Genomic DNA, 57,553 nt, shown 5'->3' with positions numbered 1-57,553 from the left:
GCCTGACCGAGTTGGGGGTCGTCCATGTCCCGTGCCTGTATCGGCCGAGGGATAAGCCCGCGGTCTGCGAGGAGGGAAAGCAGTCAGTTCTCGACGTCGTCGGGGGTGACGCCGGGCGCGTCGCTGACGTCGACCTCGTCGGGGTCGTCCGCGCCGCCGACGAGGACCTCGCCGTCCGGGCCGTCGACGTAGGTCTCGTCGGCGTAGCCCCCGACGGCGTTCGGCTGGTCGGGGTTCTCGAGTTTCTCGGGGGTCGCGGGGGCGTCGGGGAGACCGCCCGCGGGCGCGAACGCGCCGAGCGGGTCCTCGACCGTGATCCCGAAGCGATCGAAGAACTCGCCGAACCGGGCGTGGTGCTCCTCGAGCTCGTCGACGGGGAACTCCATCATCTCGACCCAGCCGTGGTTGTAGAAGTCGAAGTTGGCCTGGATGTGGGTGACCTCGCGGGCCTCGGCCTCGGTGAAGCCCTCCTGGAGCGCCGCGAGGTAGGTGTCCATCGTGGCGTCGAACAGCCCGTCGAGGTGAGCCTTGCGCTCCTCGGCGTGCTCGGGATCGGCCTTGTCCATGAACACGCCGGTGTGGAGCCGGACGAGACCCTGGCTCGCGAGCTCGCCGACGACGGGCGTCGAGAGGGCCTGCTTCGCCGCGAAATGTCGGATGGTCTGGTTGAGTTTCATGCCGACCCTCGGGGCGCGAGACACATCAACGCACCGTCCGTCGGGACGATGAGAAGATAGCAATTCACATTACCCCCGACGCCGAACTCCCCCTATGCCTACCTCGTACGTAATCATCGGCGATGGGATCGCCGGGAGCTCCGCGGCCGAGACCATCCGCGAGGGCGACCCCGACGCCGACGTCACGGTGATCACCGACGAGGGCGAAGCCCTCTACAACCGGATCCTGATCAAGGAGTTCGCGAAGGGCAAGCTCCCCGAGGCCCCGATGTCGATCCACCAGCCCGGCTGGTACGACGACCGCGACATCGACCTCCGGCTCGACACCCTCGTCACCGACATCGACACCGAGGGCCACAGCCTCACGACCCACGAGGGCGACACCATCGACTACGACAAGCTCCTCATCGCGACCGGCGGCACCCCGACCCAGCTCCCCGTCGAGAACAGCGACGCCGAGGGGATCCACCACTTCTGGACCTTCGAGGACGCCCGCGGGATCGAGGCCGACATCACCGAGGCCGAGAAGGGCGTCGTGGTCGGTGCTGGACTCCTCGGGATCGACTTCGCGGCGATCTGCGGGGCCCAGGAGGTCGAGGCCAACTACCTGATGCGCGGGGAGTGCTGGTGGCGCTACGCGCTCTCGCCCGAGGGCGCGCGGATCATCCACGAGGCGCTGGAGGAGAAGAACGTTACTCCCGTGTTCGACAGCGGGGTCGACAGCTTCGAGGTCGACGACGCGGGCCACGTCACCGCCGCGGTCGCCCCGGACGGCGAGACCTACGACTGTGACTTCGTCGGGATCGCGATCGGCCTCGACTTCAACCTCGAGGTCCTCCAGGGGACCGACATCGAACTCGACGAGGGCGTCGTGGTCGACGAACACATGCGGACCTCCGTCGAGGACGTCTACGCCGCGGGCGACCTCACCCGGTTCTACGACGTGATACTGGGCGAGCACGCCCAGAACGGGTCGTGGGGCAGCGCGAAAGAGCAGGGCTCGATCGCGGGCAAGAACATGCTCGCCGACGAGCCCGAGGCCGAGTTCCGGTGGGTCTCCTCCTACTCTATCACCCACTTCGACTTCCCCTTCCTCTCGTTCGGCCACCCCACCATCGGCGACGACTCCGTCGAGGCCTCCTTCGGCGACGACGAGTGGCGACGGCTCGCGCTCAAGGACGGCAAGATCGTCGGCGGCGTCCTCATCGGGAACCTCGCGCCACAGAGCAAGTACAAGAAACTCATCCGCGAGGAGCGCGACGTCAGCGACTGCAAGGACCTCCTGATGGAGCCGGAGGTCGACCTCGACAAGCTCGCGACCCCCGCCGGCCAGTAACGCGACCCCGGCACGACACCGAAGCCGTTTTCCTGTATCCGGCCCGAATCCGCCCATGGAAGGCGGCAGCGGCGACATGACGCTGGCGTTCGATCTCGGCGCGCTCGAAGCGCTCGCGAACCCCACCGAGGTGTTCTCCGACGCGCGGCGATGGACCGAGTACATCGGGGTGGTCTCGGACGAACCCACCTACGTCGTCACGAACTTCACCCGCAAGAACCGGATCCGCCAGGACTTCTTCTCGGGGCCGCGCGGTCGGCGCGAGAGCCTCGAGAACGTCAAGAACCAGTTCGACACCGACCGCCACGTCTTCGTCGGTACGGGCGAGGCCGACGCCGACCTCGCCGGCGAGGTCGACTGGGAGTACCTCGCGGTCACCGACGCCGCCGACGCCGCGGGCTGGACGCTCGACGAGGGCGACGACGAGCCGGAACCGGAACCCGAGACACGCGACGACTGGCCCTGACCCGCCGGCGTCGCACGATGGAACGTTTTAATAGCCCGAGCCGGAAGCCGAAACCATGTCGGTAGGGGTCCGGGCCGCGATCCGCGCCGGAGCGAGGCGAACCGCCTCGCGCGACGGGCTGGTGCTCGCCCTCGCGTTCGCGGCCGTCGGGGTCGTCGGCGTGGTCGGGGGCCAGACCCTGCTCCGCGACGCCGCCGAGCCGGCCCTCGAAACCCTTCGTACCCGACCCACCGCCGAGACGGGGTTCACGCCAAGCGAGGTCCGGACGGTCGTGGACGCGCTCGACGCCACGACACCGCTCGCGCTCGGCGTGTCCGCCTCGGTCGCGAGCGGGCTCGTCGTCCTCGCGGGCGTTCTCCGGGAGGTGTTCCGGCTCGTGGCGGTTCGGACCTTCGCCGCCGACCCGACGAGTCTCACCCGCGACCGGCTGCGCCCGCTCGTCCTCCCGACGCTCAACGGGATCGTCGGCGGGCTCGCGGTCTGGTTTCTGGTCGGGCTCGGCGGGGTGCTCGGGATCCTCGCGGTCGTCGTCGGCGGGGCGGTCGCGGCGCTGTTCCTCGCGACGTCGTTCTTCTTCCTGCGCCAGGAGATCGCGGTCGAGAACCGGAACTTCGTCGACGCGCTGAACGAGAGCTGGCGGGTCGCCAGCGGCCACCGCCTCCGGCTCCTCGGGCTCGGCGTCGCGGTCGTCGCGCTCACCATCGTCCCCCTCGTGGTGGTTCGCGCCCTCTTCGGCGTGCTCTTCGGACCGGCCGTGGCGTGGGTCGCGTGGGTGTGCTTCGGCGGCCCGGCGGCGGTCTTCGGCACCGCGACCGTCACCCACGCCTACACACAGCTCCGAACCGAACCGCGTGACCTCGACCCCGGTCGACCGTGGATCGACCGATGACCCCGGCGTTTAACCCCGGCGCGCCCCAATCGCCCACATGACCAAGCCGCGCGTCCCGGGCAGCCGCGAGACCGGGATCGACCTCCCGTGTGGGGAGTCGGTCGCGGTCTCGGCCCTCGACATGGGCCTCCGGGAGTTCGAGTGTTCGTGTGGCGCGCGCCACGCCGTCGTGATGGACGTCCACCCGCTGAGCCGGTTCGTCCCCGAGTCCCTCGTCTCGGTGCTCGAAACCGCGATCGAACCCACCGACGGCGGCACGTTCGATACCCGTCACCTCATGGGCGTCGTGCTGGAGGAGTTCCCCGAGGAGGTCGTCGGCGAGGACGTCTCGGAGGACACCGACGTGGGCTACGCATGGGTCTGGGTCGCCGAGTTCGACTCCCGCCGCCTCCACGAGGTGGTGGTCGAACTCGTCGTCGAGCTGATGGACCACGCCGTGAGCCACGCCGAGAACGACGCGGCCCGACACGAGTTCGAATCCCAGCTTCAGGAGTTCGACGTCGAGGCGTTCGTCGACGCCTATCGCCGCGAGCGCGACTTCGAGCGCGGAACCGACACACCCGTCTGACACCGGCTGTCACCCCCGGAGCGCCACCATCGAGCGATTCGTCGCAACGACCGTCATACGACTGTCTGACGTGGTGTTATGTGCCTCCGCACCATGGGACACGTATGCAACTCCGGCGGAGCGAGTTCGAGCGGATCCGAACCGTGCTCTCGGAGACCGGCGTCACCGAACCCCTCACCGCCCGCGAGATACACGACCTCCTCCAAGCCAACGGCGAGGAGCTCGACAGCCCCCACCAGGTCGCGACCGTGCTGGGGCGTCGGTCCGAGACCGGTGACGTCGAAGTGCTACACGACCGGCCCTACCGGTATCTGATCCGCGACGAAGCCAACTGATCTCGACTCACCGTTCGACACCGTCGCCGGTTCGTGAGCCGGGTTCCGACCGTTTCTCCGACTCGTTCGATTTCCCGACCACGCTTCTCGCACACCGGAGAGCGGGACGCACGGCCAGTGCTCCGCCCTCGCGCACCTGATTTCGAAAATCGAAGCTCGGCTACGCATCTCGTACCGATTCGCCGGGCTTATTACGATGTGCGAACTGGCGTGGGTAATGACACACGCAGACCGGACCATCCTGCTCATCGGCAGCGGCCCGATCCAGATCGGGCAGGCCGCGGAGTTCGACTACTCGGGGGCGCAGGCGTGCCGCGCGCTCGCCGAGGAGGGCGCGCGCGTCGTCCTCGTCAACTCGAACCCCGCGACCATCATGACCGACCCCGAGATGGCCGACGCGGTCTACATCGAGCCCATCACCACCGAGGCCATCGCGGAGATCATCGAGAAGGAGCGTCCGGACGGCGTGATCGCGGGGCTCGGCGGGCAAACAGGATTGAACGTCACCGCCGAACTCGCGGAGGAGGGTGTGCTCGAGGAGTTCGATGTCGAGATCATGGGCACGCCGCTCGACACCATCTACGCCACCGAGGACCGGGAACTGTTCCGCCACCGGATGGAGGAGGTCGGTCAGCCCGTCGCGAAGTCGGTGACCATCGAGTCGGTCGAGGAGATCGAGGACGCCGTCGAGGCGGTCGGCGGGCTCCCGGTGATCATGCGGACGACCTACACTCTCGGGGGGAGCGGGTCGGGCGTCGTCGCCGAGATGGACGAGCTGAAGGAGAGCGTCCGGAAGGGGCTGCGGCTCTCCAGAAATGGAGAAGTCCTGATCACCGAGTCGATCGCGGGTTGGGTCGAACTGGAGTACGAGGTGATGCGCGACGCCGACGACTCGTGTATCATCATCTGTAACATGGAGAACCTCGACCCGATGGGGATCCACACCGGCGAGTCGATGGTCGTCACCCCCTCGCAGGTGATCCCCGACGACGGCCACCAGGACATGCGGACCGCCGCGCTCGACGTGATCCGTGAGCTCGGTATCCAGGGTGGCTGTAACATCCAGTTCGCCTGGCGCGACGACGGCTCGCCCGGCGGCGAGTATCGCGTCGTCGAGGTCAACCCCCGCGTCTCGCGCTCGTCGGCACTGGCCTCGAAGGCCACCGGGTACCCGATCGCGCGCGTGACCGCGAAGGTCGCGCTCGGCAAGCGCCTCCACGAGATCGAGAACGAAATTACTGGTGAGACGACCGCCGCCTTCGAGCCCGCGATCGACTACGTCGTCACCAAGATCCCGCGGTGGCCGAACCAGAAGTTCGCCGATGTCGACTTCGAACTCGGGACGGCGATGAAGAGCACCGGGGAGGCGATGTCGATCGGACGGACCTTCGAGGAGTCCCTCTTGAAGGCGCTCCGCTCGACCGAGTACGAACCGGACGTCGACTGGGCCGCCCTCGACGACGCGGCGCTCGAAACCCAGTACCTCGAACGGCCCACTCCCGACCGCCCGTACGCGATGTTCGAGGCGTTCGGGCGGGGTTACTCGGTCGACGAGGTCTCCGAGTTCACGGGGATCAAACCGTGGTACGTCGAGCGCTACGCCCGGATCGCTGAAGCCGCGAGCGCGGCCGCGGAGGGTGACTTCGAGCCCGCGGCCGACGTGGGCTTCACGAACCAGGAGGTCGCGGCGCTCGCCGCTGGCGACGACGGCGTGGTGACGCGGGCCGACGGGGCCGGCGGAACGACGGCCGACGAGGCCCCGATCGACGCGGTCGAAGCCGACGCGTCGCCCCGTGACTTCAAACAGGTCGACACCTGTGCCGGCGAGTTCGAAGCCTCAACGCCGTACTACTACTCCGCCCGCGAGCGCCTCTCGGGTATCGACCACGACGAGGTCCAGGTGAACCGCGACGTCGAGAGCGTCGTGATCGTCGGCGGTGGCCCTATCAGAATCGGTCAGGGCGTCGAGTTCGACTACTGTACCGTGCACGCGGTGCGCGCGCTCCGCGAGATGGGGATCGAAGCCCACGTCGTCAACAACAACCCCGAGACCGTCTCGACGGACTACGACACCTCCGATGGCCTCTTCTTCGAACCGATCACCCCCGAGGAGGTCGCCGACGTGATCGAGACCACCGGGGCCGACGGCGTGATGGTCCAGTTCGGCGGCCAGACCTCCGTCGACATCGGCCGCGGGCTGGAGGCCGAACTCGACCGCCGTGGCCTCGACTGTGAGGTTCTGGGGACGACCGTCGAGGCGATGGACCTCGCGGAGAACCGGGACAGGTTCAACCGCCTGATGGACGACCTCGGGATCGCTCAGCCCGCGGGCGGGGCGGCCGAGAGCGAGGCCGAAGCCCTCGACCTCGCTCACGAGATCGGCTACCCCGTCCTCGTTCGCCCGAGCTACGTTCTCGGCGGCCGCGCGATGGACGTCGTCTACGACGACGCGGACCTGAAGAGCTACGTCGAGGAGGCAGTGCGTGTGAGCCCCGACCAGCCGATCCTGGTCGACCAGTTCCTCGAAGGTGCGGTCGAACTCGACGTCGACGCCGTCGCCGACGGCGAGGAAGTCCTGATCGGCGGGATCATGGAGCACGTCGAGAGCGCGGGGGTTCACTCCGGCGACTCGGCCTGCATGATACCACCGGAATCGCTCGATAGCGAGGTTCTCGGCCGGGTTCGCGAGGTCGTCGAGGACATCGCCGAGGCGCTCGGTACGGTGGGCCTGCTCAACGTTCAGTTGGCGGTCAAAGATGGAGAGGTCTACGTCCTGGAGGCGAACCCCCGTTCTTCGCGCACGGTGCCGTTCGTCTCGAAGGCGACCGGGGTCCCGATCGCGAAACTCGCCGCGCAGGTGATGGCGGGCACCTCGCTCGCCGAGCTGGCGGCGACCGAGCAGGTCCCCGAACAGACCAGCGTCAAGGAGGTCGTGCTGCCGTTCGACCGCCTGCCGGGCAGCGATCCCAGACTGGGCCCGGAGATGAAGAGCACGGGCGAGGTGATGGGCACCGCCGACAGTTTCGGCAAGGCCTACGGGAAGGCCCAATCGGCGACCAACAAACCCGTCCCGACGGGTGGGACGGCCGTCGTCGACCTCTCGGACCCCGAGTTCCCCGACCCCGAGAGCGAGGCCGGGCGCGCGCTTCACGACGGGTTCGCCGAGCACTTCGAGCTCCGCGAGTTCGACGACCTCGAAACGGCGATCATGGACGGCGAGGTCGATCTCATGGTCTCGCGGAACCGCGACGCGCTCGAAGTCTGCGTCGAGGAGGAGGTCACCTACTTCTCGACGACGGCGAGCGCACGGGCCGCGCTGTCGGCACTCGAATCACGCGACGAGGATTCGGCGGTCGAGGCGGTCGGCGACCGGCCGACGACCGAAGCGACCTGGGGCGCGTAGCGACGGACCCGACGGCTACAACACGGCCGTCCTTCTTCTCTCGGTATGACTGCGGACCAACTCGCGGACGCGTTTCCGAGCATCGAGCGGATCGAGGACGACGACCTCCGGGCGAGTGTGCGCGAGGCGTGGGCCACGGCGATGGCCGAGAACGGCATCGACTCGCTCGAATCCCTGCCGTGGTATCCGCCGGCTCAGCGGAAACTCGACCTCCCCGACGAAACCTTCGTCGCGCACGTTCGGGACGTCGTCGCTGGCGCGCTGGCGCTCGGCGAGATGTTGATCGAACACCGCGACGCCGACCTCGATCTCGACCGCCTGCTCGCGGGCGCGCTGGTCCACGACGTCAGCAAACTTTACGAGTTCGACGGGATGGAGAGCACGCGGATCGAAGAACTGCTCGGGCATCCCTACTACGGGGTCTACGTGACGGCCGCGGCGGGCCTCCCGGTCGAGGTCACGCACATGGTGCTCTCACACACCTCGCGGACGGCTGTCGAACCCGCCACGCTCGAAGCCGTCGTCCTCCGACGGGCCGACGAGGCCGCGGCCGCCGCGATCCGGTGGGAAGCGACCGACGACCTCCGCGAGGTCTGATTCGGGAGTTCTCGTCACACGAAGACAGCAGGCATTTATCGCCGTCCGATGAACGAACGGTCAATGCGTCGCCGCCTCGACCTGTTCGGGACCATCCACTTCGACCGGCTCTCGAAGGTCGAGGACGAACTCACGGACTACGTGCGGGAGGCGGATGCCGACGCCGTCTTCGTCGAGTGGCCCGCGGACACTATCACAGGTCGAACGGCCGCCAGAGCAGCGATACGCGTTCCGCTCGTGCTTCTGGGTGGTATCGTGCTGAATTTGATGCAGTCGCCGTACTACCTCCTGTTCAACCGCCGGTTCGATTCGACCGAACACGTCGCTACCGAACGGCTGTCACCGGAGACGCCGGTTCATTCGGTCGATCGGTCCCTAGTCTCGGTGATGACGGAGTCGGGCCCGCTGGCGATCGCACTCAGTTGGCTCGTCCTGATCGCATTCCTCGTCATCGCTCCGATTCGGACCGCGGTCACGGTCGGAGTACTGCTCGCGGTCGGCGTGGGCTTTCGGCTGGTGTTTCGCCGTGACCGCGGCCTCGCAGCGGTTGTGGGGACGCTCGTCGCCGTCGCCGGGATCTTCGCCACGGCGTGGTTCGATATCGAGGCGACGGCCGGGCTCCTCTTGCTCGTCGCGCTCCCGCTCGCCGGTGCGGTCGTGGTGTCGCTCGACCCGGGGAAGATCCTCCGCGGGAGCGCCAGACTCGGGTTGGTCGCCCTCTTCGGCTGGTTAGTACTCTCGACGGATCTCGTCGTCGGGTGGTTCGCGCTCGTCGCCTACACGGCCGTCGGCCAGTTCGCGCTCCGGACGATCGACGTTCGCAACGAGCACATGCTGGATCGGATGACGACGATCGCCGACGAGGAGGGGTACGATACCATGGTCCTCGTCACCGGGCTCGCGCACGTTTCGGGACTCGGCGAGCGTGCGACCGGGCGCGGCCTCCGCGTGTCACGGACCTACACCCCGAGGTGGCTCCGCACCGGCACGATCGACGACGATCCGGAGTTCGAGCCGAACGAGGATCGGGAGCGGGTATCGAGGGACCACCCGATCCAGCCGGGTTCGACCGGGCGACGAGCGGCCGCGAGCCTCGTCGACCTCACGGCGGTCACGGTGCTGACGTGGGCGCTGGCTCGCGGGCTCGACCTCGTTCCGGGCCTTCGAAGCGAGACGGGGTTCGTACTGGTCGGGTTCGCGCTGATAGCGTTCGGTTACCACCTCGGGCTCGAAGCCGCTTTCGGGCGCACGCTCGGGAAACGACTCACGAGGCTCGTCGTCACCGACGAGGAGGGGTTCGAGGCCTCCCGCCGAGCCTGTCTCGTGCGGAACCTCGTTCGACCCGTGGATTTCGTGGTCCTCTACCTCGTCGGGTTCGTGACGATGGGGCTGACGAAGCGACGCCAGCGGCTCGGGGACCTCCTCGCTGGAACGGAAGTCAGAAAGGTCGATTAGTTCCTCAGTCCGCGGTCGGCGCGACGCGCGCCTCGGCCATCCCGAGCACGTCGTCGAAGAACCCGAGCGAATCGTGCGGACCGGGGTTGGCTTCGGGGTGGTACTGCCGGGTCAGCACGTCGAGGTCGTCGCTTTCGAGCCCTTCGGGGGTGTCGTCGTTGACGTTGACCTGGGTGACGTCGAGGTCGTCGCCGGGTTCGGCGACCGTGTAGCCGTGGTTCTGGGTGGTCATCACGACCTGGCCGGTTTCGAGGTCCCGGACCGGCTGGTTGACCCCGCGGTGGCCGAAGGTCATCTTCTCGGTCTTCCCGCCGAGCGCGCTCGCGACGACCTGCTGACCGAGACAGATCCCCGCGATGGGGACCTCGCCGGCGAACTCCTGTACCAGTTCTTGGGCCGCGCCGAAGTTCTCGGGGTCGCCGGGGCCGTTCGAGACGAACAGGATGTCGGGGTCGGCCTCGGCCACCGTCGCCGCCGTCGTGTCGTAGGGGAAGACGGTGACGTCGGCACCGCGCTCGACCAACGAGGAGACGATCGAACCCTTCGCGCCGCAGTCGACCAGCGCGACGTCGTACTTCCCGTCACCGGCGTGGTGGACGGGCTCGGTCACGCTGACCGCGGCCCCGATGTCGACGTGGTCGCTCATCGCCTTACACTGGTCGAGCTCCGCGCGCGCGTCGTCCGGCGTCGCGTCGGGCCCCGCGGCGATACCACATTTCATCGCACCTTCTTCCCTGACTTCGGTCACCACGTCGCGGGTGTCGAGGTGGTCGACCGCGGGGACCCCTTCGTCCGTGAGCCACTCGGCGACGTCGTCGGTGAGCTCGCGTGCGACGACCGCCGTGGGCTGGACATGGGTGGACTCGAATCGCTCGTCCCGGACGCCGTAGTTCCCGATCAGGGGATACGAGAAGGTCAGGACCTGCTCGGCGTAGGAGGGGTCCGTGAGGCTTTCTTCAGACCCTGTGTACGCGGTGGTGAACACCAGTTCGCCGCGCGCGGTGCCCGGCGCGCGTGCCCGCCCGGTCAGGACGTGCCCGCCCTCGATTGCCACGTAGGCGTCGGTCATTACGATATCCGTATAGACGCGGCCCTAATAATGGTTGTGTTCGAAGCGAAGTTACGATATTCGAAATCGTGAAGTACGGTCCGGGGGAAGGTGGGGGATGGACGACCTCGACCGGGCGATCCTCGACGTGCTCCGGCGCGACTCGCGGACGCCCTACACCGAGATCGCCGAACGCGTCGGCACGTCGGAGGGGACGGTACGGAACCGCGTCGAGCGCCTGATCGACGAGGGGACCATCGAGCGGTTCACCGTCACGACCAGGACGGGGAACATCAAGGCGATGGTCGAGGTGGGCGTCGCGGTCGACGTCGACACCTCGGCGGTCTCGGCGCGGATGGCCGAGTGGCCCGAGGTGGATTTCGTCTGGCAGGTCTCGGGCGAGGAGGACGTGGTGCTCATCGTCGACGCGGCGGACACCGGGGCGGTCAACGAACTGATCACGCAGGCGCGCGAACTCGACGACGTCGTGAGCACGAAGACGCGGCTGATCTTGGACGAACGACGAGGATAGACTGTCGATTTCACCCGTCTCCGGTCGTCTGAAGAGGGATACGCGGTTGAACCTGATCGCAATGCCGAAGTAACGCCGGGGTGTAGCCCGGCACATCGTGACCAGTTCGCAGAACGCCCACGGTTCGGGCCGGAGACGATGGGTTTGTGATGCTCCGCCCCTGACCGTTTCGTACCGAACCGAATCATGAAGATCGAAAAAGAAACCGGTGTCATCGGGCTGTTGATCGGGGTGTTGCTCGTCCCGATGTGGTTCTTCGCGTTGGCGTCCCACGAGTCCGAGTCCGCCGTCGTCCTCTCCGAGGACCGCGGCGTCATCAACCCGACCGAGACGTTCCTCCCGATGCCCGTCGAGGTCAACGAGTTCGTCGCCGGCGTGGTGACGTTCGTCGCCCTCTTCGCGCTGATGGGAATGCTCTACTACACGCTCAGATACATCAGAGTCATCAGCCACCTGCGACGGTCACGGGCCGAACACCGCGACGGGACGGTCGCGCCGGACGGCGGGCAGGCTCGCGAAGCCCCGTCGCTCCCGCCGTACCTCCTCTCCGGCTCGCGCCGGCTCGCGGAGTACTGGCCGGCGGACTACGCCACGCCCGGCATGATCGGGATCGTGGTCATGTCGTGGACGGCGACGTCGTTTTCGCTCCTGTTCGGGGTGGAGGCGTTCACGTGGGCCCGGACCCAGTATCTCGGTGTCTACGCCGGGATGGCGTTCATCTCGCTCGGGGTCTTCGCCACGATCTACACCGCGTCGTTCATGCCGCGGATCCACGTCGCCGAGGACCGGGGCCACGAGGGAAAGCTCACGAAACGTTCGGATTCCGATAACCAATGACGGACGACAACACAACCGACACATCCGCGGACGAAGCGACCGAAGGACGGCTCGTCGAGCGTGAGGACGCCGACGGAATGTGGTACGAACCACCCGACGCGCGACGGCGCGACGTCGCCAAGTGGCTCGGCGGGATCGCGGGGACGGTCTCCGTCGCGACGTTCGCCCTGCCGGCCCTCCAGGGGCTGGCCGGTGCGGGCAACGCCTCGGGGGCGAGTTCGGAGATCTACACACAGGGTACCCAGCTCGTCAAGCAGAACGGCGACCCGATCAACCTCAACTCGCTCCAGAAGGGGAGCGCCCCCGAGGAGCACATCCTCGCGCTCCCCCAGGAGAACGGCAACCCGGTGAAGGAGAAGGAAGCGACGACGCTGTTGCTCCGGTACAACCAGAGCGACTTCGAGGAGCCAACCAACATCGACGGCACGGCCCAGGGCTACGTCGCCTACTCGATGGTCTGTACCCACGCGGGCTGTCTGGTCGAGAACCACCTCAACGGCTACCCGCAGTGTCCGTGTCACGGCAGCGAGTACGACGCGACGAAGGGTGCGCAGGTGGTCGCCGGGCCCGCGTCGAGACCGATCCCACAGCTCCCGATCGCGGTCTCACAGCAGGGGGACGTCCTCGTCGCGACCGGCAACTTCGAAGGGCCGGTCGGGACCGCCTAACCGATGGCGCATCCAGACCCACAGGAGGCCGAGACGAACGAGCGCTACTCGCACAGCCGCATCTACCAGTGGTTCGATTCGCGTCTCGACCTCGACGACGAACTCCTCGGCAAGGCGTTCCCGGAGGACCGCTACGGCTCCTTCCTGCTCGGTGAGGTCTCGCTGTTCTGCTTCGTCATCCTCGCGGTGACCGGCACCGTGCTCGGGCTGCTCTACGTACCGGCCGCACAGAACGTCCAGTACGTCGGGCAGGTCTCGGACTACGCCGGGACCACCGTCCCGCAGGCGTTCTCCAGCGTGCTCCACATCACCTACGACGTCCGGCTCGGGATGTACGTCCGGATGCTACATCACTGGGCCTCCTACGTCTTCGTCGCGGCCATCGGCATCCACGCGATGCGGATCTTCTTCAGCGGTGCCTACCGCAACCCGCGCGAGATCAACTGGGTGATCGGTACGAGCCTGCTCGCGATCGCGATGATCGAGGGGTTCCTCGGCTACGCGCTCCCCTACGACAACTTCAGTCAGACCGCGACCGGTATCGGCTTCCAGCTCACCCAGTCGATCCCGTTCATCGGGACTTGGGTGACGAACCTGGTCTTCGGGGGGAACTGGCCGGCGAACGCCTCGACCATCATCCCGCGGATGTTCTTCTATCACGTCTTCCTCCTGCCGGCGGTGATCGCCGGTCTCATCGCGGCCCACCTCGGGATCCTGGTTCGCCAGAAACACACCGAACAGCAGGGGACGCGAAAGGACCTGCCCGACACCGAGAACGCCCCCGACTACGACGACGAGTCGGTGGTCGTCGGGATCCCGTTCGCCCCGAACCAGATCGCGGTCACGATAATCGTCGGGCTGTTCACCGTCGGGATCGTCTCGTTCCTCGCGGGGCTGTTCCCGATCCAGCGGATCGCGATCGCCGGGCCGGCGTCGCCGTTCGAGACGCCGCTCCAGCCCGCGCCGGCGTGGTTCTTCATGTGGACCTACGGCGCGTTGAAGCTCGCGATATCGGCGCTCGGGAGCTACGGGACCTTCGTCTTCGGCGTCCTCATCCCCGGGCTCGTCGTCGGGGCGATGTTCCTCTGGCCGTTCGTCGACCGTAGCGAGGAACCCCGACACTTCACGGCGAACCCGCTCGACCGGCCGCTGCCGACCGCCGTCGGCATCGCCTCGATCGCGTTCGTCCTGATGCTCTCGATCGCCGGGATGAACGAGATCGTCGCCGAATCGATCGGGATCCCGGCCACGGAGCTGAAGCTCCCGCTCCAGATCCTCTCGGTGGTCGTGCCCGTCGTCTACGGCCTAATCGTCTACGCGATGCTCCGCCGGCGGGTCCGTCGGAAGGACTCGAAACGTTCGGGTAGCCGCTCGAAGATGGACAGCGCCGGTCGGATGCCCGACGACGACTGAGCGATGGCCGTCTCGCTCGACCCGCGAACCTACTTTCTGGTCGACCGGCTCTCGAAGCTCGTCGCGCTGGTGTTGGTCGTGGTGTTCCTCGAAGGTGCGGCGGGCTCGCTCGGCCCGGTGCTCGGCGTGCTCGGTGTCGTGATCGGTCTCGCGACGGTCTACATCGAGGTCGACGAGGAGGAGTCGGCCGAGGAGTAGCGGGTTCGAAACCTCAGCCGGCGAAACGACGCGTGACCTGAACGACCCGAACGCCACCGAGCCAGAGCGCACACGCCGCGATGGTTCCCATCCCGAAGAGGCCGAGATAGCCCGAGGCGGCGAAGAGTCGGATGCTCCAGAGCGGAGAGGACGTCCGGATCCCGAGCCCGATGGCCGCGACGGCGAAGGACGCGAGCCAGAGCAGTGCGCCGACGGTGGCGATCGCCGCGACTCGGGGGTGGACGAATCGGTCGAGGTACGAGCGGATCGTCATGGTCGGTGTCGGGTCCAGTCGCCGATCCCGGCGCTGGGTGTCTACCCACGAGTACGGCACCCGCGACCAACACCCTTCTGATCCCGACCGGAGTCGCTTTGAGGCCGGATCGCCTACACGAGCCGTGACCGATTCGAGGACGATCACCGTCTACTCGCGCGAGGACTGCCATCTCTGTGAGGACGCGCTCGCGGCGATCGACCGCGTCGCCGAGGCGGTCGCGACCCCCGTCGAGGTGCACGAGGTCGACGTCGATACCGACCCGGAGCTCCAGGAGACCTACGGCGAGCGGGTGCCGTACGTCCTCGTCGACGACCGGCCGCGGTACAAGTTCCGCGTCGACGAGGCCGACCTCCGGCGACGGCTCGCCACCGACGAGGAACCGAACGAGTCGAACCCACACGATCTTCGATCGTGATCGCTCCCCTGTCGGCCGATTCCGAGTTCGGAACACATACACCAACCGGCGATCAAGGGCCTCGTATGCACGCGATCCGACGGCGACCGGAGGGTGACGGCTGATGCAGCGACGGACGTTCCTGGCGGGTGCCGCGGGGACGGCGGTGGCGGTCGGTACGATGGGTGAGGCCGGGGCCGTGACCACGCTCCGACAGCACCAGCAGGGCGGCGGCACGACCCACACCGTCGGGATGTACACCGAGGGCTCGGACTACTACTTCGACCCGGTGGGGCTCTACGTCGAACCCGGCGACACCGTGGAGTGGACGATCGAGAGCGGCCAGCACTCCACGGCCTCGTACTCCCAGGGCAACCCACAGGCCTCGAACACCCTCATCCCCGAGGGCGCGAAGAGCTGGGACAGCGGGGTGATCAGCTCGGGCTCGTTCTCCTACACCTTCCAGACCGAGGGCACCTACGACTACTACTGTACTCCCCACAAGTCGCTCGGGATGGTCGCCCGGATCGTCTGCGGGAGCCCTGGCGGCCCCGCCGAGGGAACGGAGATCCCCGACGAGGTCGGCAGCGGGATCGTCCCGGAGTCGGACACCATCATGGAGGACAAGTCCCTCGAATACCCCTACGTACCGGGCGTGAGCCACGGCGGCCCGCCGGCGCTGTTCTGGGGCGGGACCGGCGTGTTCGCGGCGACCACCCTCTACCTCTATTCGGTCTACGACCGCGCCACCGGCCGATACGACGACAACGAGGCCGGCGAAGGCGAGTACTGACGACCGACGATTCGACTCCGTTTTTCGATCGGTCCTCCGACCCCTGCCGAGAACGGTGTGTGTGAGTTGGACTACGACGGTTGTGGCGGCAACCGTACCCGGACCGTTTCGTTGTTCGCGCGTGCCACGACGGTCGCCCGACCGTCCGGGGCGACGGTCCAGTGGTCGCCGTCGGTCCCCGTCCGGATGGCCGGCCCGCCACCGACGCGTACCGTGCCGTCGATCGGTTCCCCGTCGGGTGTCGCCAGCGAGAGGTGGAGCGGGCCGGTCGGCTGGGTCCGTTCGACGCTGAGTCGGACCCCACCCCTCGTCGCGTTCACCGGGTCGGCCGTCGGCACGCTCGCCAGCGTCTTCCGCTGGTGTTCGGCGACGACGCGGCCCGTGCTCAGGTTGAGGAACGTCGTGAGCTCGCCGTGGGAGTGCCCGATCGTGACCCCCGAGAGCTCGCTCTGGCGACTCCCCGTCAGCCCGGTGGTCCGCGAGTGCGCCGACGCCCAGGGGTACAGCTCCGCCACGCGGTTGAAGATCGCGTCGACGTCGGACAACCGGTCCCCGGTCGCGTTGCGCTGGCGTGAGAGCGAGAGTTCGCGGTAGTACTCGCCGTCGACGACCGTCGCCAGCATCACGCCACGGTTCGACGTCTCGACGTACACCGGGAGCGGTGTGGGGAACTGGCGTTGGCCGCCCCGTTCGTCGACGGCCCTCGACGCACCGGTCGGGGTGGCGCGCGTGCCCTGGTCGGTGTGATTCCCGTTGAGCGCCTCTTGGATCTGCTCCCGGACCGGGCCCTGCAGCGTCGCGAGTTCGAGGTCGCGGTCCTGCGCCCAGCTACTGACGCTCTGTCCGTCGACCGTCGCCCCGGGCGTCGACTGGGACCGGGCGACCACGCGGTCCGTCGCGAGCGAGAGCTGTCCGGCCCGTTCGTCGATGACGGCGAGGTCGCGGAGGAACTCGTGAGCCGTCAGCGAGCCGTTGTTGTAGGCCGCTATCGACGACTGCTGGCGGGTCGAGAGCCGTTCGATGCCCCGTTCGATCACCCTCGCGGCCGCGCTGACCGTCGTCTGTCGGAGCGCCGGGGATTCGATGGCGTTGAACCGCTCGTCCAGCAACAGCCGTTGGTACCGTCCACTGAGCCGGTCGTTTTCGAGTGCGAGCGACGCCGAGACGTCCAGCGCCGCCCGGGAGTGTGTCTCCTCCTGGCGTTCGTTGGCGGGAACGGTGAGGATCGCGGTCGTGTTGAGCGACGAGACGGTGGTGTCCGGGACCGCGGCGGGATTGATCCGGTTCCCGTTGACGTAGACGCGAGCCGGCCCGCCGCGGACCCGGAGGTCGGTGAGCTGTCCGGTGAAGTTGAAGTCGTCGACGCCACCCTCAGCGGTCGAGCCCGCCGCGGTGGCGTTCGAGACCGTATCGGGTTGCTCGGCCCCCACCAAGTCGGCCGCGCTTCCCGGCTCGAACTGGCCGTTCGTCGTCGCGTTGTAGTAGACGCGCTCGTCGGTTTGGGCGACGATCGTGAGCGTGTTCGGGGACTCCGCCTGCAGCTGGGCGGAGCGGTTCCCCGCCCCGATCTGGAACCCCCGATCGCCGTGTTCGTCGCGATCGGCCGCTACCGACTCCTGGGCGTCCGGGGCCGGTGACGACGACAGCGACGGGCTCGTGGACGCGCCGATAGGGGCGCTCACGCTGGCCATACAGAGGAGTAGGCAGAAAGCGACGGCGGCGATCCGCGTTGCCCGAGACCCCATCTACTCGGACGAACAGGACAGGAGGACAAGAAGACTACGGCTGGGTCCCCGTGGATCGTCGGTGACTGTGAGGGTAGTTAGTTGATCTCGTTGTGCATGGCCTCGATGACGTCGTCGAGGTCGGGTTCGCCGCCACCGGGCTGGTCGCCGTAGGAGAACTCGCCCTCGCCGTCGATGGACTCGCCCTGCGTCCAGCGCTGTTCGGGGTCGGGCTTGCTCTCCCGGTAAGTCGACATGAACTCGTAGTTGTAGTCCTGGTTCTCCTTCTCCTGCGGGAAGCTGTTCGGCACCGGCAGGTGGTCGTCCATGGTGTCGAGCGCGGCGTGCCACTGGTTCTGGTGCATGGTGTCGCGGGCGATGAGGTACGAGAGCATGTCCTCCATGCCGGGGTCGTCGGTGATCTCGTAGAGCCGGGTGGCGAGCAATCGGCCCGTCGACTCGGCCATCACGTTCGCGTACATGTCGGCCGCGAGGTTGCCGCTCGCGACGACGTAGCCGCCGGTAAAGGGCGCGCCGTTCGAGTCGACCGGCATCGCGTGGAGGCCGGCCGAGAGCGCCTGGCGGGGCTGACCGCTGTCCATCATCTCGGCGATCACGGCGTCCTCGCGTGCGGCCTCGCGCTGGTCCTCGGAGGCCCCCTGGAGGTTCTTCGCGACCGCCGTCGCGAGCATCTCGATGTGGCCCAGCTCCTCGGTCGCGGTCCCCATCAGCAGTTGACGGTACTCATTCTTCTCGGCTGGCACCGCGAACGCCTGGAACATGTACTGGAGCGCGACCCGCATCTCCCCTTCGGCCCCGCCGATGGCCTGCTGGAGCATCTTCGCGAACCGCGGGTCCGGATCTTCGACCTCGACCTCGTACTGGAGTTCGTCGTCGTGGTAGAACATTGCTGTTGCCTCGTTGACGATCTCGGGCCGGAGACGATTAGTCAGGAGGCTTGCTACTGCAGCGCACGTGGAGTCCGTTCTCGTGGCCCGAGATCGGTGTTGTCGACCGATCTGAGATGCCCGAACGTTTCGAGGTTGGCGGGATCGCCGACCCGTATTCGACCGGGAGGGGTACACTTTAGACCGACCGGCAACGCCTACCCAGCATGACGGAGACTGTCCTGCTGGTGGGGGGCGGGGGTCGCGAACACGCCATCGCGCGCGCGGTCGACGCGGGCGACACGACGCTCTACGCCTGTGCCGGGAACCGGAACCCCGGTATCGCCGCGCTGGCCGACGGGTTCGAGACCCTCGACACCACGACCCCGCAGGCCGTCGTGGCGTACGCCGAGGAGGTCGGCGCGACCCTCGCGGTCGTGGGCCCGGAGACGCCGCTCGAAGCCGGCGTGGCCGACGCGCTCGTGGACAGCGGGGTCTACGCCTTCGGCCCGACCGCGGACACGGCGCGCATCGAGACGGACAAGGCCTACCAGCGCCGCTTCATGCGCGAACACGACATCCCCGGGTGCCCCGCGTTCGAGACGTTCGACGACACCGAGCGCGCCTGCGAGTTCGTCGAGGAGCACGGCGAGGGCTGGGTCGTCAAGCCGGCCGGGCTCACTGGTGGAAAGGGCGTTCGCGTTATCGGCGACCAGGTCACGCCCGAGGAGGCCATCGAGTACCTTCGGGACGCCGACTACGACCGCGTCGTCGTCGAGGAACGCCTCGTCGGCGAGGAGTTCACGGTTCAGGCGCTGGTGACAAACGACGACGTTCGAGTGACGCCCGCGGTTCAGGACCACAAGCGCGCCTACGAGGGCGACGAGGGACCGAACACAGGTGGGATGGGGAGTTACAGCGATAGCGAAGCGACCCTGCCGTTCATGGATCGGGCCGACTACGATGTGGCCGTCGGCATCGTCGAGGAGACCGTTGCGGCGCTCGACGGGTACACGGGGGTGCTCTACGGCCAGTTCATGCTGACCGCCGAGGGTCCAAAGGTCGTCGAGTTCAACGCGCGTTTCGGCGACCCGGAGGCGATGAACGTCCTGCCCGTGCTCGACACCGACTTCGTCTCGGTGCTCGCCGCGGGGCGCGACGGCAAATCGCTGCCCGACCTCGACTTCGCCGACCGCGCGACGGTGTGTAAGTACGCGGTCCCCGACGGCTATCCCGACGACCCGACCGCGGGTGCGAAGGTCAACGTGGACGAGTCGGCGATCGAGGAGATCAACGAGCGGTTCGCGGATGAGGGCGATTCGGTGGCCGCGGACGGTGGACGGCCGCCAGAGGCGATGTTGTTCTACGCCAGCGTCGACGAGCGCGACGACGGGGTCTACACCACGACCTCGCGGGCGTTCGCGGTGGTCGGGCTCGCCGACGACATCGCGACGGCCGAAGAGGTCGTCGAGGAGACGCTCGCGTACGCTGGGACGGAGGGGCTCAGGGTGCGCCACGACATCGGGACGGCGGATCTCGTGGAGTCCCGCGTCGAGCACATGGACGAGCTCCGGGACGCGAGCGGGCACTGAGATGCCTTCGCGCCACGACCGGATCGACCACCACGCGACGTCCGGCTCGCGGAACTCGCTGTGGTCCTGGACTAATGTGAAATCCCCGCTCGTCGTGGCGCGGAACTACGCCGTGATCTGGCTGGTGCGGCTCAACCCGAGCCTCCGACTAAAGAACTGGTTGCTCCGGCGGCTCGGGGTCACGATCGGTCGTGGGGTCTCGTGGGGGCTCGAATCCACGCCGGACGTGTTCTGGCCCGAGCTCATCACCGTTCGCGACGACGCGATCATCGGCTACGACGCCACGTTGCTGTGCCACGAATTCCTCCAGGACGAGTATCGCACGGGTGAGGTCGTGGTCGGCGAGCGGGCGATGATCGGTGCGGGGGCCATCGTGTTGCCGGGTGTCGAAATCGGTGCCGACGCGCGGGTGGCCGCGAACTCGCTGGTCGTCGACGACGTCCCACCGGACACGACGGTCGCGGGCGTCCCGGCAACTGAACACTGAGTGGCAGGCGGTACGGAAGCGGCGCGGCGCGGGGCGGATGCAGTGCGGTCGCCGCAGTGCGGTGGCGGGCGGTAGTTTGCGGTTGCGGTGCTACCCTGGTGGATGAAGGGCGAACGAGCGGAGCGAGTGAGGGCTTCGGCGGCAGCGGTGCTGCGCGGGGCGGTCGCGGAGTGGTTAGTGGTTGCACCGTGAGCGACTGAAAGGAGCGAGCGGGCCGAGGAACCCCCGAGCGGAGCGAGTGGGGTGACGTGGGCTTTTGATCCACATTTTGCCAGCGAAGGAGCGAGCAACGCGAGCGACTGAGCGCAGCAAAAGGTGGTTATGCGAACGTCTTCGAGACCTCGTCCTCGCTTGTGTCCTCGTCGGCGTCGATCTTCGCCCACGCCTCGTGGAAGTCCGTCATCCGGACCTCGGTGCGGTCCTCGCGGATCGCGAACATCCCGGCCTCGGTGCAGATCGCTTTGATCTGTGCGCCGCTCGCGCCGGAGATCTCGTTGGCGAGCTCCTCGAAGGTGACGTCGTCGGCGAGGTTCATGCCGCGGGTGTGGATCTCGAAGATCTTCTCGCGGCCCTCGGCGTCGGGCTTTGGGACCTCGATGAGGCGGTCGAACCGCCCAGGACGAAGGATCGCGCGGTCGAGCATGTCGAAGCGGTTGGTGGCGGCGATGATCCGGATCTCGCCGCGCTCCTCGAAGCCGTCCATCTCGGAGAGGAGCTGCATCATCGTCCGCTGGACCTCGGCGTCGCCGGAGGTCTTCGAGTCGGTGCGCTTCGAGGCGATGGCGTCGATCTCGTCGATGAAGATGACCGCCGGTTCGTGCTCGCGGGCGACCTCGAAGAGGTCGCGAACGAGCTTCGCACCCTCGCCGATGAACTTGTGGACGAGCTCGGAGCCCGCCATCTTGATGAACGTCGCGTCGGTCTGGTTCGCGACGGCTTTGGCGAGCATCGTCTTCCCCGTGCCGGGCGGGCCGTGAAGCAGGATACCCGAAGGTGGGTCGATCCCGACGTCGACGAACATCTCGGGGTTTTCGAGCGGCATCTCGACGGTCTCGCGCACCTCGTTCATCTGTTCGGTCAGCCCACCGATGTCGGTGTACTCTACGCCGGGGCTCTCCTCGACCTCCATCACGCGCGCCCGGACGTCGGTCTCGTTCGAGAGGTCCGTGACCACCGACAGCGAGTTGTTGACCGCGACGCGCGAGCCCGGTTCGAGCGACGTGCGGGTCTCGTCGGTGACCTGGGTTAGCGCCTCCTGGTTGTTGCCGTGCTGTTTGATGATCACGCTGCCGTCGTCGGTGATCTCCTGGACCGTGGCGACGAACAGGGGCGACTGCTTGAGCTTCTTGTTCTCGTGATTCAGCCGTTCGAGCTTCTGCTGGAACTTGTTGTTCTCGGCGTTGGCGTCGAGCAGCTTGTCGCGCATCTCCTCGTTCTGGGTGTCGAGGATCTCGATCCGCTCTTCGAGCGCGTCGAGCTTCTCCTGATTCGAGGCGTCCGTATCGTAGGGCTGTGACCCCTCGTCCACCGTGTCGGTCATTGGGTACGGATAGGACTGTGTTTCATAAGAGGGTTCGGGTCGACGGAATACCACGGCGTTGGCCGAGTCCGGACGGCGCTTTCGAACCGTCGAGAGCTACGAGTGTTTCGTAACACAGAACGGGAGACCGACGACCTCGACCGCCTCCACATCGGGGGCTTTGACGACCGCCTGTCCCTTCCCGAACTTCGGAATGTCGCGCTTGAACTCCGAGGGGACCGACGGGACCCGCTCGACCACTTCGTCTCGGAGGCCAAGGAAGACGTTGGTATTGGTCTGTTTCAACACCTCGTCGTCGATGTCCTCCGGGTTCTGGGTTATCATCAGGAGACCGAGCTTGTCCTTCCGCCCCTGTTTCGCGGCCTCGCGTGCCCGACGGATGATGTACCGGCCGCGAAGCGTGTCCGCGCCCGAGAGGTAGTTGTGCGCCTCGTCGATGCTCACCAACATCGGGGTGTCCTTGATGTGCGCATCGACGGCGTGGTCCGAGATCTTGTTCTCGATCACGTACGAGAGCATCGAGAGGACGGTGAGTTCTTCCTTCCCGCCGCGGAGGTGGCCCGTCGGAATCACCGTCACTTGCCCCTCGCGGAACAGTTCCCCGGAGATGTCGTCGAGCGGATTCGCGCCGGTTCCCCCGTCACCGCCGCCGTCGAACACGTCGGTGAACACGTCTTCTTTTACCCGGCGCATCACCGCGCTCCACGTCCCGTCGGCGATCTCGTGTCGCGCTCGAAGCACGCTGTCCTCGTGTGAGTTCCTATCGAGGTAGTGGATGAACTCCTCGTAGGTCGGTCGTGCGTCCTCCTGGTCGAAGTACGACGAGAGACAGCCTTCGAGCGCCCCGCGGGTCACTGGTGTCGGGTCGTACGGCATCAGGAGCTCGGGTCGCGAGCGCACCAGTGAGAACGGGATCGAGAAGGATCGACTCTCGCCAGTCGACGGCGGGGTGGTGTTCGCCACGTCGGGGACGAACACCTCCAGACTATCGACGCCGCCCACCTCGACTCCCGCGTGTTCGAGCCGTCGCCGGTCCTCCGACGGGATCTCACCGTCCTCGCGCATCTGCCAGTATTCGTTTTCGGGGTCGAAGACGACCGTATTGAGCCGACTCCGTTCGAGGTCTCCCGTGCTGTGGTTCTCGATCGGGTAGCGCTTCTCGCCCATGAACTGTCGGAGGAGGTTCTTCGCGAAGTGGGTCTTCCCCTTCCCCGTCGAGCCGGCGACGAGCGCGTGACGGAAGACCGCTGGCTCGCCCGACTCGACCTCGCCAGCGGGACTGATACCGGGGTTCGAGAGGTAGTACGGGAACGGTTCGCCACCGACCTCCATCGCGTCGCCACCCACGGAGAGGTAGCCACAGAATATCCCCGAGTGTGGGATGTTGAGCCCCTCGCGTAGGGTCGGCTCGTCCTCGACGCGTTCGACCTCGGTGTTCGGCTTCGGTACCTTGTTCACGATGCCACGCGACAGCGCTTCTGCTGGGTCCTCCCCCCCATCCCCTTCGACCGAGAGGATGGTGATGGGTTCGAGTTCGGCCACCAGCACGTATTCCGACTCGTCGAGTGCGGACCCCCGATTGATCCGGTTGTGGACGTCCGAGCGGTCGTCGAGGTCGGTGTAGGGTTCGTAGCGCAACCCGTCGACGGCGGCGAACAGCCTGTCGTCGCTCGCGGGATACGAAACCGCGACGTAATCGCCCACTCGAACTTGTTCACGGCGCTCGGTGGCAATGTAGGCGTTCACCGTGTACTCGCTCCGACTGACGTGGATCGTCTCGCTCGCGAGCACGTGGCCCACTTCGCGGGGGCCGAGATCGGTCGCCGAACTCGGGACCCGCTGTTCCGAGAGCGCCGTCCCGCCGTCGTTCGTGTTGCTCTCCGCCACGGCTTCGGTTCCACCGTCGGCGTCCACAGCGGCGGTGTCGTCGGCAGTGGACTGTTCGTCGTCCGTCGCGAACGGGTCGTCGTCGAGTGGATTGTTGCTCATTGGTCTACCTCGCTCGGGTCCTCGATATCCTTCCACCGGCCGTCCTGGTTGTAGTCGAACTGGCTCTCGGCCGAGGTGATGAACTTCTCGATAGTCTTTCGGTTGTCGGGGCTGATCCGGGCGATCTTGTCGGCACGGCTGACCGCCCGGGGCACGTCGCCGTTCCGAGCGATCTCCTTCAAAGCCTTTCGCTGTACCGCCTCGCGCTGGGTATCGCCGCCGAGGAAGAGCAGTGGGGCTTCGACCCGGAACACACCGCCCGTCCGCGGCAATCGGACGTAGAAGAACGCCCGCCGGTAGTCGGCGGGCTCACCGTGGTCGAGCGCGTCGGCTACCGTCGAGAGCATCTCGAACGGCCGGTTGTCGATCGCCTGTTCGTGGACGAACCACGACGTGTAGGTCAGATGGTTCAGGCTGTCGTCCCGCAGGACCTCGCTCACGAACTGGTGGTCGCGCCGCCACGGCACGTCGAGTCGGAGACCGTCGTCGTTTGTCAGGTCGTGGGTCTCGATCTTGGTTTCGAGCGCGTCGAGCACCTGCCCGGTCATCGATGTCTTCACCACGCCGATCACCGGGAGACCCCGCTCGTAGAGTCGGTCGATCACGTCGACGTAGTGCTCCGCGATCGTCTGCGGCACGTCCCACGTCGAGGGCACCGGCATTCGGTCGACGGTGTCCAGCATGAGCCAGTAGAGGACCCCCAGCGGGTAGACGGAGCCATCGAAGAACAGTGCCCCGTCGATCGCATCGGCGGAAGCGAGCGCGTGTCGTCCCTCCGCGAGGCGCTGGGCCGCCGTCGAGACCCACCGCGTGACGTCGGAGGTCCGGTCGGCGGTTCCGGGGAAGGCGAGCACCTCGCCGTCGACACGGCCCTCGTCGCCCTCGAAGGTCTCGGAGAAGAACCGGCTATCGTCGTCGTCGAAGTACAACACCGAGCGGATCGTGCCGTCGCGTTCGAGGTCCCGGTTGCCATCCGTCCCCGCAACCCCGAGCTTCGCGCTCGCGGTATCGACGACGAGACCGTTGTTGTACTCGATCGGTCGGGTGGTGCTGGCGTCGATCCCGTAGGTGTGCTCGGGCCACGGGTCCTCGTTCCACGTTCCGAGGTCCGCCATCGGCGTTTTCATACACCTCACTTCGCCGAGCGCTTCGACCTGGCCACCCTCGCGCGCGAGCAGCGAGAACAGCCGACGTGCGTGTTCGGTCTGTGAAGTGGGTTCGTCGGGGACGCTGTTGTCGATATGCCCGAACAGTTCCTTCACGACCCCGAAAGCGGTCTGGTCCATTCAGTCGTCACCTCCGGACCCGACGACACTCAACTCCTCTGGGTCGTCGGGACCACCGCCGGCGGAGTCGGAGCTGCCGGCGACCCGCATCTCGGCGTGCGAGGTCTTCGTCCCAGGGTCCTTGCGCACGAGGCACTCGTGGTCCGCACCGTGGATCAGGCGTTCGTCGTGGCTCACCACGATCACCTGTGGCACGTCCCACTCGTCGAGCGTGCGAAGCATCCGTTCGAGCTGGCCCACGTGACCCTCGTCGAGGAACGTCGTTGGTTCGTCGAGGATGAACGGTGGGAGACCGCTTCGGTCGCCGCCGCCCATGCCCGCGATGAGACGATAGATACCCGCCCGGAGCGCGAGGTTGACGATGGCGCGCTCGCCACCGCTCGCGTTCTTTGGGTTCTCGCGCGTGCCGTCGCCACGCAGGAGTCGGATCGCGTAGTCGTAGGTCTCGCGGCGCTCGTTGTGGACCTCCTCGATCAGCACCTGCTGATAGCCCGCGTTCTTGTAGATCTTCCCGAAGACCTCGTTGGTGTACTCGTTGATGTAGGCGAGGTACTCCTCGCGGAGCTCGGATTTCACTGCCTGATAGGTCGAGAGAATCGTTTCGGTCTCGTCGTAGATACCGTCGGCCCATCGCTCCTTGCGTTCGCACTCGTCGATTCGTTCGTTCAGGCGAACCAAAGCATCCCGTTCGAGTTCGAGTCGGTTGCGCTCGTTCCGGAGACGCCGTGCTCGGGTAGTGTACTCCTCACGTGTCGCCTCGCGCTGCTCGATACGCGAATCGGTCTCCTCGATCTCGGCCTCGATGGCCTCCCGACCGTCGTGCTCGCCGAGTTCGTTCTCGATGGCGTCGTGTTCGTGTTCGAGCGTCGCCAGCTGTTCGTTGAAGTCCTCGATGGCGCGTTCGGCCCCCGCGATGCGCTGGGTTTCCTCGGCGATCGTCGTCTCGTGGTCGTCGATCTCGTCGTAGCGCTCGATAACGGCTTCGACCGTGGATCGTTCGTCCTCGATGTGCTCGACACGTTCGCGGGCCTCGTCGAGCACCGTCCCGCGCTCCTCGATCGTCTCGTGCGCCGTTTCGAGTGTCTCGTCGAGTGATTCGAGCCGCTCCTCCGCCGCCTCGATCTCGTCGTCGAGATCGGTGATGTCGTCTTCGACGTCTGCACGCTCGTCCTCGATATCGGCGAGCATCTCGCGGCGTTCGGCGACGGTCTCGAACGTCTCCAGCACGTTTTCACCGGCGGAGACGGCTCCACGTGCCTTTCGCTCCTCGGTTTCGAGTTCCTCGATGCGCTCGTCGAGCGTCTCGATCTCGCCCTCGATGCGCTCGATCTCCGCCTCCGTCTCTTCGACTGCGTCGCTGGTCTCGGCGACCTCCGCACCGATGTCACTCTCTTCCTCGCGGAGGGTTTCGAGCGCCGCTCGGTGCTCTTCGAGAACGTCGTCGCGATAGTCGATGGCCGCCACGACGTCCTCGCGGAGCGAATCGATGGCGGTCACGTCCGCCGCGAGCGAATCCCGCTCGCGCTCCGCGGACGCGAGGCGCTGGCGAACGTCGGCGAGCGAGTCCTCCAACTCGTCTATCTCCTCGACGACGTGCGCCTCCGAAACCGTCTGACCGCAGGTCGGGCACGTCGACCCCGGACCGAGCTCTCGAAACTCGTCGAGGTCGTCCTCGTAGCGCTGTGCTTCGGTACGGAGGGCGGCGACGGTGCTTTTGGCGTCGCTGAGGGCGTCGGTGCGTTCGTCGCGGAGCGCGGGGAGGCGTTCGGTGCGAACCTCGTCGAGGGTCTCGGCCGTGATGTCGGCATCGAGCCCGTCGACCGGGTCGAGCTCCACGATCCGGTCGTCGAGTTCCTCGACCGCCCCGTCGAGCGCCGCCTTTTCGGTCTCGATCTTCTCGTGGAGCGACGTGCGCCGTTCGGTCAGGTCATCGAGCCGATCTTCGAGATCCGAACGTTCCGCTCGTGCCTCGTCCAGAGCGGACGTCTTCGCCTCGCGTTTCGTCCGCGCCGCGGTGAGGTCGTTCGTGGCGTCCTCGCGTTTCTCGTTGAGGGTTTCGACGCGTTCCTCGACCGCCTCGCGGTGGTCGTCGTCCACGTCTACTGGTTCGGTATCCGGGAGGAACGACCCGACACGACGGCGGCGCTTTTCGAGCGCCGTCTCGGTCGTCGTCTCGGCCTCGTCGATGCGCTCGTCGATGGTGGCCAGTCGTTCACGGAGCGCGTCGCGTTCGTCGACGAGGTCGTCGAGGGTCTCGGCGGTCTCGTCGTGCTCGGTATCGAGCCGGTCGCGTTCGTCGCGTGCGGCATCGAGCTCGCTCTTCGCCGTGGCACGCTCGGCGCTCGCCTCGGTAAGGGTGTCGGCGACCGCTGCGCGCGCCGCTTCCGCCTTCGCTTCGGTCGAGAGGTCGTGGTCGACCTCGTCCGACAGGTCGGCGATCTCGGCTTCGATCCGTTCGACTTCGTCCTCCGCCGTCGCGATGTCGTCTTCGGCCGCCTCGATCGTCGAGCGTTGGTCGGCGCGCTTCGCCTCGACACGCTCGATCTGCGTCGCCTTCGCCTGCCGTTCCTCGATGAGTTCCTCGTAGCGTTCGAGCGCCGCCACTTTCTCCCGACGGAACTCCTTGAGGTCGTCGAGGTACTCCTCGGCCATCTCGGCTTTCCCCTCTGCGTCGTCGATATCGTCGGTGAGCTCGGCGATCGCCCGTCCGAAATCGGCTTCGTCGCGGTCGTACTCGGCGCGGTCCTCCTCGTGGCCACGGCGGCGCTCGGCGTTGGCGTCGCGGACGCGACCCGCCGCCCGACGGGCCTGTTTCATCCGTTCGGTGTGGCGGTCGATCGCGTCGAGCCCGAGCAGGCTATCGATGGTCGTCGTCCGGTCGTCGTCGTCGATGAGCCGGTCGACCTCGCCCTGTTTGACGTAGACCGAACTCGCGAAGTCTTCGGCGTCCATCCCGACGAGTCGCGCCACCGTTGCACGAACGTCGCGGACGCCCGTCACGGGCGAGGAGAGCGCCGGTGACGTGAGTTCGGCGCTCGATGCCGTGCTGGTGTTGTGGACCGTCCATTCGGTGGTGTACTCCGCCCCGTCGACTTCGAAGGCGAGCTCGACCCGCGCGGTGTCCTCGCCACGTCGAACGAGGTCGTCGAGGGTGAAGCTGTTCGATCCGACGGTCGTGATCTTCGAGAGGAAGAGGCCACCGAAGATCCCCATCAGCAGTGATGTCTTCCCCGCGCCGTTCTCGCCGTGGACCAGCGTGACGCCGTCGGGGAACTCGATCGTCTGGTTGTCGTAGCTTCGGACGTTTTCGAGCCGGAGACGTTTGATCCTCATCGGTCGTCCTCCCCGTCGTCCGCCCGCGGCGTCGCCCACGAATCGAGGCGGGAGTTCCCGGGGTCCGTGGCTTCCGCGTCCGTTTCGGGAGCCGGTTCGTCAGTTCCGTTTTCGGTTTCCGACCCCGTCTCGTCGGCGAACGCGTCGGTTTGCGCCTCTCGGATCCGGTCCTCGGCCCACTCGGCCACCCGGTTCGTCGCGAGGTCGGCGTCGCCGCGCACACGTGCCTCGACCGCCATCGTTACGTCGCTCAACGACTCCTCGGCGAGCCGTTCCTCGATCCGCTGGTCCGGGCGTTTGACGACCCCCGACGGGCCTTGGTCGGGGTCGAGCGCCTCGCGGCCGCGGTCATCGTCGACCGTGCAGACCGCCGCGCCGCGTTCGGTCGCGAGGTCGTAAACTGCGCTCGCCGTCAGCGAGGTTCGCTCGCCGGTTAGCCTGACGACCGCCACCGCATCGTCGAGGTCGTGGCGCTCGACGACGTCGGCGGCGTGACTGTAACCGTCACCCTCGCCGAATTCGATGGTGAGCCGTCGGAATTCGCGAGTGTCGAGTTCGAGCGCGCGTCGCGTCAGCTCGCCATTCTCGATCTCAAGGAGACAGACGCTTCGGGCCGCCTCCTCGCCCGCGCTACAGCGTTCGGTCGACCCCGGATACCAGACGTCGACCCCATCGACGACCGCTTCCTCGGCCTCGTGGTAGTCGCCGAGGGCGAGCGCATCGATCTCGGTCGTGGCCTTCTCGATGGCCTCCGTGCTCGGGTGGTCGGCCATGATCTCGGGGACCGGGGGAGCGAGAAGCTGGTGCATACAAAGCAGTCGGTACGCGCCGTCGGCGTCTTCGAGCTCGAACCCCGCCGTCTCCCAAGCGGGTTTCGTCACCGAATCGATCCCGTAGAGCGCGACGTCCTCGACCATCGTCGGCGAGCGGTTGAGCCGCTCGGCGGTTCCCGTCTCGGCGATGAGGTCGAGCCACTGGTCGTCCATCTTGCGCTCGTGGTTGCCGACGATACCGTAGAAGGGGATGTCGGCATCGACCAACCCTCGAAGAGTCCGAATACAGTTACGTACCTCCGGTAGTGGGGGTGTGCGCTGGTCGAAGAGGTCCCCCGTGTGGATCACCGCGTCGACCGGGTCGTTGTCGTGAGCTGGATGGGTTCCACGGGCGATATCGATAGTCTGCTCGAACGCGTTCGCGAAGTCCGCCCGCCGAAGGTCGCTCCCGTACTGGCGCTTTCCGAGGTGAGTGTCGCTCACGTGGAGGATCGTGGTCATGGTCTCACCTTCATTTGACACAGCTAGCCGGCGGTCGCCTATTAAACACCGTAGCATGGAGTGAAAGTGGTCGCCGGGCGGACGCGGCGGGGCGGTTCACGTCGCGTGCAGCCGTTCGAGCCCCTTGTGGGCCGTCTCGGTGGTCCGATAGCCGCGCTCGCCGGCCACCTCGCAGGGTTCGAGCAGGCCCGCCGCACGGAGTTCGCCACACAGCCCGTGGAGGTCGCTCTCACAGAGGTCGTCGCGGAGGAGTTCCCGGACGGGGACCCCACCCCGGTCGTCGATCGTCAGGAGGAGTCCGAGACCGCGGTCGTTGTGGGTCCCCCGGATCAGTCGCCTGACCGGTTCGGGGACCGCTTTCGCGGCGTCGGCGAACCCCGACCCGTCCGCCGAACAGCCGTCGTCTCCCGATGCTCGCTCGTTCGTGCCGTCGGTGGTCGGGTGCATGGCTCGACTACTCGGCCCGGTCGGTTAGCGGTTCCGCAACGCGGTACTTCACGTAGGCGTAGCCGAGCGTGAAGAGGCCGAGGACGATCCCGACTCCGCCGAGCTGCCACCGGCCCTCGAAGTAGATGAACATCCCCCCGAGGGCGACGAGGAGCACGGCGATGTCGACCGAGACCACGAGGCTCCAGAACAGGTGTGAGACCTCGGGTGGAACCTCGACGTCCGAGGTGTCGGGAACGTCGACCGAGGGAGCGCCGGGGATCACCGACGTCTCGGCGTCGGACTCGTCGTCGGGGTCGGTCGTCGAACCACCCAGCAGGCCGTCGAACACGGTTTCGGCCGAGCTACTACCCGCCGGACAATGACGGTTTGGATCCCGGGGCGGCCGACCGCGGGGATTTTTAGCGGCGGCGGCGAAGGGGGTGGTATGACTACTCCGGGGACACAGACGACGCTCGGCGGGAGCGCCGAGTCGGGCGGCGAGCGGTCGGCGGCGGAGGCGGCGGCGCGGACGGTCGCGGGCGACGGCGGGAGCGATGCCGAGATCGTCGACCCCACCGAGCGCCGGTATCCCGACGCGACCGGAACCGTGGAGCTGGCCATCACCCAGGTCGATTACACCGTCGAGGGGTCGGGGGACCGTGAGACCCCGATCATCCACGTCTTCGGGCGCACGGCGGATGGTGAGGTCGAACACGTTCGCGTCCACGAGTTCCGACCCTACTTCTACGCCCCCACCGACTCGCTCTCGGGCGAGCTCGACGACCGCCTCACCGGATCCGAGGAAGAAGACGAAGACGGCGAGCCCTACGAGAGCATCCGTGGCGAGCGCCTCACCAAGATCTTCGGCCAGACCCCGCGCGACGTGGGCCAGCTCCGGGACCGCTACGACCACTACGAGGCCGACATCCTGTTTCCGAACCGGTTCCTGATCGACAAGGACGTCAAGAGCGGCGTTCGCGTCCCCGAGCGCCGCGGCTCCGACGACGCACTCGTGGTCCCCCACGACGAGGTCGAAGCCGTCGAGATGGCGGCCGACGCGCGGGTCTGCACCTTCGATATCGAGGTCGACGACCGTTCGGGCTTCCCCGAGGAGGGCGAGGAGACCATCATCTGCCTGTCGAGCCACGACTCGACGGACGACGAGTACATCACCTGGCTCTACGAGGCCCCCGAGGGCGCGGACGGCCCCGGCGAACTCGCGGGCTACGCCGGGATCGAGGAGGACATCGACGCGACGGTGAAGAACTACGAGAGCGAAGAGGAGATGCTCGACGCCTTCCTCAGCTACATCGAGACCACGGATCCGGACGTCCTGACGGGCTGGAACTTCGCGGACTTCGACGCGCCGTACTTCATCGACAGGTTGGAGGTGCTCGGCGGTGCGGACTGTGAGGGCTACGACCTCGATCCGGACCGGCTCTCCCGCGTGAACGAAGTCTGGCGCTCGGACTGGCAGGGCCCCAACATCAAGGGTCGCGTCGTCTTCGACCTGCTCTACGCCTATCAACGGACGCAGTTCTCCGAACTCGATTCGTACCGACTCGACGCGGTCGGCGAGGTCGAACTCGGGGTCGGCAAGGAACGCTACGCGGGCTCCATCGGGGATCTCTGGGAGGAGAACCCCGAACGCCTGCTCGAATACAACCTTCGCGACGTCGAGATCTGTGTCGAGATCGACCGCCAGCAAGGGGTCATTCCGTTCTGGAAGGAGGTGGCCTCGTTCGTCGGCTGTAAACTCGAGGACGCGACCACGCCCGGCGACGCGGTCGACATGTACGTCCTCCACGAGGCACACGGGAGGTTCGCGCTCCCCTCGAAGGGCCAACAGCAGACGGAGGACTTCGAGGGCGGTGCGGTGTTCGACCCGATCACCGGGGTCAAGGAGATGGTCTCGGTGCTCGACCTCAAGTCCCTCTACCCGATGTCGATGGTGACGATCAACGCCTCGCCCGAGACGCAGGTCGACCCCGAGACCTACGACGGCGAGACCTACCGGACTCCCACTGGTATCCACTTCCGGAAGGAGCCCGACGGGATGATCCGGGAGATGGTCGACGAGCTCCTCACCGAACGCGAGGAGAAGAAACAGCGTCGCGACGAACACACGCCTGGAACCGGTGCGTACGGTCGCCTCGACCGCCAGCAGCAGGCCGTGAAAGTCATCATGAACAGCCTGTACGGGGTCTTTGGCTGGGACCGCTTCCGGCTCTACGACCGCGCGATGAGCGCGGGCGTGACCTCCACGAACCGGGAGGTCATCAGCTTCACCGAGCAGGCCGCCAACGAACTCGACTACCAGGTGGCCTACGGTGACACCGACTCGGTGATGCTCGAACTCGGGAGCGAGGTCTCGAAGGAGGAGGCCATCGAGCAGGCGTTCACCATCGAGGACCACATCAACGAGGCCTACGACGCGTTCGCGAGCGAGACCCTGAACGCCGAGAACCACCGCTTCCAGATCGAGTTCGAGAAGCTCTACCGACGGTTCTTCCAGGCCGGCAAGAAGAAACGCTACGCCGGGCACATCATCTGGAAGGAGGGGAAGGACGTCGACGACGTCGATATCACTGGCTTCGAGTACAAACGTTCGGACATCGCCCCGATCACCAAGCGCGTCCAGCACGAGGTGATCGACCGAATCGTCCACGGGGAGGATCTGAACGAGGTCAAGAACTACGTCCGGGACGTCATCGAGCAGTTCGAGGCCGACGAGGTCGACGTCGAGGCGATCGGGATCCCCGGCGGGATCGGCAAACGCCTCGACGACTACGACACCGACACCGCCCAGGTCCGGGGTGCGAAGTACGCGAACCTCCTCCTGGGGACGAACTTCCAGCGCGGCAGCAAACCCAAGCGGCTCTACCTCGACCGGGTCGACGACCGCTTCTTCCAGCGGATCGAGTCCGAGCGGCCCGACATCGGTGAGGACGACCGCTACCGCGAGTTCAAACGCGACGTCAGCAACGGCAAGGGCGTGATCTGCTTCGAGTTCGCCGACCAGATCCCCGCGGAGTTCGCCATCGACCAGGACAAGATGCTCGACAAGACCCTCAAGGGACCGATCGCGCGCGTGCTCGAAGCGCTGGGGATCTCCTGGGAGGAGGTCCGGTCCGGCCAGACCCAGACCGGCCTCGGCAGCTTCATGTGACCGGCCCCGCCGAACGAGTGCCAAATGGTCGCCGAAGGTTGATATGCGAGAACGCGACCACCCGCGGTCGTGGTGGGTACGACGACCCCGACGGGCCCCGACCGGTGTGGCTGTGAGACGTGGGTCGACCACCATCGGCTCGTCGTCGACGCGACCGACTGCCCGGCCGGCGGTCGGCTGACGAACCCGGCATGTCGGACACGTATCGTCGGTGCGGTCACGCCCCGCGTCACCTCGATCCGCGTTCGGACCGAGGCCGGCACGGTCGTCCATCCCGATGGGGTCGTCGGGCTTCTCGTTGCGGCCGACCGCTTCGCGGCACTGGTCGAGGACCGTGACGCGGGTCTGGCGAGACGAACGCGCCGCGATCCCCGGGGAGCGGCTCGCGTAGCGGTCGGCCGCCGGGGCCGCATCGCCGACCTCGCTGCCGAAACCGGACTCATCGAGGGGCTTCGTCGGCTCGCGAGCGGCCGGAGGGGGTTCGACACGACGACCGAACTCAACCCACTTACGTCGGCGGGCGGTAGCCGTCCCATGCTCCACGATATCGACGACGCCGGCGAACTGGACTCGGCGGAGCTCCGGGCGCGCTACGACGAGCGCCTGCGGGCGGTGATCGACGAGCACGGGGTCGAGACCGTCGCCGACGAGTCGGGCGTCGAGACGGAAACGGTTCGCGCGTTCGCGGCGGGCGACTCGCCCGAGATCACGCTCGACGAGGCCGCGGCGGTGCTCGCCACGAGCGAGGACGAACCCGACGCCGAGGCCATCGTCACGGAGACCCGCGACGCGCTGCTCCTCGGGATGACCACCGCGGTGCTCGACGTCGAGGCGGTCGAGTCCGGGATAAACGGTTCGTTCGACGCCCGCGAGATCCAACAGAAGATCGAGGGGCGACTCCCGATGACCCTCGACGAGCTCGCGATGATCCACGGCTACATCGAGGAGCGGAAACCATGAGCCGGGTCGCGATCCTCGGCTGTGGCTACGTGGGACTCGAACTCGGTCGACGGCTCGCGCCCGACCACGAGGTCGTCGGGGTGCGTCGATCCGCCGACGGGTGCGAGCTGATCGAACGCGCGGGGTTCGAGGCAGTCCAGGCTGACATCACCAGCCGGGGCGATCTCGAAGACGTTCCCGACGTCGACACGGTGGTGTTCGCGGCGAGTTCGGGCGGTCGGGATGCCGCGGCGGCACGCGAGGTCTACGTCGAGGGACTTCGCACCGCGATCGACGCGTTCGGGGCGCGCGAGGAGCCGCCCGACCGGCTGGTCTACACCTCCTCGACGGGTGTCTACGGCGACCACGGGGGGGAGTGGGTCGACGAGGAGACGCCGATCGAACCCACCACGGAGAAGACGGAGGTGCTGGCGGAGGCCGAACGGGTGGCCATCGAGGAGGCAGGATCGAGCGGGATCGACGGTACCGTCGCCCGGTTCGCGGGGCTCTACGGTCCGGATCGGTACCGGCTCGAACGTTACCTCGACGGACCGGTGACGGAGGGCTATCTCAACATGGTCCACCGCGACGACGCCGCCGGTGCGGTGCGATTCCTGCTCGCCGCCGACGCCGCCCGTGGGGAGACGGTGCTCGTGGCCGACGACGAACCCGCCGACCGGTGGGCGTTCGCCGACTGGCTCGCCGACGAGTGTGGGGTCGAACGGCCCGAGAAGCGGACGACCGAAGCGCGACTCGCGGACGACGACCTCACCGAGGCCGCTCGGCGGCGGGTGAGGACCTCGAAACGGTGTTCGAACGACAAGCTTCGGGAACTCGGCTACGAGTTTGCGTTCCCGACCTACCGCGAAGGCTACCGCGCCGCGGTCGCGGCGTTTCGGGACGAGTAGATCCTTTCGGGTAGCCGGAGCCCACAAGATATTCACGCGTGCGAACTCAGCAATTATTCAATGACCACGCGCGAAGATATCTCGTTTCTTGCGGGGTCGGAAAACCGGGTGCGAATCCTCGAAGCGCTCCGTGACCGGCCGCATCGCCAGTCCGATCTCGTTCGCGAGGGTGACCTCTCGCGCTCAACGGTCCACCGGACGCTCGATGGGCTCACGGACCGCGAGTGGGTCGTCCGCGACGACGGGAGGTTTCGTCTCACGCCGGGCGGACGGCTGATCCTCGAACGCTACGAGGGGCTCGAGAGCGCGGTCGAGCGCGTCGGCGAGTGGGGGTCGTTCCTGAACCGGCTGGGCGGCGACGCCGGGGCGCTCCCGCTCGCCGCGCTCGACGACGCCACGCTGATAGCCGGCTGTCCCGAGAACCCCCACGCGGCGCTCACCCACCTCGCCGACGTGTTCACGAACGCGACCGACGCCGAGCGCTTTCGGGGGATCTCGCCGGTCGTGAGCACCGTCATCAACGAGGCCGCCTTCGAGCTCGTGAGCGCCGGCGTCCCGATGGAGCTCGTCATCGACGATTCGGTGTTCTCCACCTCGAAGGCGTCCTTCTCCGACGCGCTCGACGACGCCCACGCGTTCGAGAACATCGAGCTGTTCCAGTATCCCGGCCCATTGGAGTTCGGGCTCACGATACTCGACGACCGCGTGTTGGTGGGTGCCTACGACGACCGTGGGGTGCTCCGTGAGTGTCTCGACGGTACCGACGACGCGCTCTTCGAGTGGGCGACCGAGGTCTACGACGAGCGGCGGTCGGCGGCCCGGCGCATCGACCCGCTGGCGTCGGAGTGAGTCGGTTACTCGACCCTGAACAGCGGTTCCTCGATCGACTCGCTTCGGCACTCCGGACACCGCGAGGGGCGGTTCGCGCGGTCGTCGAAGCCCGCGAAGCCACAGTCGCGACACTCGGGCGGGGCGGCGAGGAGCTGTTCGTCGGTGCCGTCGAGCGACTGGGCGATGTGTTCGACGTGTGAGAGCGCGTCGTTCGTCGGGATGTCGAACTCGTTGGCGATGGTGCCCGCGGCCGCGGTCCGCTCGCGAAGGTAGTCGGCGATCCGCTCGCGCGTCGTCGCGTTCGCGTTCTCCATACCTCGTCTCCGACGCGCCGGGTGAAAACGATTTCCGCAGCGGCGAGCGGCGGTGCGGCCGCGGGGCGGACGCGGCCCGCGGTGGCGGGCGGCCGTGCGCTCGCGGTGCTGTTCCTGGTGGATGAAGGGCGAGCGAACGAAGTGAGCGAGGGCTTCGGCGGTGCGGTGCTGTGCGGTTGCGGTAGGCGGTACGGAAGCGGTTCGCAGGCGCGGATAGTCAGTGATCGTACCGCGAGCGAGCGGCGCGAGGTTCGACCGAAGGGAGAACCAGGGATGCGAACGGGGAACGGGGCGTGGCCGACCACCGGGAGGCCACGAGGCGAACGGCGACCGCAGGAAGCCGTGAGCGAAGCGAGTGAGCGGGCGCGAGGGTGACCATCGTTCTCGCGAGCGGAGCGAGCGAGATCGTTCGAAACGCCGGAGGCGTTTCGCGATGCCGAAAACGCTCCGCATTTTCGAGCAGCACGGAAGAGCTTCGCTCTTCCGGTGGGAGTCCGACGCGCTTTTGATCCACATTTTGCCAGCGAACGGAGTGAGCGCAGCAAAAGGTGGGGGCTTATTCCGTGGGCGCGGCCTCGACCTCTTGGCCCTCCTCGACGGCGGTGGTGAGCGAGACGTTGAGGACCGCCATCGAGACGAGACCCCCGATGACGGTGACGACGTTCTTCACGGCGTGGTCGACGATGGCGACCGCGAGCGCGACCGAGAAGCCGACCGGCGAGAGCCCCGTGACGAGGAGCGCGAACGCGCCCTCGTAGAGACCGATGCCGCCGGGCGAGAGTGGGAGGACCTTCGCGAGGTTGCCGACGCTCACCGCGAAGAAGCCGACCGCGAGGAGGGTCGACGGGGCCGCCGAGACGTCGAACGCGGCGAAGACGACGAGCGCGGTCACGACGTCGAGCGTCCAGATGAGGAGACTCGACGCGCCGACGCGAACGAACGCGCCACGGTCGCTGGCGACGGCCTGGATATCGCCGACGAAACGTTCGATGACGCCGGCGACCGTGTCGGCGTAGGCGTCCGTGCTGATGGCCCGCACACCGCGGCGGACGAGGTTCGAGTCCGAACTCGCGCTGGCGACGATGAGCCCCACGGCGGCGATGGCGGCGATACCGATCCCGCCCGCGACCGTCACGGCGAGCTGGCCGCTCTGGTGGCCGCCCGCGACGGTCGCGGCGAGCCCGGTGAGGCTGGTCGCGCCGGTCGCGGCGAGCCCGAGGAAGACCACGCCCGCGAGCAGGGTGATGGTGAGGAGGTCGAAGACGCGCTCGACAGCGAGCGAGGCGAAGCCGGCAGGGTAGGGCACCCGGCGGCGGGTCTTCACGACGTAGGCCCGGACCGCGTCGCCCGCCCGCGCCGGGAAGACGAGGTTCCCCGTCTGGGAGACGAACACCGCACCCGTGAGGAAGCCCACGCCCTCCTCGAAACCGAGCTCGGCGAGGATATCGCGGTAGCGCACGCCACGGACCGGCCACGAGAGCGCGTAGACCAGCGCCGAGACGGCCACCAGGGCGAGGTCGGCCCCCTCGATGGCGTCGAGCACGCTCGACACTTCGAGATACTGGGTCATCAGGACGACCGCGAGAACCGTCAGGAGGGTGCCGGCGGCGAGCGTGACCCGCCGGGTGATCCGCGGGGCGACGATGACCTGCCACCATGTCCGGAGGATCCCGCCGCCCATCCCGAGCACGTCGCGGACGAAGTCGACCTTCGTGTCGCCCTTCGGCGTCCAGGCGACGGGGAACTCGTTGACCCGGTAGCCGGCGCGCTGGGCGCGCACGAGGAGTTCGGTGTCCCAGAACCAGTGGTCGTCGTCGATCGCCGGGACGACGTCCTCGAACACCTCGCGGGAGAACGCCTTGAATCCGCACTGGTGGTCGCGAACCGACGAGCGCAGGAACAGCCTGACGAGCCGGTTGAAGACCTTGCTCGGGACGTCGCGGTTCGCGGGCCGGTCGGCGTCACTCGTCCCGAGGAGTCGGGAGCCCGTGGCGACGTCGTACTCGCCCGAGCGCACGCTCTCGACCAGCGTTTCGAGGTGGGTCATGTCCGTCGCGAGGTCGGTGTCGAGATACGCGAGGGTCTCACCCTCGGCGGCCGTGAAGGCCTGAACGAGCGCCCCGCCGCGGCCGAGCCGCTCGTCGCTGTGAACGTGGCGAACCCGGTCGTCCTCGTTCGCGAGGCGGGTCGCGATCTCGGGGGTAGCGTCGTCGCAGCCGTCCTCGGCGATCAGGACCTCGAAGGACCCGTCGGGGAGAAACGAGTCGAGGGTCGAGAGCGTGGTTTCGACGGTCCCCGCGAGCGTGGCCTCCTCGTTATAAGCGGGAAGGACGACGCTCACGGCGACCTCGCGGCTCATTGCCCGGTCTGGGAAAGCCATCGACAAAGCCCTTCTGGGTCGGGGTCAGTCCGCGCCCTCGGGCGTTCGTGCGGTCGCGAAGCTCGGGAGGTCGACGCCGAGCGTGTCGCTCGCCTCGTCGGGCGAGCCGTAGGGTCGGTTCACCACCAGCGTGCCCGCGCGCTGTTTGCCGAGCCCGGGCAGCGCCGCGAGCTCGTCCATCGAGGCCGCGTTGAGGTCGAGCGGGGCGGGAACGCCCGACACCGACCGATAGCCGTGGTCCGTGACGGCGATGTCCACCGTCTCGCCGAGCGGCTGCTCGCCGGGGATCCCCACGAGCAACGGGTAGGTGCCGAGCTGTCGGCCGAAGGTCGTGCCGTCCTGATGGTATTCGAGGTGGACGTCCGGGAGCAGGGTACCGACGGGGGCGACGCGCCCGAGCATCGGGTTGTCGATCTCCTCGCGGACCTCGCGTTTGTAGCGCTTGAAGAGCTTCTTGTGGTCGTCGGCGATCGCGGTCCCAGTTTCGTTCATCTTCGTGCCTGCGAAGGCCATCACCTGCCGGATGTTGACCCGTCGGAGCGAGAGTCCGGCGTCGTAGACCCGGTGGAGGAACTGCTTGTTCAGTTCGTAGGTCTCCTCGCGCTCGCCCGCGAGACCGTGGAGGAGGTTGATCCCGGGGAGAAGTTTGGGGAGTCGGTCCTCGTCGGGTCGCCAGCCCGCGGCCTCGTTGACGATCTCGACCGCCCGGAAACACTCGTCGGCGGTCACGTTCAAATCGTTCTGTTCCTGCACAACGGGGTCGGCGCTTTCGAGCCCGAACGCGGCCGTGTCACCGGGGGTGTTGTGCTCGGCGATGATCTCGAGGCCCTCCCTCGATTCCTCGGGCCAGCGGACGATGGTGATCGGGTTGATGTTGTCGAGGTGGAGGGTACCGAGGTCGGGAGCCACCTCGCGGATGCCGCCGTAGAGGTCGCGGAGCGCCTCGGGGTTCGGGGCCTCGCCATCGCCGCCGTAGGCCAGCAGGTCGGCTTGGCGGCCGAGCCGGAAGTGGCGAACCCCCGCCTCGTAGAGCGCTTCGACCTCCCTGACGATGGACTCCGGGGGACGGAAGGACGGGTTGCCGTAGAGCGGTTCGGTACAGAACGAACACCGGTAGGCACAGCCGCGCGAGGTCTCGATCTCACAGATCAGGTAGTCGGGGTGGTTCGGGTGGCTCTCGACCACGAACGCGCCCTCGCGGGCCCACCGCGTGACCTCCTCGACGTCGCGCATCCGGTTCCCGAACCCCTCCAAACCACTCTCGACGAGGTCGTGGGCCGCCGCCTCGACGTCGCCCTTCGCCACGAACTCGAAGTCGAGGTCCTTGCGCTCCATCTCCTGCCCGCCCGCGTTCTCCTCGCCGACGCCGAACCTGACGGGGCCACCGAGCAGCGTGGTCCCTTCCGCGACCCACGCGATCTCCTTCATTTCGTCGGGTTCGGCCGGGGTTCCACCGACGTACTTCCCGGGGACCGTCATCCCGCCGAGGTAGATCGTGAGGTCGGCCTCGGCCACGTCGCGCCAGTTGGCCTTCTCCTCGCGGAGCTCGTCGATGGTGTGGTAGGTGATCCGCTCTTCGGGAACGCCGGCATCCACCAGCGCGCCGGCGGTGAACCGCGGGTAGGTCGAGACGTACGGCGGGACCCCGAAGTGGGCGGGTTCGTCGACGTAGCCGTCCACGAGGGTCACGTCGAGGGTTGTGGGGTCGGTCATATCCGCTGGTGCGGTCTCCGGGCGTAAAAACCCGATTACCGGGCGACTGCCTCACGGAGACGACACCGAATTCGGTTCGGGTGAACGCCGTCATCGACTTGGTCGCGGTCCCTGTCGGAGCACCGACGGCGACGACCTCCGATATCCACCGAAACCACGGTGTTCGTCTCGCTCGTCGCTCCGACCTCGATCCCGGGGTTACGTTTTCACAGAAGAGCGTCGGCGACTCGTCGTCGTGGTTAGAGGTCCCCTCGGCCCTCGAACCACGCCCTGACCGGATCCTCTCGGTTCGAGATGTGTCCTCGATAGAGCGCGGACGCGATACTGACGGCGAGGATGAGGCCGACCCAGCCCAGGATCGGGACCGCGTCGAAGAACGCCACACCGAGGCTGGAGAGCGCGATGACCACCATCCCGACCGACCCGACCAGCAAGCTGTAAGCCGGCCACACGATGGCGCTCTCGGCGCTGGGGTTCATGTACGGGCTCACCTGGAACCACGTCTCACCCAGTCCGACGAGTTTCCGGTCGGGTTCGTACTCGACGACGCCCATCCGGTGGAGCTTCGGGAGGTGTGACTGGTGACAAGAGTTGTAGACGCTTTCGCGCACCCGACGTGGTGGCGGCGTCTCCCCGGTTTCGAGCGCCGCGATGTGTTCGGACAACTCCCGGAGCGTGACGGTGTCATGCGCTTCCTGGAGGCGTTCTAGCAGCCGAGTACGCCGTTCGTTCCGGAGTACATCGTGTATTTCGTATTCGCTCAGTTGTTTCGATGCCATCTCCAACTCTTACTCGTCGCCCTTCAGCAGTAAGGTAGATGTCTAGTTATTTAAGTTGCATAGCTCAATCAGTTATTCGTAGGTTGAGAAAATCCAATCGATATACACGATTTTACACGGTCGTGCTCTCGTGGAACGCGCCAGCGTGACGAGTTGGTGTGCGCTTCTGGTCCGAGGCGTGTCTGACAAAGAGGGAACGGACGCGCCGAATCGACCGCCGAACGAACCGTTGAACGAGGTCCGAGTGATGCCTCGAGGGGAGGGACAGCGGTGAGCTGGCGGCAGTCGATCTCAGAAAGCGCTATTGGTACACGCTGTCGACACTGGAACCGTCCCAGCCGAAACCGGTTTGGGCGGACGACCTCCGGTCTCGGGTCGGTCTCTGAAAGGGCATTCGCCGCCCGACTTGCGGACTGGCGGAACGTGTGAACTGGTCGAACTGGCCCCGAGCTTCCCCCACGATCCTACGAGAGACGTTCCTCGATGCTCATCCAACACTCGATACAGACCCGTCGGTTGACGCACAACCGTCTGATGGGGGTTTCGTCGGTCGTGATCTGGCTCACCGAACGGGTCCTGTCCTCCACTTCGAGTATCACTCGATGCCGTGGCCGTTCCGAGGCGAGGGAGCCGTCGCAGATCGGGCACGTGTCCATTTGCTACGAGATAGCACCGCTCCCTCATAAACTCATCTCCGTCGTGTCTCGTCCCCCGACGGTTCGGAACGGCGAGACGCCGTTCCGCACGGGATGGCCGAGGCCGCCTGAACGGTGCTACGGCCAGAGTCCGCGTTCGTCGTAGGCCTCGGCGATCCGCGAGAGCGCGACGATGTACGCGGCATCGCGCCACGAGACGGAGCGCTCCTCGAACTCGTCCCGAACGCCCTGCCAGGCCGTCAGCATTTCGTCCTCGAGCTCCTCGTTCACCCGCTCTTTCGACCAGGCTCGTCGGTTGATGTCCTGGAGCCACTCGAAGTAGCTCACCGTCACGCCGCCGGCGTTCGCGAGGATGTCCGGGATGACCGGGACGCCACGGTCTTCGAGGGCCTCGTCGGCTGCGGGCGTCGTCGGCCCGTTCGCGCCCTCGACGATGAGGTCGGCCTCGACGTCGTCGACGTTCTCGTCCGTGACCACGTTCCCTATCGCGGCCGGGATGAGAACGTCGACGTCGAGTTCGAGCAGCGTCTCGTTCGAGATCGTCTCGATGCTTTCATCGGTCGCGGCATCGGTCAGCGGCCCCTCGGTGTCGATGTCCGCGACGTCGAGCCCCGTCGGGTCGCGGATCGCTCCGTCGACGTCGCTGACCGCCGTGACCGTCGCTCCCCAGCTGTCCAGTATCCGCGCTGCGGTCGCCCCGACGCTCCCGAAGCCCTGGACTGCGACCGTCGTTTCGTCGAGCGGCCGGTCGTAGTGTCCACAGGCCTCCCGGGTGACGATCGCGACGCTCCGGCCCGGTGCCTCGGAGCGCCCGTAACTGCCACCGATGGCCGGACGCTTCCCGGTCACGACCCCGGACGTCGTCTCGCCGTTTCGCATGCTGTACGCGTCCATGATCCAGCCCATGACCTGGGAGTCGGTCCCGATATCCGGGGCGGGGATGTCCTTCGTCGGACCGATGAACGAACTGAACTCGTGGGTCAATCGGCGCGTGAGCCGTTCGGTTTCGATCTCGCTCAGCTCCTTCGGGTTCACCCGCACACCGCCTTTCGCGCCGCCGAACGGGAGGTCCATCACCGCACACTTCCATGTCATCAACATCGCCAGCCCGACGCACTCGTCCCGATCGACTTCCGGGCTGTAGCGCAGCCCACCCTTGTAGGGCCCGCGGACGCTGTCGTGCTGTGCCCGATAGCCGGTGAAGACGTCGACGGTCCCGTCGTCCCGCCTGACCGGGATGGTGACCTCCTGTATTTTGCTGGGGTGGTGGAGCTGTTCGATGATGTCCGGATCGACGTCGACGTAGGCAGCGGCCTGCGTGAGCTGTTGTTGTGCCGTTTCACCGATCGAGTGTTCCGCGTCGGGACTCGACGACCCGTTCGAAGATGCGGACGTGTCCTCGCTCATTTGGTGGAACGGCTCTCGGTGACCCTCCCGGAAAGAAGTGTGGCTTGCGACGTCTCCCTCCCCATCGATGACCGTAGTCGTCTTCGCGCGAGAAGCGTGGCCCACACGGGACCCTCCGAGACCGGGTCATCCCCTTCGTTCGAGGTTCGACGTTATTCGCGAGAGCGCGTCGTCGCTCTCGTCGCTGATGGTATCCAATCGGCTGTTCGTCCCCGAAACCGTGGTCGGGTCCTCCAGTAGCTCCAGGTTCGTCCGCGCCGTGAGGACCGACGACCGAAGGGCCGAACGGGCGAGCAACGCCCCGGTTCCGGTATCGGCGAGGGTGTTCGGGTTGCCCCTCGCCGTCGCCGCCGTCGCGTGTTCGAGGACGTCGAGACAGCACTCGGCGACCGCGACGGGGACGTCGACGGCGTGGCGTACCCGCTCCTGAACCGACTCGGCACGACCGCCGTCGTCCGACGACTTGAAAGCCGACTGTAGCTCCTCGACCGCGACCACGTCCTCATCGGCGAGCTCCAGCAGCCGGGTTCGATGTCCTTCGAGCGCGTCGCGACGGGCCCCGAACTCAGTGTGGACATCGGCGTGGTCCTCCTTCCCGAGGGTGTGGATGCAGGCCATCTCACAGAGCGCGGTGCCGAACGCACCACCGACGGCCGCGACCGCACCGCCGCTCGGCGTTACGGCGGGTGCCGCGACGCTCGCGAGGAACTCGTCGAGGGTCTGGTTTGCGACGGTCATCGCTGTTCTCCTGGTGGGACCATCGGCACGGTCAAGAGCGTACTGGCACCGGTCGTGTGGTGGGGGTTCGATACCGAGCCGTGTTTCGCGGGTCGTATTGAGCGACGCTCACCGGATATCCGAACGTCACCCTCTTCGACGCGTAGATAGGGCATCGCTCATCGGACAAAACCTTCATATGCAAGCGTCCTGACGAACGGTTGTGTCGACGATAGCGGAGTTCAGCATCCCGGTGACGGAGTTCGCGCTCCACGACACGCTCGAACGCCGTCCGGACATGGTGTTCGAGGTCGACCGCGTGGTGGCCCACGAGACCAGCCGGGTGGTGCCGTTCGTGCGGGCGACGTACGGGGAGTTCGATGGGTTGACCGGGATACTCGAGGACGACGCGAGCGTCGCGGAGGTCGAACTCCTCGCCGACGTCGAGGGCGAGCGGTTCTACCGGATGGTGTGGACCGAGCGGGCCCAGATCATCGGCTACATGGTCGCCGAACTGGGGGCGACCGTCCAGGAGGCCACCGCGAGCGACGGCGAGTGGCACCTCCGCGTGTTCTTCCCCGAACGGGACGGGCTGTCGGCGACCAACGAGTACGCCCGCGAAAGCGGATGCAGCCTGGACGTGACCCGTATCTACGGGGTCGACGAACTCGAAGAGGCCCGACACAACCTCTCCGAGGGCCAGTACGAAGCCCTCACCGCGGGCGTCGAACGGGGCTATTACGACATCCCACGTGAGATAAACGCCCAGGAGCTCGCCGACGAACTCGACATCTCCCACCAGGCCCTCTCCGAGCGGTTCCGACGGGCGACCAAGAACCTCGTCACGGACACGCTCCTCGTTGACCAGAGCGACGAAGACGAGCGGAACTGAGATTGTGGGGCAGGGAACGGGACCGCGTCTCGGCGAAAAGCCCGTCGGGAGTCGTTCCGGGGCCGCGAGCCGCCCCAAGCGATGTGGCGACGGACCTCGCCGTACGCACCTCCGGTTCGGCAGGTATATAAACGAATCCGCGGGGGTAGTGTTATGAAGTCGAGAGGTGTGGTCTGGCTCGTCGCTCTCGCGATCACCGTCTTCATGATCGGTGGAAGCATCGCTGGATTCCCCTTCGTCGACGACTCGGAGGTGTCCCCCAACCAGTCGTCCGAGACGCTCGTCGTCACGGACTTCACTCCCAGCGAAGTGCACTGTGGCCCCGGCGTCCAGCCCGGGATACGAATGCTGCGGATGAACGCGCCAACGCAGCATCGTTCGAACTACACCATCGCGGGAGCGCTCCCGGTCCGCGGCCGGAGCGCGGCACTCGACCAGCCGCGGGTGACGAACGGGCCAACGCAGTTCCTCATCAACGTTACGAGCCCACAGGCTGCGGACAACCCCCAGAATACGAGCTGTGCCGCGTTCTATCGCCTGGAGTTCACCGTCCCCTATGCGGGAACCGACCCGCATTCGGTGATACTGCTCCACAACGGCCGGTTCGTCCAGCAATCGTACACCTCGCAGTTCGAGAACGGAACGTCCGTCAGCGGGGAGCTCACGTAAACGAAGGCGACGCCGACGACCCCACGCGAGGGACGGGCTTCGACAAGTAGCGACCCGTCGAAGATCGATGAGGTCGGTGGCCGCGGCACGGTTCGAGAACCCTCGGTTCTCGATGCTACCGAACTCCGACCCCGGCTCGCCGTTGCGGGAGCCCACCGCCTGCTCGTGCCACCGGCCGACGCTATGGGTGGCAGGTGAAAGCTCAGGTGTTTACCCACCGAGGGAACTGGACACCAACGGGGAAGCTCGGAGGGCTCTTCCCCATTGCCATTCATACGTCGGGGAAATCCACGCGCTCGTCACCGGATTGTACGTCGCTGGAGAGCCATCTGAGGGCAACCGTTCCGTCGTGATCGGACTCGCCTTCGGTAGCAGACCACCGAACACGGGTGTTGGGTGTTCGGGGTCGGCGGACGGCGTGCGAGGCGGGTCATGGGCTTCGCTTTTCCCCGGTGAGTACCGGCGATCTACCGGAACGTCCGACAGCACTATACTGGTTCGTGTGGTCATCTCCGCGTGGAATACACGACACTCGGCTCCACGGGGATGGAGGTCTCGAAGATCTGCCTCGGTTGTATGAGCTTCGGGAGCGGCCACGACTGGATGCTCGACGAGGACGAGGGGCGCGAACTCGTCGAACGCGCCATCGACCACGGTATCAACTTCTTCGATACGGCGAACACCTACTCCGCGGGCGAGAGCGAGGCGATCCTGGGGAACGTGCTCTCGGAGTACGACCGCGACCGGCAGGTCGTCGCCACCAAGGTCCGCTTCAGCGGGGCGACCGACCACCGAAACGCCGTCGGGCTCTCCCGAAAGACCATCGAGCAGGAGTTGGAACACTCCCTTGATCGGCTCGGGATGGACACGGTCGACCTCTACCAGATCCATCGGTGGGACTACTCGACGCCGATCGAGACCACGCTTCACGCCCTCGACGACGCGGTCCACCGTGGTGACGTCCGCCACATCGGCGCGTCCTCGATGTGGGCCCACCAGTTCGAACACGCTCTGGACGTCGCGGACGACCACGGTCTCGCCCGGTTCGAGACGATGCAGGACCTCTATCACCTGGCCTATCGCGAGGAGGAACGCGAGATGCTCCCGGTCTGTCGGCGCGAGAACGTCGGGGTCATGCCGTGGAGCCCGCTCGGTGCGGGCTATCTCACACGCCCGCACGCGGAGTTCGCGACGACCACCCGGAGCGAACACGAACTCGACGAAGGGGTGCCGTACCACGAGGGGCCGGGGAGCGAGGCGATCAACGACCGCGTGCAGGAGTTGGCCGACGAGTACGACGCGACGATGGCACAGATCGCCCTCGCCTGGCAGTTCCAGAACGAGAACGTCGATGCGCCGATCGTCGGCACGTCGAGCATCGAACACCTCGACGCCGCGGTGGCCGCCCTCGACATCGACCTCTCGGATTCGGACGTCGAGTATCTCGAAGCACCGTACCATCCGGTGGCGATCTACGGGCACGACTGAGTCGACCTCGGAGCCGATTTCGCCTCTCACTCCGTACCCCGGCCTCGACGAGCGAGTGTTCGGCTCGAGAGACGAGAGCGAAAGGCTATCGCCGTCCAGCCCGACGGCTCTTCCATGGTCGAGACGGCAGGGACCACCTCCGGACGGCGTATTCTCGGTGCCATCGCGGCTCTGACCGTTCTCGTCGTCGCTGGGGTCGGCTACTACCTCGGTCGGTTGGACCCGGCGAGCACGGCGACGTTCTTGGGGGTCACCTTCCCGCAAACGCCGTACAGCATGGCCGGGTTCGGTGTTGCCTTCGCGGTGTGCAGCTTCCTCGTTCTGTACGCCTGCATCACCGTGCTCTCCTCAGCGGACACGGAGAGCGACGCCTGAAGCCACTATCGGTCGTGCGAACCGCTATCCGGTCCCTTATTTCCCTTTGTGCCCGTGTTCTGGTACGATGACGAGTATCAACGAGACCATCGTCTCGGAGGCCCAAGACCGCAACCAGAACCTGCTCGCCGAGGAGTTCCTCAAGCTGATCGAGGTCTATCACCCGCACGAGGAGCCGGGTGTGAGCCGGGAGACGGTCACAGCGTACTCGGAGGCGCTCACCGACGGTGTGGACGGGAGCTTCGACCGTGGGACGTTCGACGAAACGGTGAACGCACGGCTCATCGACGCCGATACGTGGGTCGATGCCGACAGCTTCTACGCCTTGGGGACGGACCGAGTAAGCATCTACCCCGGCTCCTGGCACGACGCGCTCGGTCGGTCGACGGACGTCCGCGAGTACGTCCGATATCTCCGCGACGAGGCGGACGACTTCGAGGCCTTCGGCTCCCAGGGAACCGGGGCGGGGATACCCGAAAGCGACCTCATCGACATCGTCGCCGTCGTCGGTCGGACCGACTCCGACGCGGTCAAAGCACGTATCGAGGACCTCAGAAACGACGGTGAGATCGTCGAAGGCCCCGACCAGCACCCGGCCGCGCGCGTTCGGCTCGCCGAGGACGCCGACGAGGTCCAGGACCCGACGCTCGACAAGTGAGCGGGCGGCGCTCTCGAAGCGGCATCCCCTCGTCCTCGCTGCCGGTACGGCGGAGTTGATGGTTCCGGATCGCCTCCTGCAGCTCGATGAGTGATGCTGCTATCGTCTGGTTTCGGACCGACCTCCGTCTTCACGACAACGAGGCACTTGCGCGGGCCGTCGACACCCACGACGAGGTGCTCCCGGTCTACTGCTTCGACCCGCGCGAGTTCGACACCACGATGTTCGAACTCCGGAAGACCGGCCCCTATCGAACGCGATTCCTCGTCGAGAGCGTTCGGGACCTCAAGCGCTCGTTCCGGGAGCACGGCGGTGACCTCCTCGTTCGGCGTGGCCTCCCCGAAGAACTCCTCCCAGGTCTCGCCAACGAGTACGGGGCCGAGACGGTCTACTATCAGACGACGCCCTCGACCGAGGAGCGCGCCGTCGAGAGCGCAGTGATCGACGGGCTCGACCAACGGGGCGTCGACCACCACCGGGTCTGGGGAAAGACGCTCTATCACATCGACGACCTCCCGGTGGAGATCGATCGTATCGACGACACGTTCACACCGTGGCGAAAGACCGTCGAGAACGAGGCGACGGTACGCGAGACGTTCGAGAAGCCGGCACCGAACGATCTCGCGGTGACGCTCTTCGAGGGCGACTCCGAACCCGACCCGACGGCTATCCCGACGCCACTGGAGTCGGACGACACGGAACGAGCGCCCGACGACCGAGCGGTACTCGACTTCGAGGGTGGCGAGACCGCCGGCCTCCAGCGATTGGACGAGTACGTCTGGGAGGGCGACCACCTGCGCGAGTACAAGGCGACCCGTAACGGACTGCTCGGACCGGACTACTCCTCGAAGTTCTCGCCGTGGCTCGCGCTCGGTTGTCTTTCACCTCGCCGTGTCCACGAGACGGTCGAGCGATACGAGCACGAACGCGTCGCCAACGAGTCGACCTACTGGCTGGTGTTCGAACTGCTCTGGCGCGATTACATGACCTTCCAGTTCGAAAAGCACGGTGCGGCGTTCTTCACGCCGACGGGGATCCGAGGTGTCGAGAAGAACTGGCGGAGGGACGAGACGGCCTTCGAACGGTGGGCCGCCGGCGAGACCGGTATCCCGTTCGTCGACGCCAACATGCGCGAGCTGAATCGGACGGGATACATGTCGAACCGTGGCCGGCAGAACGTGGCGAGTTTCCTCGCGGACGTCCTCGAACTCGACTGGCGGCTGGGGGCGGCGTACTTCGAGTCGCGACTCGTCGACTACGACGTCTGCTCGAACTGGGGGAACTGGGCCTACCAGGCCGGCGTCGGTAACGACTCGCGGGACGGCTACTTCCACGTTCTCGGTCAGGGCAAGCGCTACGACTCGGATGCCGAGTACATCCGCCGCTGGCTCCCGGCGCTCGGGGGGTTGCCCGCCGACGCCTGCCACGAACCGTGGCAGCTCTCGGATGGGCAACAGGAGATGTACGGCGTCGAACTCGGCGAGGAGTACCCGGAGCCGATGGTCGACGTCGAGGCCGTCTACGAACGACTGGCGAAGTAGTCCGCCGTTCGATAGCGCCACTGGATCGTCCTCGCACCTGGTACCGTCCGGAGCGAGGGGGCCCAATCCGACGGTGGTGTTCACGTGGTTCGAACCCGTATCGAGGTCATGGACGAGCGAATCCCCGTGACGGTCGTCACCGACGACGACGAGACGACCATCGAGGTCGGACGTGGCGAGAATCTCCGGGATACGCTGTTGGCGCACGGGTTCCCCGTCTACGGGGCGGTATCGAAACACGCCAACTGTGGTGGGCGGGGCCTGTGTGCGACCTGTACCGTCGAGGTCGATCCGGCTCCGGAGCCGACTCACTGGCACGATGCTGCGGCTGCTCGGTTCGGTTATCCCCGCCTCTCGTGCTGTATCGAGGTCGAGGACCCGCTCAGGGTTCGACTCCTCGATAAGTACGTCTGGGGCCAGATATTCCCTCGTCGGCCGGATGCCCCGTAGGTACCGCGACCGCTCGCCGGGTCCCGACGAGCAGCTGGGTGACTCACTCCAGGACGAGCACTTCCCCGCAGTTCGCACACGGGATGGCGTTCTGGTCCGACCGCGGGCGCTCCGGCTTCCCGTAATCCGTTTCGGCACCGCACTCCGGACAGACGACGATCTCCATACCGATCGACCATGCTATACGTAACCAAACACGTCCTGCTTGCCCACGCAAGGGACGTCTGACGGGGTGGAGCGCGGATGCGGGTTCGAGCGAAGGGACGGCTCCTCGAAGGGCCGCAAACGGCATGACCCTCCGGAACGTACGCCATGCCCCATGAGCACGGAGAAACTCACGGAGGACGACATCGGAAAGGAGGTCGTGAACGCGAACGGCGCGACGGTCGGTGTCGTCGTGAGCGTCGAGGACGGGGTCGCTCACGTCGACGTCGACCCGGACATCACCGATGCGGTGAAAGCCAAAATCGGGTTGAACGACGTCTCCGAGGAGACGTTCCCGCTCCACCCGGGCGACGTGAGTGCGAGTACCGACGACGAACTCCGGGTGACGGACGTCGCCGGTGTGGACGAGCGGTGAATCCACCTCCGCGTGAACGGGCGGACGTCGTCGGTTTCACTTTCGAGCTCACCGGGAGCTTTACCACCGGTCTCGTTACCGACTGGGGACGGTCGAAAAGCGTGTCGCGCCACCGATATCCGGTCTGCTCGAAGGGACCGTCGAGTGCGTCGTCGAGCTACTCGGCGAACCTCCTTCGCTGCCGCCGACCTTCTCGTCGAGCGCGCTGCTCTTCTCGTGAGCCGTTTCGTACGCCGCTTGGAGGCCGTCCCGAGGGGAGAGGTCGGTACTACTCTCTTGTTCCTCCGTTTCCGAATCGCTCTCGTCCGTGATGAGACCGTTCAGGAGTGCGTCGTCGAGATCCGATTTCTCCTTCATCAACGCCCGAAGGTCCACCACCTGAAGCAGCTTCCCGTAGTCGACGAGTTCGGTGAGTCGCCCGAAGTCGACGGAGTCCGTCGGCTTCCCAGCGACGACTGCCCCGGGAACCTCCTTGCCTTCTATCGCCGACGGCAGCCCGCTCAGTTCGACGGCCTCCGGCAGCGCGGCGACGTCGACCGTTTCGAGGAGGTCGGTCGCCGCCTCGATCACCGCTCGGAGGTCGTCGATCTCCTCTTGGGAGTCCTGGAGCGAACCGTTCCCTCGAAGCCACTCTCGCAGCGCAGTGATGCCGGGGTCCGCCCGTTCCAGTAGCTCTCCCGCTTCGAACGCGACATCGGCGATAACCGTCCTGCTGGTCCCGTCGTTCGAGATCGGTCCTTCCCTCGAATGCTGGAGCGCGCCTTCGAGCCGTTGGCGGGTGTCGCCAAGGCTCGGCTCTTGGCCCTTCTCCGCCGTGGAGCGGTCGACACGGACGCTCATACCGCGAACCTCGGCGCTGTGGGATGGGTTGTACTCATACGAATGCCTCTCACTCGTTCGAGGGTCTGGTTCTGGATAGCCTTCGTGCCAGCGGTGGCAAGTTTCGACGAGTGTTGAAGAGGGTGTCAAACGCCCCAGAGCATAGCGATTCCGAGGACCGTCACAACCGAGAGCACTATCTGTAGCGGTGCGCCGACACGGGTGTAGTCGGTGAACCGGTAACCACCGGGTCCGTAGACGAGGAGGTTGGTCTGATAGCCGATCGGTGTCATGAAATCGGCGCTCGCCGCGAACGTCACGGCGAGCACGAACGCGAACGGGTTCGCGCCGATCTCGGCGGCGGTCGCCACCCCGACCGGAACGAGGAGGACGACGCTTCCGGCGTTGCTCACTACGGCGGTCGTGAGCGCCGTAATGACGTAGAATACCCAGAGGACACCGAGCGCCGGGAGGTACACGGCGCTCTCGGCGACCAGCCCGCCGATCAGGGCCGCGGCCCCGGTCTCGGTGAATGCGGTCCCCAGCGGGATGAGCCCCGCCAGCAGGAAGATCACGTCCCACTCGACCGCGTCGTAGAGCTCGTCGGGTTTGAGCACGCCACCGAGAACCATCGCGACCACACCCCCGAGCGCGGCGACCAGGATATCGAACACGCCGAGCGCGGCGAGGCCCACCACGCCGAGCACGATCCCGACCGCCAGCGGGAGCTTCGTGCGCCGATATTCCCGGTTGGGGAGTTCGCGTGCGACGATCACGTTCGGGTCGGCCGCCATCCGTTCGAGGGTCGCCGTTGGTGCGTGGACGAGAAGGGTGTCCCCGCGGTCGAGAACGAGGCCCTCGATACGCCGGTGGAGGAGATCGTTCCCACGCCGAACCGAGAGGAGATCGACGTCGTACTCGCGTTCGAGGGGCGTCCCGGCCACCCGCTCACCCACGAACGAGGACCCGGTCGGGACCACGAGTTCGACCAACGTCTGTGGTCTACGGAGCGGATCGGAGCCGTGACCCCCTTCCCCGGAGTCTCCGGCAGTCCCATCCGACGAGTCGTCGAGGGCCGCCTCGGAGACGTCCGTGGGGGTGATGGACAACCCCTGGGTCGAGATCAGGCGTTGGATGCGGTCGGGGCGGGCACGGACGATGAGCGTATCGCCACCCTCGATCGACGTCTCGGCGGTCGAATCGTCGACCTCTCGACCGTCGCGGAGCAGCCGAACCACGGCGACGTCGGCCGGAAACGCCCCGTCGACCGTCTCGACCGGACGTCCGACGAGCGGCGATCCGTCGGTGACGACGACCTCCGTGAGGTACTCGCCCATCTCGTACTCCGCGAGCAGTCCGTCGGTGGCTTCGATCCGTTCGGGGATGAGTCGATGACCGACGAGCAACAGATACCCGGCCCCAGTGAGGAAGACGATGGCTCCCAGCACCGTGAACTCGAACATCGAGAACGGACGGCCGAGCAGCCGTGCGGAGACGTCGCTCGCGACGAGGTTGGTCGACGTCCCGATCAACGTGAGCATCCCGCCGACCATCGACGCGTAGGAGAGCGGTATCAGGAGCTTCGACGGCGAGGTCCCGCCCTCGCGTGCGAGGTTCGAGACGGCCGGGATCAGCATGGCGACGATCGGTGTGTTGTTCAGTACCCCCGACGGAAGGCCCGCGACCGAGATCACCGAGAGGAGCTGTCGTCGTTCGTTGTCGCCGGCGAAGGTCGCCATTCGTGCGCCGAGGCGCTGGACCGCACCCGTACGACTTACGCCCGCACTCAGGATGAACATCGCGAGGACGGTGATCGTGGCGCTGTTCGAAAAGCCCGCGACGCCATCCTCGACGGAGATCCGGGTCCACGGTTCGAGCACCATCAGCGCGACCATGACGATCAGCGCGGTGACGTCGACCGGAACGCGCTCGGTCGCGAACAGCCCGAACGCGAGCAGGGTGATCGCGAAGACGACGACCATTCCGGTCGTGACCGATGGGAGCTGGGCGGGGACCGCGATACCGATCGACATACTAGTCCCGTTCCGCTTCGCACGCAAATAACGAGGACCATGCCGGTCACTGCCCTGTTTGTTCGAATCCGTCGCAGCTGTGGACCACACCGCTTCCGTCTGGGGCAGTGCTAGAAGGTACTGGTCTCGATCCCGTTCTTCTCACACGTCGGAGGCGGGGCTTCGGCCCCGTCTCTCTCGGCAGTCATGGGTCACTGGTTCGACGGCTCCTCGCTCTCTCCCGGTTCGAGGGTCGCCCACAACTCGTCGTTCTGGTAGATCTCCAGCGTCGCCGTGCCGTTGTTCTCGGCGCTGTAGAGCTGGCCGTCCGACGAGTACGTATCGACGCCACCCGCTCCGACGAAGCCGTACGCGCCCCAAGCGCGTCCCGCGTAATCGGAGTTCTCGGCCGTCGTCCCGGGGTTCGCTCGATCCTCGTAGAAGAACCCAGCTGTGCCGGCCTCTCCGGCCAGTAGTGTGTAGTTCGAGGCACCCTCGCCGACCGCCTCGACCCTGATGGTGTTCGCGCCCGTCGGCGGTGCGCCGGGGTCGACGCGCTCGTTCTCGGTTCCCTGGCCCGCCGGCACCGTCTCGTAGAGGTCTCCATCGAGGTAGATCTCGAGCGCGACGTCGCCATCGTTGACGAAGTCGAGGGAGGGATTGTCCGGGGAAGTCGGTCTGTACTGGTAGCTATCGACCCCGTTGTCCCCGACGAACCCTTCGGCGTAGTAGGGGTCGTCGAGGACCACTCGGTCCTCGTAACTGGCCGAGTCGTCGGTATCGGCTTCCGACCCCAGCTCGATGTCCGGCCCGCTCTCCCCATACATTCGATAGTACGAGCCACCCGACCCGTCCGCGACGATGGTCACGTTGTACCAGCCTTCGCGGGACGAGTCCGTGTCCGTTGGTGTCTCCGTCCGTGTCGGTGTTGCCGTGGCGGTCGGTGTCTCCGTCGGTGTCGGTGTCTCCGTTGCAGTCGCAGTCGCCGTCTCCGTGGTGGTCGGTGTTGGCGTCTCTGTTGCCGTGGACGTCGGCGTCTCGGTGGGTGTCGGTGTCGGCGTTGACGTAGCGGTCGGTGTCGATGTGGACGTGTGTGTCGGGGTGTCGACCGGTGTTCCAGTCGCCGTTCCGGTCGATGGTGCTGTTGATGTGGACGTTCCCGTCCCCGTCGTGGTCCCCGCTGTTTGCGTCCCCGTCGCCGTTGCGGCGGCCGCGGTAGAGGTGTTCGCCGGTCCACCCGCGTCGTTCGCCGTCGGAGCCGCCGTCGAGGTGTCCCCGGGTGCCTGGGAGAGGAAACTACAGCCGGCGAGCGGTATCGACAGGATTACTAGAACGACGAGTAGGGAGCGGCGGTTCACCGCCGGCTCCCTCCCCGCCGAACGGCCCGCCGATTTGTCGGCAGCTCACGAGCCGTTCGCGTCTCGACACGAGGTGGGCTCCGAACCATTTCGTTGGTCATCAAACCCGCTCCACATCAGTATTCGGATCCGGCCTCCCAGCCGCTCTCCAACCGAGTGTCCGGAGCCTGAAGACGACGGCGAAGCGGGTGGAACGCTCCCATCCGAGTTCGAGAACGCTCGGTGGCCCGCGGATACGATACGTTATGTCCCTGGAGGGGCCCAAGCGGATATGACCTGGCGCATCGTCGGCGCGAATTTCGACCAGATGCACATGAACACCAATCTCGGGTGGGCAGCGGACCACCCCGGGGCCGAGGTGGTCGGGCTCTGCGACGAGACCCCGGAGACCTCCACCGGGTCGCTCGAAGCGGCCGCTGCGGACTGTGACGTGTCTTCCGACCGGTGCTACGACGACCTCGAAGACTGTCTGCGCGCCCTCGAACCCGATATCGTGCTCGGCGGGCCGATGAACTCGGCGCACCCCCGGTTCGTCGAACGGGTCCTCGCTCACGATATCCACGTCGCCATCGAGAAACCGTTCGCCCGCTCGTTGGCCGACGCCGACCGGATGCTGGACGCGGCGGCGAACTCGGACGGACGGCTCGCGGTCAACTGGCCGGTGACCTGGTCCCCCGTCCATCAAACGCTCCGGGAACTCCTCACGACCGACACGATCGGGGAGATCGTCGAGATCCAGTACTACGGGGGGAACGCGGGCGCGCCGCCGGACGACAGCTGGTTCTACGAGACGGAATCCGGCGGTGGCTCCCTGCTGGACTACCTCGGCTACGGCGCGACGTTCGCGACGTGGTTTCGAGACGGCGAGCTCCCGAAAGCCGTCTCGGCACACACCCACCCCACAGGCGACACCGACGTCGACCGCCAGAGCGTGACCGTCTGTCGATACGAGACCGGTCTCTCGACCTTTCAGACCTCGCTTCGAATGCCAACGCACCCCTGGGAGCACGATTCGACACCGGCGAAGGGCTACGAGGTCGTCGGGACCGAAGGGGCGATCACGACCCGTCAGCACGGGAGCCCGATCCGGGTACAGACGTCCGAGTCGCCGGACGGCTACGTTGTCGAGCCGGAGCCGCTCGAAGCGCCTCACGCGAACCTCGTGCAGTATCTCGTTCACTGTCTCGAAGACGAGATATCGTTCACCGGACCGACGGCTCCGGGGTTCTGCCGGTCCGCCCAGCGGATCATCGAGACGGCCCAACGAAGCGCCGCCACGAACGGGGAGGCACTGCCCCTCCGTGGCGACCCGCGATAACCCACATCTCAACAGCGCAGGCCGTCGACGACGGGGTGGCTTCGAGCCGGACGGATACCGGACGAGCTACGAACCTCTTCGCGGGACAACACATTAGTTCGCTACGAACGAAGAACACCGTCTATGGACCTCAGCCACTACTTCTCGACGTTCGAACGGCGGGACTGGCAACGCATCGAGGAGGGACGCGTTCGGCTGGCGCTCGTCGGTCTCGGTGGGTTTGCTCGCGAACGTGCCCTCCCGGCGATCCGCAGGAGTACGTTCTGTGAGGCTACCGTTCTCGTCAGCGGGTCGCCCGAGACGGCCGACGACCTCGCCCGTGAGTTCGACGTCGAGCACGTACTCGGCTACGACGAGTTCGAGGACGGTACGGCGAGCGACGCCTATGACGGGGTCTACGTCGCCACTCCACCGAACCATCACGAGGCGTACGCGTGCGCCGCTGCCGACCTGGGAAAACACGTCCTCTGTGAGAAACCCCTCGCCGCGGAGCCGTCGGCGGCGGAGCGGATGGTCGAACACTGCGCGAACGCGGGCGTGGTGCTCATGACCGCCTATCGGCTGCGGACCGAGCCCGCGATCCGTCGAACGCGTGAACTGATCGCCGACGGTGTCATCGGCAAGCCGCTCCAGATCCACGGCGGCTTCTCGGTCACGTTGCTCGAAGACGTCGGTCCGGATACGTGGCGACTCGACCCCGAGGTCGCGGGTGGCGGCGCGCTGATCGACCTCGGGATATACCCGCTCAACACCGTTCGTTTCCTGCTCGATGCCGACCCGATCACGGTGATGGCCGAGACGCACACGGAGGGACCGCCGTTCGACCGAGTGGACGAGCACGTCGCCGTGCAACTGACCTTCCCGAACGGCGTGACTGCCTCCTGTACGGCGAGCTTCGATGCCCACCCGGACAGTCGACTCCGGATCCTCGGATCGGACGGCCAAGTACTCCTCACCGAACCCTTCGGAGGCGACGTTTCCCAACGGATACTCGTCGAACACGGCAACACACAGACCCGGTATACGGGCTCGCCGGTGGACGAGGTTCGCGAGGAGTTCGATTACTTCGCCCACACCGTCCTGGCAGCTGTCGAGGACGGGCCCGATGGAAGCGACGGACTGACCGACATGCGGACTATTGCGGCGGCCTACG

At 66.6% G+C, this 57,553-nt stretch carries 54 protein-coding genes (2 of these 54 only partly in view); 31 read left to right on the top strand and 23 right to left on the bottom strand.

All coding sequences use genetic code 11. The features are described from left to right. Together GT355_RS14150 and GT355_RS14145 are read right to left on the bottom strand one after the other, a co-directional pair. A protein-coding gene (locus GT355_RS14150; protein WP_160135220.1) for a hypothetical protein crosses the window boundary here: on the bottom strand, positions 1–26 show its start. The gene continues 235 nt to the left of window position 1, outside the view; only the first 26 of its 261 coding nucleotides appear in the window; its start codon is at positions 24–26; its stop codon lies beyond the left edge, outside the window. 57 nt (positions 27–83) lie between these two features. Further along, on the bottom strand, positions 84–677 hold the full coding sequence (locus GT355_RS14145; RefSeq protein WP_160135219.1) for a DUF6149 family protein: 594 nt from the start codon (positions 675–677) through the stop codon (positions 84–86). Positions 678–771: 94 nt separating this feature from the next. On the opposite strand from GT355_RS14145, the gene GT355_RS14140 reads away from it, so the two are divergent. The 8 genes from GT355_RS14140 to GT355_RS14105 all read left to right on the top strand — a co-directional run bounded on the left by GT355_RS14140 (position 772) and on the right by GT355_RS14105 (position 9,726). After that, positions 772–2,013: an NAD(P)/FAD-dependent oxidoreductase gene (locus GT355_RS14140; protein ID WP_160135218.1), complete on the top strand. Its 1,242-nt coding sequence runs from the start codon at positions 772–774 to the stop codon at positions 2,011–2,013. Positions 2,014–2,068: 55 nt separating this feature from the next. Beyond that, complete coding sequence (locus tag GT355_RS14135) at positions 2,069–2,479, top strand: DUF7124 domain-containing protein (RefSeq protein ID WP_160135217.1); 411 nt, start codon at positions 2,069–2,071, stop codon at positions 2,477–2,479. A 55-nt stretch (positions 2,480–2,534) separates the two neighbouring features. Then, entirely contained in the window at positions 2,535–3,368 is an 834-nt protein-coding gene (locus GT355_RS14130; RefSeq protein WP_160135216.1) for a DUF7847 domain-containing protein, read from the top strand. Between the two features lie 37 nt (positions 3,369–3,405). After that, positions 3,406–3,936: a DUF5815 family protein gene (locus GT355_RS14125; protein WP_120068140.1), complete on the top strand. Its 531-nt coding sequence runs from the start codon at positions 3,406–3,408 to the stop codon at positions 3,934–3,936. 104 nt (positions 3,937–4,040) lie between these two features. Continuing rightward, positions 4,041–4,271, top strand: coding sequence for a hypothetical protein (locus GT355_RS14120; protein WP_120068137.1), 231 nt, complete (start codon positions 4,041–4,043; stop codon positions 4,269–4,271). A 217-nt stretch (positions 4,272–4,488) separates the two neighbouring features. Further along, positions 4,489–7,674, top strand: coding sequence for a carbamoyl-phosphate synthase large subunit (gene carB / locus GT355_RS14115; protein ID WP_160135215.1), 3,186 nt, complete (start codon positions 4,489–4,491; stop codon positions 7,672–7,674). Between the two features lie 45 nt (positions 7,675–7,719). Next, on the top strand, positions 7,720–8,271 hold the full coding sequence (locus GT355_RS14110) for an HD domain-containing protein (protein ID WP_160135214.1): 552 nt from the start codon (positions 7,720–7,722) through the stop codon (positions 8,269–8,271). 63 nt (positions 8,272–8,334) lie between these two features. Then, positions 8,335–9,726: an RDD family protein gene (locus GT355_RS14105; protein ID WP_160135213.1), complete on the top strand. Its 1,392-nt coding sequence runs from the start codon at positions 8,335–8,337 to the stop codon at positions 9,724–9,726. A gap of 4 nt (positions 9,727–9,730) precedes the next feature. On the opposite strand, the gene carA is transcribed toward GT355_RS14105, so the two are convergent. Further along, positions 9,731–10,795: a glutamine-hydrolyzing carbamoyl-phosphate synthase small subunit gene (gene carA, locus GT355_RS14100; protein WP_160135212.1), complete on the bottom strand. Its 1,065-nt coding sequence runs from the start codon at positions 10,793–10,795 to the stop codon at positions 9,731–9,733. 97 nt (positions 10,796–10,892) lie between these two features. On the opposite strand from carA, the gene GT355_RS14095 reads away from it, so the two are divergent. The 5 genes from GT355_RS14095 to GT355_RS14075 all read left to right on the top strand — a co-directional run bounded on the left by GT355_RS14095 (position 10,893) and on the right by GT355_RS14075 (position 14,422). Continuing rightward, entirely contained in the window at positions 10,893–11,306 is a 414-nt protein-coding gene (locus tag GT355_RS14095) for an Lrp/AsnC family transcriptional regulator (RefSeq protein WP_120068125.1), read from the top strand. 186 nt (positions 11,307–11,492) lie between these two features. Continuing rightward, a complete protein-coding gene (locus tag GT355_RS14090) occupies positions 11,493–12,143 on the top strand; it encodes a hypothetical protein (RefSeq protein WP_120068122.1) in 651 nt (216 codons plus the stop codon). Continuing rightward, a complete protein-coding gene (locus GT355_RS14085; RefSeq protein ID WP_120068119.1) occupies positions 12,140–12,811 on the top strand; it encodes a Rieske (2Fe-2S) protein in 672 nt (223 codons plus the stop codon). The genes GT355_RS14090 and GT355_RS14085 overlap by 4 nt, the downstream gene beginning before the upstream one ends. Before the next feature lie 3 nt (positions 12,812–12,814). Continuing rightward, complete coding sequence (locus GT355_RS14080) at positions 12,815–14,224, top strand: cytochrome b (protein ID WP_160135211.1); 1,410 nt, start codon at positions 12,815–12,817, stop codon at positions 14,222–14,224. A gap of 3 nt (positions 14,225–14,227) precedes the next feature. Continuing rightward, on the top strand, positions 14,228–14,422 hold the full coding sequence (locus GT355_RS14075; protein ID WP_160135210.1) for a DUF8120 family protein: 195 nt from the start codon (positions 14,228–14,230) through the stop codon (positions 14,420–14,422). Between the two features lie 13 nt (positions 14,423–14,435). Here the strand turns inward: GT355_RS14075 and GT355_RS14070 are convergent, their stop codons facing one another. Beyond that, the gene (locus tag GT355_RS14070; RefSeq protein WP_160135209.1) at positions 14,436–14,696 is read right to left on the bottom strand and encodes a hypothetical protein; all 261 of its coding nucleotides are present in this window, start codon (positions 14,694–14,696) and stop codon (positions 14,436–14,438) included. Between the two features lie 124 nt (positions 14,697–14,820). Here GT355_RS14070 and GT355_RS14065 point away from each other — a divergent pair, with 124 nt between their 5' ends. Next, positions 14,821–15,114, top strand: a complete 294-nt coding sequence (locus GT355_RS14065; protein WP_240145825.1) for a glutaredoxin family protein — start codon at positions 14,821–14,823, stop codon at positions 15,112–15,114. A 103-nt stretch (positions 15,115–15,217) separates the two neighbouring features. Beyond that, positions 15,218–15,886 (top strand): plastocyanin/azurin family copper-binding protein, encoded by a 669-nt coding sequence (locus GT355_RS14060; RefSeq protein ID WP_160135207.1) that lies wholly within the window; start codon positions 15,218–15,220, stop codon positions 15,884–15,886. Between the two features lie 71 nt (positions 15,887–15,957). Here GT355_RS14060 and GT355_RS14055 read toward each other — a convergent pair whose 3' ends face one another. Together GT355_RS14055 and GT355_RS14050 are read right to left on the bottom strand one after the other, a co-directional pair. Further along, positions 15,958–17,568, bottom strand: coding sequence for a DUF7096 domain-containing protein (locus GT355_RS14055; protein WP_240145824.1), 1,611 nt, complete (start codon positions 17,566–17,568; stop codon positions 15,958–15,960). 140 nt (positions 17,569–17,708) lie between these two features. Beyond that, positions 17,709–18,518, bottom strand: a complete 810-nt coding sequence (locus GT355_RS14050) for a manganese catalase family protein (RefSeq protein ID WP_160135206.1) — start codon at positions 18,516–18,518, stop codon at positions 17,709–17,711. 206 nt (positions 18,519–18,724) lie between these two features. Here GT355_RS14050 and purD point away from each other — a divergent pair, with 206 nt between their 5' ends. Then, a complete protein-coding gene (purD, locus tag GT355_RS14045) occupies positions 18,725–20,089 on the top strand; it encodes a phosphoribosylamine--glycine ligase (RefSeq protein WP_160135205.1) in 1,365 nt (454 codons plus the stop codon). A 1-nt stretch (position 20,090) separates the two neighbouring features. Beyond that, positions 20,091–20,576, top strand: a complete 486-nt coding sequence (locus GT355_RS14040) for an acyltransferase (RefSeq protein WP_160135204.1) — start codon at positions 20,091–20,093, stop codon at positions 20,574–20,576. Positions 20,577–20,895: 319 nt separating this feature from the next. On the opposite strand, the gene pan1 is transcribed toward GT355_RS14040, so the two are convergent. The 7 genes from pan1 to GT355_RS14005 form a co-directional block, all read right to left on the bottom strand. Continuing rightward, a complete protein-coding gene (pan1, locus tag GT355_RS14035; protein ID WP_160135203.1) occupies positions 20,896–22,116 on the bottom strand; it encodes a proteasome-activating nucleotidase Pan1 in 1,221 nt (406 codons plus the stop codon). Between the two features lie 96 nt (positions 22,117–22,212). Then, positions 22,213–24,105, bottom strand: a complete 1,893-nt coding sequence (locus tag GT355_RS14030) for an ATP-binding protein (RefSeq protein WP_160135202.1) — start codon at positions 24,103–24,105, stop codon at positions 22,213–22,215. Next, complete coding sequence (locus GT355_RS14025; protein ID WP_160135201.1) at positions 24,102–25,391, bottom strand: DNA double-strand break repair nuclease NurA; 1,290 nt, start codon at positions 25,389–25,391, stop codon at positions 24,102–24,104. The genes GT355_RS14030 and GT355_RS14025 overlap by 4 nt, the downstream gene beginning before the upstream one ends. After that, entirely contained in the window at positions 25,392–28,724 is a 3,333-nt protein-coding gene (locus tag GT355_RS14020) for an AAA family ATPase (protein WP_160135200.1), read from the bottom strand. Further along, positions 28,721–29,998: a DNA repair exonuclease gene (locus tag GT355_RS14015; protein WP_160135199.1), complete on the bottom strand. Its 1,278-nt coding sequence runs from the start codon at positions 29,996–29,998 to the stop codon at positions 28,721–28,723. Before GT355_RS14015 ends, GT355_RS14020 begins: the two co-directional genes overlap by 4 nt. Before the next feature lie 96 nt (positions 29,999–30,094). Next, positions 30,095–30,445 (bottom strand): DUF7346 family protein, encoded by a 351-nt coding sequence (locus GT355_RS14010; protein WP_160135198.1) that lies wholly within the window; start codon positions 30,443–30,445, stop codon positions 30,095–30,097. Positions 30,446–30,452: 7 nt separating this feature from the next. Then, complete coding sequence (locus GT355_RS14005; RefSeq protein ID WP_160135197.1) at positions 30,453–30,776, bottom strand: DUF7322 domain-containing protein; 324 nt, start codon at positions 30,774–30,776, stop codon at positions 30,453–30,455. A 96-nt stretch (positions 30,777–30,872) separates the two neighbouring features. Between GT355_RS14005 and GT355_RS14000 the strand changes: the two genes are divergently transcribed. From GT355_RS14000 to GT355_RS13985, 4 genes are all read left to right on the top strand, one after another. Beyond that, positions 30,873–33,596: a DNA-directed DNA polymerase gene (locus GT355_RS14000; RefSeq protein ID WP_160135196.1), complete on the top strand. Its 2,724-nt coding sequence runs from the start codon at positions 30,873–30,875 to the stop codon at positions 33,594–33,596. Between the two features lie 72 nt (positions 33,597–33,668). Further along, a complete protein-coding gene (locus GT355_RS13995) occupies positions 33,669–34,556 on the top strand; it encodes a DUF5791 family protein (protein WP_160135195.1) in 888 nt (295 codons plus the stop codon). Then, positions 34,553–35,443, top strand: a complete 891-nt coding sequence (locus tag GT355_RS13990; protein WP_160135194.1) for an SDR family oxidoreductase — start codon at positions 34,553–34,555, stop codon at positions 35,441–35,443. Before GT355_RS13995 ends, GT355_RS13990 begins: the two co-directional genes overlap by 4 nt. Before the next feature lie 60 nt (positions 35,444–35,503). After that, positions 35,504–36,292 (top strand): helix-turn-helix transcriptional regulator, encoded by a 789-nt coding sequence (locus GT355_RS13985; protein WP_160135193.1) that lies wholly within the window; start codon positions 35,504–35,506, stop codon positions 36,290–36,292. A gap of 5 nt (positions 36,293–36,297) precedes the next feature. On the opposite strand, the gene GT355_RS13980 is transcribed toward GT355_RS13985, so the two are convergent. The 6 genes from GT355_RS13980 to GT355_RS13950 all read right to left on the bottom strand — a co-directional run bounded on the left by GT355_RS13980 (position 36,298) and on the right by GT355_RS13950 (position 44,261). After that, on the bottom strand, positions 36,298–36,588 hold the full coding sequence (locus tag GT355_RS13980) for a transcriptional regulator (protein ID WP_160135192.1): 291 nt from the start codon (positions 36,586–36,588) through the stop codon (positions 36,298–36,300). Positions 36,589–37,144: 556 nt separating this feature from the next. After that, the gene (locus GT355_RS13975; RefSeq protein WP_160135191.1) at positions 37,145–38,947 is read right to left on the bottom strand and encodes a flippase-like domain-containing protein; all 1,803 of its coding nucleotides are present in this window, start codon (positions 38,945–38,947) and stop codon (positions 37,145–37,147) included. Positions 38,948–38,992: 45 nt separating this feature from the next. Then, the gene (locus tag GT355_RS13970; protein ID WP_160135190.1) at positions 38,993–40,681 is read right to left on the bottom strand and encodes a radical SAM protein; all 1,689 of its coding nucleotides are present in this window, start codon (positions 40,679–40,681) and stop codon (positions 38,993–38,995) included. A 239-nt stretch (positions 40,682–40,920) separates the two neighbouring features. Further along, positions 40,921–41,460 carry a DUF7344 domain-containing protein gene (locus GT355_RS13965; RefSeq protein ID WP_240145823.1) on the bottom strand — a complete coding sequence of 180 codons (540 nt, stop codon included), beginning with the start codon at positions 41,458–41,460 and terminating at the stop codon, positions 40,921–40,923. Between the two features lie 773 nt (positions 41,461–42,233). Further along, complete coding sequence (gdhB, locus tag GT355_RS13955) at positions 42,234–43,523, bottom strand: glutamate dehydrogenase GdhB (protein ID WP_160135188.1); 1,290 nt, start codon at positions 43,521–43,523, stop codon at positions 42,234–42,236. Between the two features lie 126 nt (positions 43,524–43,649). Continuing rightward, positions 43,650–44,261, bottom strand: coding sequence for a cyclodeaminase/cyclohydrolase family protein (locus tag GT355_RS13950; protein WP_160135187.1), 612 nt, complete (start codon positions 44,259–44,261; stop codon positions 43,650–43,652). Between the two features lie 202 nt (positions 44,262–44,463). Here GT355_RS13950 and GT355_RS13945 point away from each other — a divergent pair, with 202 nt between their 5' ends. From GT355_RS13945 to GT355_RS13915, 7 genes are all read left to right on the top strand, one after another. Continuing rightward, a complete protein-coding gene (locus GT355_RS13945) occupies positions 44,464–45,132 on the top strand; it encodes a helix-turn-helix domain-containing protein (protein ID WP_160135186.1) in 669 nt (222 codons plus the stop codon). Between the two features lie 153 nt (positions 45,133–45,285). Further along, positions 45,286–45,801: a hypothetical protein gene (locus GT355_RS13940; RefSeq protein WP_160135185.1), complete on the top strand. Its 516-nt coding sequence runs from the start codon at positions 45,286–45,288 to the stop codon at positions 45,799–45,801. 516 nt (positions 45,802–46,317) lie between these two features. After that, positions 46,318–47,289 carry an aldo/keto reductase gene (locus tag GT355_RS13935; RefSeq protein WP_160135184.1) on the top strand — a complete coding sequence of 324 codons (972 nt, stop codon included), beginning with the start codon at positions 46,318–46,320 and terminating at the stop codon, positions 47,287–47,289. 114 nt (positions 47,290–47,403) lie between these two features. Beyond that, positions 47,404–47,664: a hypothetical protein gene (locus tag GT355_RS13930; protein ID WP_160135183.1), complete on the top strand. Its 261-nt coding sequence runs from the start codon at positions 47,404–47,406 to the stop codon at positions 47,662–47,664. Positions 47,665–47,731: 67 nt separating this feature from the next. Beyond that, complete coding sequence (locus GT355_RS13925; RefSeq protein ID WP_160135182.1) at positions 47,732–48,322, top strand: hypothetical protein; 591 nt, start codon at positions 47,732–47,734, stop codon at positions 48,320–48,322. Positions 48,323–48,408: 86 nt separating this feature from the next. Then, the gene (locus GT355_RS13920; RefSeq protein WP_160135181.1) at positions 48,409–49,863 is read left to right on the top strand and encodes a DASH family cryptochrome; all 1,455 of its coding nucleotides are present in this window, start codon (positions 48,409–48,411) and stop codon (positions 49,861–49,863) included. Between the two features lie 108 nt (positions 49,864–49,971). Further along, a complete protein-coding gene (locus tag GT355_RS13915; protein WP_160135256.1) occupies positions 49,972–50,313 on the top strand; it encodes a 2Fe-2S iron-sulfur cluster binding domain-containing protein in 342 nt (113 codons plus the stop codon). A 43-nt stretch (positions 50,314–50,356) separates the two neighbouring features. Here the strand turns inward: GT355_RS13915 and GT355_RS18485 are convergent, their stop codons facing one another. Next, positions 50,357–50,479: a hypothetical protein gene (locus GT355_RS18485; RefSeq protein WP_275690155.1), complete on the bottom strand. Its 123-nt coding sequence runs from the start codon at positions 50,477–50,479 to the stop codon at positions 50,357–50,359. 153 nt (positions 50,480–50,632) lie between these two features. Between GT355_RS18485 and GT355_RS13910 the strand changes: the two genes are divergently transcribed. After that, on the top strand, positions 50,633–50,893 hold the full coding sequence (locus GT355_RS13910; RefSeq protein WP_160135180.1) for a PRC-barrel domain containing protein: 261 nt from the start codon (positions 50,633–50,635) through the stop codon (positions 50,891–50,893). 75 nt (positions 50,894–50,968) lie between these two features. Here GT355_RS13910 and GT355_RS13905 read toward each other — a convergent pair whose 3' ends face one another. The 3 genes from GT355_RS13905 to GT355_RS13895 all read right to left on the bottom strand — a co-directional run bounded on the left by GT355_RS13905 (position 50,969) and on the right by GT355_RS13895 (position 54,593). Continuing rightward, positions 50,969–51,733: a hypothetical protein gene (locus GT355_RS13905; protein WP_160135179.1), complete on the bottom strand. Its 765-nt coding sequence runs from the start codon at positions 51,731–51,733 to the stop codon at positions 50,969–50,971. 125 nt (positions 51,734–51,858) lie between these two features. Continuing rightward, a complete protein-coding gene (locus GT355_RS13900; protein ID WP_420825974.1) occupies positions 51,859–53,694 on the bottom strand; it encodes an SLC13 family permease in 1,836 nt (611 codons plus the stop codon). Between the two features lie 242 nt (positions 53,695–53,936). Further along, a complete protein-coding gene (locus tag GT355_RS13895; RefSeq protein WP_160135177.1) occupies positions 53,937–54,593 on the bottom strand; it encodes a hypothetical protein in 657 nt (218 codons plus the stop codon). Positions 54,594–55,353: 760 nt separating this feature from the next. Here GT355_RS13895 and GT355_RS13890 point away from each other — a divergent pair. Continuing rightward, entirely contained in the window at positions 55,354–56,400 is a 1,047-nt protein-coding gene (locus GT355_RS13890; RefSeq protein WP_160135176.1) for a Gfo/Idh/MocA family protein, read from the top strand. Positions 56,401–56,523: 123 nt separating this feature from the next. Then, a protein-coding gene (gfo6, locus tag GT355_RS13885) for a D-xylose 1-dehydrogenase Gfo6 (protein WP_160135175.1) crosses the window boundary here: on the top strand, positions 56,524–57,553 show its 5' portion. It continues 35 nt past the right edge of the window; the window shows 1,030 of its 1,065 coding nt (coding positions 1–1,030); the start codon lies at positions 56,524–56,526; its stop codon lies beyond the right edge, outside the window.

This window comes from Halococcus salsus, from assembly GCF_009900715.1.
In the GTDB taxonomy this organism is placed as follows: Archaea; Halobacteriota; Halobacteria; order Halobacteriales; family Halococcaceae; genus Halococcus; species Halococcus salsus.
Note: the sequence above shows the minus strand (reverse complement) of the source record. Positions and strands in the feature narration are given on the sequence as shown.

Coding starts and splice junctions, on each gene's coding strand:
- GT355_RS14140 (WP_160135218.1), top strand. CDS start 772: ATGCCTACCTCGTACGTAATCATCGGCGATGGGATCGCCGGGAGCTCC.
- GT355_RS14030 (WP_160135202.1), bottom strand. CDS start 24,105: ATGAGCAACAATCCACTCGACGACGACCCGTTCGCGACGGACGACGAA.
- GT355_RS14070 (WP_160135209.1), bottom strand. CDS start 14,696: ATGACGATCCGCTCGTACCTCGACCGATTCGTCCACCCCCGAGTCGCG.
- carB (WP_160135215.1), top strand. CDS start 4,489: ATGACACACGCAGACCGGACCATCCTGCTCATCGGCAGCGGCCCGATC.
- GT355_RS13950 (WP_160135187.1), bottom strand. CDS start 44,261: ATGACCGTCGCAAACCAGACCCTCGACGAGTTCCTCGCGAGCGTCGCG.
- GT355_RS13980 (WP_160135192.1), bottom strand. CDS start 36,588: ATGGAGAACGCGAACGCGACGACGCGCGAGCGGATCGCCGACTACCTT.
- GT355_RS13900 (WP_420825974.1), bottom strand. CDS start 53,694: ATGGTCGTCGTCTTCGCGATCACCCTGCTCGCGTTCGGGCTGTTCGCG.
- GT355_RS14110 (WP_160135214.1), top strand. CDS start 7,720: ATGACTGCGGACCAACTCGCGGACGCGTTTCCGAGCATCGAGCGGATC.
- GT355_RS14040 (WP_160135204.1), top strand. CDS start 20,091: ATGCCTTCGCGCCACGACCGGATCGACCACCACGCGACGTCCGGCTCG.
- GT355_RS14020 (WP_160135200.1), bottom strand. CDS start 28,724: ATGAGGATCAAACGTCTCCGGCTCGAAAACGTCCGAAGCTACGACAAC.
- GT355_RS14060 (WP_160135207.1), top strand. CDS start 15,218: ATGCAGCGACGGACGTTCCTGGCGGGTGCCGCGGGGACGGCGGTGGCG.
- pan1 (WP_160135203.1), bottom strand. CDS start 22,116: ATGACCGACACGGTGGACGAGGGGTCACAGCCCTACGATACGGACGCC.
- GT355_RS13975 (WP_160135191.1), bottom strand. CDS start 38,947: ATGAGCCGCGAGGTCGCCGTGAGCGTCGTCCTTCCCGCTTATAACGAG.
- GT355_RS14090 (WP_120068122.1), top strand. CDS start 11,493: ATGAAGATCGAAAAAGAAACCGGTGTCATCGGGCTGTTGATCGGGGTG.
- GT355_RS13965 (WP_240145823.1), bottom strand. CDS start 41,460: ATGGCATCGAAACAACTGAGCGAATACGAAATACACGATGTACTCCGG.
- GT355_RS14080 (WP_160135211.1), top strand. CDS start 12,815: ATGGCGCATCCAGACCCACAGGAGGCCGAGACGAACGAGCGCTACTCG.
- GT355_RS13915 (WP_160135256.1), top strand. CDS start 49,972: ATGGACGAGCGAATCCCCGTGACGGTCGTCACCGACGACGACGAGACG.
- GT355_RS13925 (WP_160135182.1), top strand. CDS start 47,732: ATGACGAGTATCAACGAGACCATCGTCTCGGAGGCCCAAGACCGCAAC.
- GT355_RS14145 (WP_160135219.1), bottom strand. CDS start 677: ATGAAACTCAACCAGACCATCCGACATTTCGCGGCGAAGCAGGCCCTC.
- GT355_RS14000 (WP_160135196.1), top strand. CDS start 30,873: ATGACTACTCCGGGGACACAGACGACGCTCGGCGGGAGCGCCGAGTCG.
- GT355_RS13890 (WP_160135176.1), top strand. CDS start 55,354: ATGACCTGGCGCATCGTCGGCGCGAATTTCGACCAGATGCACATGAAC.
- GT355_RS14095 (WP_120068125.1), top strand. CDS start 10,893: ATGGACGACCTCGACCGGGCGATCCTCGACGTGCTCCGGCGCGACTCG.
- carA (WP_160135212.1), bottom strand. CDS start 10,795: ATGACCGACGCCTACGTGGCAATCGAGGGCGGGCACGTCCTGACCGGG.
- GT355_RS14120 (WP_120068137.1), top strand. CDS start 4,041: ATGCAACTCCGGCGGAGCGAGTTCGAGCGGATCCGAACCGTGCTCTCG.
- GT355_RS13920 (WP_160135181.1), top strand. CDS start 48,409: ATGAGTGATGCTGCTATCGTCTGGTTTCGGACCGACCTCCGTCTTCAC.
- GT355_RS14075 (WP_160135210.1), top strand. CDS start 14,228: ATGGCCGTCTCGCTCGACCCGCGAACCTACTTTCTGGTCGACCGGCTC.
- GT355_RS13970 (WP_160135190.1), bottom strand. CDS start 40,681: ATGACCGACCCCACAACCCTCGACGTGACCCTCGTGGACGGCTACGTC.
- purD (WP_160135205.1), top strand. CDS start 18,725: ATGACGGAGACTGTCCTGCTGGTGGGGGGCGGGGGTCGCGAACACGCC.
- GT355_RS14010 (WP_160135198.1), bottom strand. CDS start 30,445: ATGCACCCGACCACCGACGGCACGAACGAGCGAGCATCGGGAGACGAC.
- GT355_RS14105 (WP_160135213.1), top strand. CDS start 8,335: ATGCGTCGCCGCCTCGACCTGTTCGGGACCATCCACTTCGACCGGCTC.
- GT355_RS14025 (WP_160135201.1), bottom strand. CDS start 25,391: ATGGACCAGACCGCTTTCGGGGTCGTGAAGGAACTGTTCGGGCATATC.
- GT355_RS18485 (WP_275690155.1), bottom strand. CDS start 50,479: ATGGAGATCGTCGTCTGTCCGGAGTGCGGTGCCGAAACGGATTACGGG.
- GT355_RS13905 (WP_160135179.1), bottom strand. CDS start 51,733: ATGAGCGTCCGTGTCGACCGCTCCACGGCGGAGAAGGGCCAAGAGCCG.
- GT355_RS13910 (WP_160135180.1), top strand. CDS start 50,633: ATGAGCACGGAGAAACTCACGGAGGACGACATCGGAAAGGAGGTCGTG.
- GT355_RS13940 (WP_160135185.1), top strand. CDS start 45,286: ATGAAGTCGAGAGGTGTGGTCTGGCTCGTCGCTCTCGCGATCACCGTC.
- GT355_RS14125 (WP_120068140.1), top strand. CDS start 3,406: ATGACCAAGCCGCGCGTCCCGGGCAGCCGCGAGACCGGGATCGACCTC.
- GT355_RS14050 (WP_160135206.1), bottom strand. CDS start 18,518: ATGTTCTACCACGACGACGAACTCCAGTACGAGGTCGAGGTCGAAGAT.
- GT355_RS14015 (WP_160135199.1), bottom strand. CDS start 29,998: ATGACCACGATCCTCCACGTGAGCGACACTCACCTCGGAAAGCGCCAG.
- GT355_RS14130 (WP_160135216.1), top strand. CDS start 2,535: ATGTCGGTAGGGGTCCGGGCCGCGATCCGCGCCGGAGCGAGGCGAACC.
- GT355_RS14135 (WP_160135217.1), top strand. CDS start 2,069: ATGGAAGGCGGCAGCGGCGACATGACGCTGGCGTTCGATCTCGGCGCG.
- GT355_RS14085 (WP_120068119.1), top strand. CDS start 12,140: ATGACGGACGACAACACAACCGACACATCCGCGGACGAAGCGACCGAA.
- gdhB (WP_160135188.1), bottom strand. CDS start 43,523: ATGAGCGAGGACACGTCCGCATCTTCGAACGGGTCGTCGAGTCCCGAC.
- GT355_RS13990 (WP_160135194.1), top strand. CDS start 34,553: ATGAGCCGGGTCGCGATCCTCGGCTGTGGCTACGTGGGACTCGAACTC.
- GT355_RS13985 (WP_160135193.1), top strand. CDS start 35,504: ATGACCACGCGCGAAGATATCTCGTTTCTTGCGGGGTCGGAAAACCGG.
- GT355_RS13930 (WP_160135183.1), top strand. CDS start 47,404: ATGGTCGAGACGGCAGGGACCACCTCCGGACGGCGTATTCTCGGTGCC.